We start from the raw sequence: 57,298 nt of genomic DNA, 5'->3' as shown, positions 1-57,298 counted from the left end.
AGGAGATTATCTTTACAACCGACACGATACTAGGTTTATCGACAGAAGGAGGCGAAAGCTTTAGAGATAAGCCCCTTTTTTCATAAATTCGTCGCGGTTGATTTGCGAATGAGGCTGCCGCGCCGATCGATCGGCCAGGGAAGACAAGCTGATGAGGAAGGAGAATGCCGTAATGATCCGGTTTGCACTTTTAACGGAGAAGGAAATCAGGGAAGCGATGAGGCGCCTGGAAGGGTGGAAGACGGAGGAGGAGGGCAAGTGGCTCGTTCGAACGCGAATGTTCCCTTCCTTCATGGAAGCGGTCGCTTTCGTGAACGAGGTAGCCGCTATTGCGGAGGAGCACAATCACCATCCCCTGATCTCGATCGATTACAGGAGGGTGACGCTGCGATTGACGACCTGGCATTCCGGAGGATTGACGGCGCTGGATGTGAGGTCGGCAGAGGCGTATAACCGGCTGTAAAATAGAAAAAACTACGAGATCGACCGGGCGCAGCCGCCCAGATCCAATCCCGTAGCTGACGAGGGAGCTCTCTCTAGTCGTCCTTGGCGATCTTCGGAAGGAGGGCCAACGCGTACAACGCCGCTACACCGACGATGATGTACACGATTTTGGAGCCGACCTCATCCGCGCCGCCGAAGATTTCGCTGACTACGTCGTACTCGAACAAGCCGACGGATAGCCAGTTCAACCCTCCCAGGATAATGAGAATCAAGCTGATGACGTTTAGCGCCTTCATTCAGTTGCAGCCTCCTTAATGGGGGTATTCCACCCTGTTCTGGTCCAAACTGTCTGACAGGTGCAAACTCATTCTTGGTTGTTCCCTATAGTTGTATGAGAGGGTCCGGCTGGTTATGCCACACCATGCACAATACGCTTACGATCCCGTGCGCCGCCCGGCGATCGTATTGGTCGGTCGCGACGAAGCCGGCCTTTTCGTAAGTTCGGATGGCTCGCAGGTTCCATTTCTCGACCTCCAGATCGACCTCCGCCCGAGGATGACGCCGAAGCGCTTCCTGTACGACGATTCGGGCCAGCTTCGTTCCCCAGCCCCGGTCGCAGCAATCGGGCCGCAGCCCCATGCCGATGCGGGTGACGCGATCCATGGCGAACAGCTGGACGTAACCGACGAGCTCGTCGGTTTCCCGATTTCGAACCGACAAATATTGCCGGGAACGGATGTCCGGGTCGCCGAATTCTTTTCCGTGCCGGATCATCTCCTCCCAGGACGGCCATCGGAAGAGGTGGTAGGGCTCGGGGTAGCGCCACTCGCAGATCATTTGTCCGTCCAGCGCTGTCATCGGCTCCAGAGCGAGCTCGGGCATATGGTTATTTGGCAAGGTCGTTCTCCCTCCTTAACTTGCAGACATGGGGTTCAGTTAGTTCTATTATATAGAATGATAGAGTTGGAGTCTTCGGAGCCCTTCCGGCAGAGATCGTGGTATGATAGGAAGGTCGAATGTAGAAAAGAGGAGTATCGCAGCATGCGCAGGCTTATTGTGTTAAGTTGTATTGCTTACTTGGTTGTAGGCATCGGGCAATTGGTGGTAGGAACAGTCATGCAGCCGATGGTTGAAGCTTATGGAATCAATTACGGCCAGGGCGGCCAGTTGGTCATGAATCAGTTTCTCGGAGGGCTGCTGGGGATTACGCTGGCTCCGTGGCTGATCGGGCGGATCGGCAAGAAAGCGATGGTGTTGGGCGCGCTCGGCATGATGGTCGTTACGCAAACGATCTATACGCTCCAGCCGTCGTGGGACACGATGCTGATCGTGGCCCCCTTCGCGGGATACGGGTTCGGAACGACAGAGGCGCTCGTCGGAGCGTTCATCATCGGTTCCGCGATGGGGAACGCGAACGTGGCGATGAGCAAGGTCGAGGTTTTCTTCGGGGTCGGCGCGTTGTTCATGCCTTTTGCCGGGGCGGTGTTGATCTCAAGCGGACATTGGGATGCCGCCTTCGCCGTGGTCGGAGGGCTGGCCTTAGTGGCTGTAGCGTCCTGGTTCTTCTTCTGGCCGACGATTCTGAATCGTCCGCCGGAGAGTACAATTCGCGCACAGTCGGGCTTGTCGGCTCTGCCGCACCGAGGCTTGTCCATGCTCGTGCTGGCGGCTTGCGCGCTGTTTTTTGCGGTATATGTAGGTCTGGAAATGAGCTTCGTGCATTATTTGCCGTCGCTGCTCGTTAAGCAGAACGGGCTGTCGGAGTCGGCGGCGTCCTTATCGTTAAGCCTGTTCTGGGGAGCGATCACGCTCGGCCGGATGATCTCGGGGCAGGCTGCGGATCGCTGGGGCGGCGGGGTCTATCTGCTGGTGACCTGCATCGTCGTGGCCGTTATGTTCATTCTTATGGGCGGTCTGCAAAGCACCTGGGCGACCTTCGTGCTGGCGGCTCTGGCGGGCTTGGGGATGTCCGGCATGTTCGCGATCGCGCTGGTGTTCGCTAACCGGTCGGTTCCGGGCATGACCGAGGGGACGACCAGCCTGCTGATGGCCTTCGGAGGCATTGGCGGCGCACTCATGCCAAGGCTGACGGGCTGGTTCCTGGATATGAACGGAACAGAGGCGACGCGGTGGCTGTTCGCCGGCTTCGCGGTGCTCCTGCTTGCGGTCATCTGCTGGGCGCTCTTGTCGGCGAAGGCCTTGGAGCGCGCGCGCTTGTCCGCGGTACCTGGATGAACTGAATCTTGAATGGAAGGCAGTTGTTGAACATGCAAAATATCGTTCCCGTCAAATGGGTGCTTGCTCGTCTGTATGAATCGGATATCGTCATCGTGGATTGCCGCTTTCAGCTCGGTCAGCCGGAGAGCGGCAGGAGAGCCTATGAGGAGGGCCATATTCCGGGAGCCATCTACCTGGACCTGGAGAAGGATTTGTCGGGACCTATCGACGAGCATGGCGGACGCCATCCGCTGCCGGATGCGGCAGAGCTGGCCGCGCGGTTCGGCAAAGCGGGCATCGGCAATGAATCGCGGGTCGTCGCTTATGACGACCAAGGCGGCGCGATGGCCTCGCGTCTGTGGTGGCTCCTTCGCTACCTGGGCCATACGAACGTATCCGTCATGGAAGGCGGCTTCTCGGCATGGAAGAACGCCGGCTGTCCGGTATCCGCGGAGCAGAAGATCATCATTCCAGCGCCGTTCCTGGCGACTGTGCAGCACAACATGCTCATTGAAGCGGATGAGGTTCGCGAATCTCTGGGAGCGGAAGGCTTTGTTCTGATCGATTCGCGCGAGACTCCCCGTTATCGCGGCGAGGTGGAGCCGATCGATCCGGTCGCGGGCCATATTCCCGGCGCGAAGAATCGGTTCTGGGCGGAAGGCCGTCGTGCCGACGGTACATGGAAAAGCGCCGATGAGCAGCGCGAGCGCTTCGCCGACTTGTCCCCGGACGACGAGATCGTCGTCTATTGCGGCTCCGGCGTCACGGCCACGCCGAACGTCATCGCCCTGCAGGAAGCGGGTTTCACTCGGGTGAAGCTTTATGCGGGGAGTTGGAGTGATTGGATCTCGTATGAGGGGAATCCGGTTGCGACGGGGGAAGAATAAGAGCCGAGAAGTCGCGTCGGACGCGGGTTGGAGGGCTGCGACAGGTTATGAGCAAGTGACCTGTGCAGCCCTCTTTGGGCTTTCCGTTCAACAATTTGCAAACAAACGGTCAAGGAAAACAGTTTCAACCCACATTCCGCATGAATAAAATGGGAATTAGTATTTAAATATTACCAGTTGGAGCAGGGAAACGACACCTTCAAGACGAAAGAAAAGGGAAAATCGTCACGGAGGCGTTCGCAATGAATAGCGAATCTATTGTTCCAGTCCACGCAGGCGCAAGCCAACTTCTCTCAGCGCTATGCGATGAGTTCGGGATCGAGCGCATTCTTAATCAAATACTGCCCTGGGATCAGGCACAATGGAAGCAATCCCCGGGTACGCATGTTAAGGCGTTAATCATTAACGCCTTATGCGCCAAGCAGCCGTTCGCGTGTTGCTGTCGATAGTGTCATATGAATCGCTCCTCTCAAAATGGGTGCAAAAAGGCCACCAAGGCTATGGCAGCAACGAACGAACAAGTTCATATATAATAATTATAAAATCTGGAAATCCAAGCGGACAAGGTATAGACCGATGGTTTAGGTGATTGTCGCGAACACGCGGACGGTAAGAATAATGAATTAATTGATTTTTTAATTAAGGGGCGGTTCTATGGTAATGAAGCTTTTAATTCAGAATAATACCAGGTTATCAATAGAGAACAAAGAGAATCAACTCTATGCTTGTTTTCAGAATATATTTGGTAAAATTGCAATAGAACTCGTAACAATTACATGTGACGATCTAGGGTATAAGACACCAAATTTTACAACGTCGGGTATCTTTCATCTGCATGGTACTATAAGAATTAAGAATGAGCAGTTGCCGTGGTCCATCATTTTAAAAGTTATTAAATCCGATAGTACTGAGACAGAGGATCCTCAACATCATAACTACTGGCGCCGAGAAGCACTCGTTTTTGGTTCAAAGCTCTTAGATGATCTTCCTGATGCAGTTCAAGCTGCAAAGGGTTATCTTGTTGAAGAACAGCAGGACGGTACCATATGGTTATGGATGGAGCATGTCAAAGGGCAGTATGCGAACTCACAGGAACAGTTTGACTTTATCGCTCGTCAGTTAGGTCGTTTTAATGGGGCGTATCTTATGGGAAAAGAAATACCTAATCAGAAATGGATATGCAAAGGCTGGTTAAAGTCATGGACAACAGCATGTCAAATGTATGCACCTAATCCAGAAGACTACATAAATCATTTACATAGGGACATTGAGTCTCGTATTTGGGCATGGTTTCAAGGTTTCAATGAACAGATCGAAAACAACTTATCATCTCTCGGTAACTTGCCACGTGTGCTAGCACATCAAGATTTGAGTCAAATGAATATGCTGATAGTTAAAAATGATTTAAAGATTGATCGATTAGTTTTGATAGACTGGCAATTCATGAGCATATCAGGTGTTGGGGAGGATCTTGCCAAGATGTTTGGAGTGAATATGAGCCTTGGTATTATCCCTCCTGATCTTTATAAAGCTTGTCAAGCTTCTTTATTTAACGCCTACATTGCAGGATTAAAGGATATGGGATGGAAGGGCGACGAAAGACAAGCTAGATATGGCTACTGCTTAGGCACTGCTTTACGAAGTGTATGGGAAGTACCCAAGTACATTTCATTAGTTGCTCAGTTAGAGAACGATCACCTAAACAAAAATCTTCAAGATAGGGTTACTCAGCTTGAGAAGATTATTAAGGTTCAAATGGAAATGGCGCTAGAAGCTGATACGTTGAAGGCGCTAAAAATATAAAACATAGCTTTGAGGGTATGCAAACAACCGTCAACAGGCTGCAAACAATAGCGTTGCAGCCTGCCCTAACCTCCCTCCACACCTTTCGGGTGCTACCTTACTTCCCATACCTTTCTAGGCGTTCCTTTCACCTCACTCGATTACCTTGGGTTACTTTGCCTTGGCTTTGACCCCACTGTTGCACAAGCCCTGTCGGTTACGGGCTTCTCGCTCCCTAAGTGCTCCTAAGCGTAGCCAAGGGTAACGGCTCAACATGGGCGTTGGGATATCTTCCAAGGCATTCCAGCCGCGTTGCTCCGAACCCCTACCTTTTGGTTTGGAACCCACTGAATATAGGGGTTCGTGGGGGGATAAGAAACTGGAGCGATTGCATCTCGTATGAGGGGAACCCGGTGGCGACAGGGGAAGAGTAAGAGCCGAGAGGCCGCGGCGGACGCGGGCTGGAGGGCTGTGACAGGTTGCTGATTGGTGACCTGTTGCGGCCCTCTTTGGGCTTTTCTGTCAACCGCTTGCAAACAAGAAGTTGGAGAAAGCAGTTGCAAGAACCCTGGAGTTAGCCACAGTTGGGCGGTCGGGTCAGGTGATTGTTGAATGAGTAGTCAAAGAGTGATTCGGCCACAACCCCGGTAGGGTCAAAAGCGAAACGCTTAGCTTCAAGGTGCTTACGCAGTCTTACATTCCAACACTCTTGAGCGTAAGAGGTTGCGGGAGACAAGCCTTTGGCGGTGTTATGGTCTTGCAGTGTTGAGTGGTATTCGTACAGAGTGAGTTCGCTTAGCATGTGTTGGACGTACTGGCGAATGTGGTCCGCAGTCAATTCGTACAGCTTGAGCGTCGGATGGTGTTCGACCAGCCATCGTTACAGGTAGCGATAGTGGTTCTTATGGTGGCGCAAAGTAACCACAGCAGAAGTTAGTCGTTCGCGTGGTGCTGTAGCATTTGACATATGAATCGCTCCGCTGTAGCGAGTAGAAAATTTTATAAAATTCCTTTACAGGAATATTCCCAATATGGTATGTTCGGCTTGTGAATGAAATTTGAGGAAAGGAGTTGATCAGGGAGTGATTAACGAAGAGGTTACCGCCTTTATCGAGAACTTGGGAGCAGTTTGGCAAATTGAGCTTTCTAAGCAACTGAGAGAGATGGTTCACCAAACCATTCCATCGGTGGAAGAACGAATTCAATACAAGAAGCCCCATTTTCTGAAAAACGGCCACTATGCCGCGGTGATTTCTCCTTCGAAGGATGCGATAGCCTTTATGATCATGAACACAACTGGGATGGAATTTCCGAAGGGCTTTGAAGGACCGCCGGAACGAAAATGGATCAAAATTAAAGAGGGAGTTTCCCCAGACTACACCGTGCTTTCCTCGCTACTCGCTCAGGCCACTCAAACGCTCTAATGGAACCGGAAACGCTCGGTGCTTTAGCAGACCCCACTCGCTTGCGGATTGTGGAGCTACTACGCAACGGTCCACTTACCGTAGGGGAAATTACGAATAAGCTTCAAATCCGGCAGCCACAAGCATCAAAACACTTAAAAGTACTTAACGAAGCAAAAATCGTTGATGTGCATCCGGTTGCAAATCGTCGGTTTTACAAGCTTAGATCCCAGCCTCTTCAGGAGATGAATAACTGGCTTAGCACGTTTCGAAGTTTGTGGGAAAATCAATTTGATCAGTTAGATGAGTATCTAACTAAACTTCAAAACCAAAGAAACCAGGAGGAATAGATGTGAGTTATAATCAGATGGAAAACCATGAAGTGCTGCTCACTCGTGAATTTAACGCCCCGCGTGAACTCGTATTCAAGGTGTGGACGGAGGCGGAACATTTTTGTAAATGGTGGGGACCAAAGGGGTTCACGCTCGAAATTCATAAAATGGATGCTCGTCCGGGAGGGGGGTTCCTTGGCTGCCAGAAATCCCCTGATGGGATGAGTATATGGGGAAAATTTGTTTATCTAGAAGTGAACGCGCCAGAAAAGCTTGTTTTCATTCAATCGTTTAGTGACGAAGAAGGGAATATAGTTCGGGCTCCTTTTAACCCGAACTGGCCTCTTGAGATTATCAACATCCTAACTTTCGCAGAAGAAGATGGAAAGACTACAGTAACATTCAGCGGCGGTCCGGTGAATGCATCTGAAGAGGAAATGGCAGCATTCGAAGCCATGAAGCCGATGGTCAAACAAGGATTCGACGGTACATTTGAGCAGCTTGATCAGTATTTGGCCAGTCAGCAATAATGGAAAGAGCGACGTTTCCGCATAGGAAACGTCGCTCTTTCTAGATAAGTGAACTTATTTGCCGGTGACTCGCCTTCGTACACCATGTTTTTCCGGTAATCTTATTTTTGAAATATTGTGTGCCAACAACAATTCAACAACTTGCAAATAAGCCCAAATTCGTCCACACTCCAGCCCATCGACCCTTCGGGTGCTACCTTGCTTCACTTGGCCTTTTGTTGGCGTTCCGTTCGGCTTGACCCAGCCACTGGTGGGGGACGCTTTGGTACTTGGCCATACGAACGTGTTCGTGCTAGACGGAGGAAATATGCTCGTCGAGATGGAGCCGCTATAGCGCGGGGCCGAACATAATCCGGGCGCATTCAACTTCTTCTGGAAAGACGGCCTCAACGAGGATGGAGGTTGGATGTCGCCGGAACAGCTTCGCGAAGATTTTGGCGGCTTCACTTTTTCGTTGGACGAGATTGTCGTATACTGCGGCTCAGGGTATACCCGCGTGAAGTTGTACGCGGGGGGCTGGAGCGATTGGATTACTTGGCAAGATAACCCGATAGCTGTTGGGGATGAAGAGAAACCGAGCAAGGCATAACAGTATTTAATCATTGAATACATCGCCAAATGGCTCAGCGTCTCTGAAGGTATTTTTATAACGGGTCATCGCTCGTATCATCGTGATGCCCAGTACAGACAGAAAAAGAGCCGGGACGCCCCACCATAGCGGTATTGCAAACTCCGGCCCCGATAAACAAGTCAACAACTTTACGTAACAAGAACGTTATTCTACGCATAATCAACGCCGTACTTATATAGACAATATTTAATAATTATTTAGCGACATGAATTATCTTTATAAAGTATAATGTTTCCAATAATCGTAACGACAAATACTTAACTAAGGTGGAAGTCAACTAGATGAAAATTCTCGCACGCAGTCTGTCCGTCGGCATCGTAGCCCTGCTTTTGCTTGCCTCCTCCTTCTCATGGACGTCTGCGGAAGGAAGCACATCGATCCTTACGAATATCTTTTTTGATTATGACATACAGTCGGAAGACGGCAGCGCCATTCCTTACGCCCTGTTGACGACTACGGACTACGGTAACGGGTATGCGAACAAGAAGGAAAAAATATCTTTTCCGCAATTAGCCGTTTCCAAGCCCGCCAACAGCTCGCTCGATATGAACCCCGGATGGACCGGTTCCGGCCAGTATGCCCAAGTCGGGTCCAAAGTCTACTGGAACGATAATTTCACGATCAAATCGAAAACAAGCCAATACGTTACCCGTTTCTATGAGTTGGATTTGTCCACACGCACGATGAAGATCGTTAAGCAATTGCAGGGAGAAAATCGGCGGTACGGGAGAATATCGGTGTTTCCTCATTCGGGAACGTACGCCGTATTTCCTGACACCTATCGTCACGAGGGGACGAACGGCGTGGAAGTGTACTCCCTCCCCTCCAACAAGTTATTAGCCAAGGTGAGCAACGCGGCCCACGATTTGCTTGAATTTGGAAACGCTGCTTACCTTCAAATTCCCGCCTACAACAGCTTCATCGTCAAGATCGTCTCCAACTCGGAAAAGAAACCGCCAGTCGGGACGCCCTATGAAAAAAACGGTAACGTATATGTTATCACCAGAACCTATGAGATGTCTTCGGACGGATCGAAGAAGGAGTTAACGCCCATCCCGGATGCATCGATCGTTCGCTCCGGATCGAAAGTCAGATGGGAGAAACAAGTCAGCAGCCTGACCTACTCTGAATATTACGATACGAAATCAAAATCATGGCTCATCGGCTACAAGTCGGCTGGCAAGTCCACCTTTACGTCTTTGACTTCACCGGGAACGTCTGCGGATGCATCTTTTTCCCCATCGAACAAGTATTTGATTGTTACTCTGTACAAGGTGCTCGACGCGAAGAAAAATACAACGAATAAATATGCCGGGAGGGGAACCTACGAGACCCTGATTGTCGATGCTAAAACGGGCAAGCTCCTTCGCAAACTGCCCGCATTTGCTCGCAAGCATACGAACCATTATTACATGTGGGATTTCGGCGATAATCTCGTCAAGGTTTATTTCTATGACCGTGCACGTAGCGGTTATTTAAACATTGAAACCGGGGTATTCGTCAGTGAATACAAGAGTATGCCGAGAGGAGCCTTCTCTTACTCGGGCAATTATGGAGAATTATTGGATCCAACACCGACACCATTCCTTGCGCTCGACTTCAGGAATATTGGGCTTCCCGCTCCCGGCGTTATTCTTTCGGATCGGGACGTATGGCTCGTCAGTCTACAAGATTTCGCGAATGCGGTCGGCGCCTCGGTGTCCAGTCAATCCGACGCATTGCAAATTTCGTTCAATGATAAAACGTGGAAAGTACCGAGCGGCTCAATCTTCAGGTTCCGGGATCACTACTTCGTACCGATTAAGGATTTGCGCACCGCGCTCGGAATAAAGCTTCAGTTGAACGGGGGAGAAAATGTCTATAAATATCCTGGTGAGTAAAGAAGGTGATTGATGGGAAGTGCGCAGCTGGAGTGATTGGATTTCGTATGAGGGCAATCCGATTGCGACGGGTGAAGAGGGCAAGGCGTAAGGTTGCGTCGGACGCGGGTTTGAGGGCTGTGTCAGGTTAGGAGCAAGATACCTGTCGTAGCCCTTTTTGGCGTTTTCGTTCAACAGCTTGCAAACAATAAAGGGAAGAAAACAGTTGCAAGAAGTCCGGAGCCAACCACAGCAGGGCGGTCGAGACAGGTTATTCTTGAATGCTAGTCCTCCCCAACGTAGCAAAACTTGCTCCGCCAAACTTTCGTCACGACTTCCGTTCGCTGCATCGCTATGACAAGCGGTAATCAACCGGAGCAAAGACCCGTTAATTTACAGATGAGATCCGCCACTTGCATCAATTAATTGACCAGTGACCCAACGGCTGTCCGACGAGGCCAGAAAGGCAGCAATATCTGCAACATCTTCAGGCTCCCCCCACCTTTTAAAGGTTGAAAGACCAGCGGCAGATTTCTGTCCATTGGGATTTTGCAACGTCCCGGCATTCATCTCTGTATTAATGATGCCAGGCTGGATGGCGTTCACCGTAATATTACGGCTCCCAAGCTGTTGAGCCAAGACGTGCGTAAGCGTGTCGACTGCACCCTTCGACATGCTGTAGGCGAAAACACTGGGGGAGGCCACACGTGTTACAAACGAAGAGATATTGATAATATGGCCTCCATCTCTCAGACGTGGTAAAGCTTGTTGGGTAACAAAAAGCGGTGCTTTGACATTAATGTTCATGACCTCGTTGAAAGATTCTTCCGTCGTCTCCTCAAAGGATACAATTTGTCCGATTCCAGCGTTATTCACAAGAATGTCAAAACGATTATCATCTGTACGTTCCTGAAGGGCTTCATCCAAAGTCGCATATAAATCATGAATGCCGTTAAGGGTACTTAAGTCAGCACCGATCGCGAATGCGGCACCTCCATTTTGCTCTATCTGATGAACAACTTCCTCTGCTTCATTTTGTCTTTTTCCATAGTGTACTGCAACTACTGCGCCCTCCTGCGCTAGACGCAACGCAATGCCACGACCAATCCCCCGGCTTGCACCGGTTACTAAAGCGATTTTACCCTTCAACTTACTCATGCCTTCATCTCCTTGTTTGGAATTCATGGTCAATTATATTGCAAGGTGACGTTTGAAATGTTGCTCTCTCATTCGGATTTCATGTTTATCGTCAATAGCCTACGGGAAGCTAAACTAACGGAACAAGATAGTTCAATTGTGATGGCTTGCAAACAACTGTTCAACAACCTGCAAACAATAACGTTCCAGCTCATCCTTCCTCCGGGGCTTCATTGCTTCACTTGGCCTTTTGTTGGCGATCCATTCGGTTTGACCCAACCACAGGGGTATACCTCACCTTGGCTCAAACCATACAGTTCCGCCAGCCCCGTCCTCCACGGGCTTCTTGCTCCACAAGTCCTCCCAAGCGTAGCCAAGGGAGGTTGTTGCACATAGGCGCTGGCATATCCTCCGAGACATTCCCGCCGCGCTGGTTGGAACCCCCACCTTTTGCCTTAGGAACATTCCGAGCATGGGGGTTCGTGGGGGGATAAGAAGCTGGAGCGATTGGATTAGTTACAGTGAGAATCCCATCGCCGCTGGGGATGAAGAATAACCGAGCAAGGCATAACAGTATCTACACAGCAAACAAGCCGCCGAGCTGCCCGAGGGCCTTGGCGGCTTGTTCAGCATGCTCGGAATCAACAAGGAGTCAACCGATTGTGCTCGAGAAGCTATTGGACATGCTTTCATCGAGGGTCGGACCGAGCGTACGCTCCCATCTCCGATATGCGATTGTATGCAGCCCTCTGTACCCATGTAGACAGACCAAGGGGGCCGGGAAGCCCCACCGCCATTGTGGTGAAGCGCCCCGACCCTGAACCTGAAGTCAACAATAAAGCATCAACCTTGGTGAATTCAACGAAAAGTCAACACAAGAAATGTTATTTACTCCCGATTAAGGCTCGCACTTTTTTCGGCAAGCTAATCACTAATTTCTTGCCATTCGAAGATGTGATGTAGATATCGTTATCTTTTATTATCGTATTTGAATAATCGGTGTCATAATAGCCGAACAAACCCATGTCAGTATAGTTGGATGCACCTACATCGTCCCAATAAATATTGAATCTGTACCAGTCAGAGCCACTTCTTGAATCTGCGTAATTAGGATAATGTACAATAGAAATTGGGACTTCTTGAAATTCGTATAATGTCTTGCCGCTCTTGATTACTTCTACTCTACAATTTTGAGTTTCAGAGAAAGTCTTCCCTTCGTATGTTCTTTCATATTTAACTTTAATTTTATGAATCGAATTAAAGTTTCTCCACGCAGTTTTATATGAAAGAGACTTAGGTTTTTTCATTTTCTGCTAACACATCCTTTATCTGATTTACAAGATAAAGTATCACTTCATGCTTTTTCTTGCAAGAGTTTACCAAATTAATGTGCGTATCGACCGATATTACAGCTCAGCTAGTCTTAGTATTATGTTGGTTTCATTTGCCGCCAGAATGAGAAGCTGGCAGCGCTGGATTTCGCTCATGAGCCGCTCGAGCGTGCCGCCACGTTTGGCTTCGGCCAGTCGTATCACAAGCTCTGCTACGGTGTAGAACTTCACCATCATGCTTAGCATGGGCTTGCATACATGCCCTAGTTGCTCTTCTCGACAGCTACTTGTCGTTGGCAATGGCTTGGGTAGGGGATATACAATTATGGTAGATATTCGTATAATGGGTAATTAAACGTATAGGGTATTGCTTCGATGAAATCTCTCGTTCTTATGAGGGCTAAAAGTGTAAAAAGAAGGGTAGGGAGAGAGGATTGGGGAGAATTCCGGGAGTTTGTTTGCTTGTGTTAACGTTTATCCTATCGGGCTGGGGGATTGGGGTTGCGGAAATACATGCGGCGTCCAGTTCCAACAGCATCCAGTGGTATAGCGCATCGAGTCAGATGGTGTCTAATAACTTGAACGATGTCGTCGTGAATGACCGTCAAATTTATGTTGCGGTTGGGGATGAAGGAACGATATTGTCTTCTTCTGATGCGAGAACCTGGAGACCGGCGAATTATGCAGGCAGGGAACACTTAACGACGGTGGTTACGAACGGCCGAGCTTTTGTCGCAGTCGGGGAGAAAACGATGATGTCTTCGACGGATGGCGTCAACTGGTCCAACGGAAAATGGAGCAAAGATTATACGTTTGGGGAACTCATTTCTCCCGCATACAAGAAGGAGAAAGATAAAAACTATACGATCGATTGGAAAACCAAACTCCCCTTCTCTTCTTTGAGATTCAGCGGCGTGATCTGGGATGGAGAACGCTTCGTAGCGTTGGGGTATTGGAGCGCGACAGCGGGCAAACTCAAAAAGAACAGCAAGGAAAAGTCCTCCAAGGCTTGGCTATCTGGATCGTTTGCCATAACTTCGGCAGATGGCCGCGCATGGAAGCTTCAAAGTATAGATTCGCAGGTCGGCAAGCTTGTTTTCACCGGGAAGCAATATGTAGCGATGAGCTTCAACAGGGTCTATATCTCTACTGACTTGGCTGAGTGGAAAGAATATGTTCCAGAAGCTTTCAAATTAAGAACCGCATTTACAATAAAAGATTTGATGTATCGGAACGGGATGTATATTGCCGTCTACTGGGATCCCGGCATCAGCGCCCAGACCGGAGTGATATACACGTCAAGGGATGGGGTCAATTGGAAAGAAAACACCTCCGGATTTAAGAATAGGGTCCTGAACACGATTTTATGGGATGGGAAGCAGTATTGGATCGGTGGTGCCCATGGCCTCTTGCTGCGTTCCGATAACGTCACGGACTGGGAGCACTGGAAGGATGCCGTCAATAATCCGTGGGACGATGTGGATTTCGCCGGTCAGGACGCCGCCATTAACAAGATGATTTACGACGGTAAGCGCTACGTTCTGGTGGGAAATCGCGGAACCATTATTATCTCCGACAAATTAATGGACGCTGAAATTGTCCGCCAGCGAACAGCCGCCGATTTAAGGTATATCGATTATGATGGCAGCCGTTACGTTGCCGGAGGAAGAATGGGTTCCATTGTGGAATCCCGAAATGGTTACGATTGGCAGGCTGCGAATTTGGACGGTTTTACATATTCGTATTTTCATTGGACTGGAATCGCTGTGGGAGATGGCATCGGTATTGCTCTCGGTCGAGTGCAGGACGGCCTTTACGCCGAAAACGAGGAGTATTTTTATTCTCCGCGCCCAGGCGTTTGGGAGAGGAAGAAGTTTCCGTTGCAGGTTAGGACTCCGGACGGTGTAGAATTCAGAGACGGAAAGTTCTACGTGTACGATGAAGGTGGCTACATTACTTCAGCGGATGGAATCAATTGGAGCAAGCGGGTCAAGCTAAACCCGCCCATGGCCAAGGTCGTCTCCAATGACAGCCTCAGGGTCGGACTGACGGCGAGTACAATCGACAAGACGAGCACATTACGCTCCGGGGGTGATGTGTATATGTCACTTGACGGATCGAAGTGGAAAAATTCGAAAATCGTGCAAAACAATAAAAGCTTACCGTTCGTCGGCGAAGACCTTGTATGGAACGGCAAAAACTTCATAGCCGCTGGCGTAACGTGGCTGAATCCTCCGAATTATGAACCTGCGGTCTTCTCGTCCGCGGACGGCTTGTCCTGGAGCTACAAACTGACAGAAGCCCGATTTGAAAGCATTGCCTGCAGCAAGCAAGCTTGTGTTGCGGCAAGTGAAAGCGGCGACCTATATGCCTCTAACAGCGATTTGAGTTTCAAGGCATCCCCGAGGCCAACTCAACATCGCATTCTAAAGGTATTGTGGGACGGAGACAAATTTATCGCCCTGGGCAAGAGCGGCACCATTCTAGTATCCAAAAAACCAGTTCGCGCAGGCAACGATACTGTGGAAGAGCAGATCGTGCCGTTCATGATCAAATTCGACCAGCAAGCGGAAGATATTTCAAGACAGTTACAGGAAAAGGAAGAAGCCTCATTTCGCGCTGAAGCAGAGAAGCGGGTCGAGGTGGTCAAACGAATCGGAATAGAGCACGAATACTCTCCTTTCGTCGAAGAAAAATATAATGAGTGGTTGTGCAGCTTGGATTCCATCGAGCAGATTCATTATCGGATTTATAAATCAGGCGAGTATCGAAACAAGCTATCATTCGCCGTGTTCTTCAATGGTATTGACCGCAGGCAGCTGAGTACAGTCGGCGAGATTATCAGCGAGCATACGGGAGCCTCAATGGGCGAGGTAAACACTGCGCTGAAAGCAATCGTAGACGGAGCGGGGAACGCAAATGGAACTACTCAGGTTGGCAACACTTTGATCCAATATAAGCTAGCCCTTGTACAAGGCGAATACTATCAATATGGCGAGCTCGAAGTTTGGTATTGAAATAAGGAATACGTAGAAAGCAGCCAAACTTGGCCGTGGAGGTTTCTAGGGAAAGTGCCTATTTGCTTTATGCTTCGGTTAGCAAAGAAAAACCGATAGAGCAACTTTTTAGATGATCGGATTGGGTTTCGTACAGCGAGAATCCGGTGGCGGTGGGGGACGAAGAAGAACGGAAAGACGGATAGCAGTGTCTTACAAAGAATACATCGCCATGTGGCCTAAAAGCCCTGGCGATGTATTTTTTTCGTCTCGAAGTCAACACGGAGTCAACAATCGTGAGCTGTATTACTTTCGGCGAGAAGACTGCGTAATTTCCATTTCTGTATGCCATAATGAAAGTAATTCTCCTTTTTCTGAATAATAGTCATAAATAAAAACATCTAGATCCACTCTCAAAAGAATGTCAGATCTAGGTGAGTTTAATGTATTGGTGGCGCTGTTCGTCCTCTTGTTGGCGAGGGCTTACTTTTGCGGTAGGATCGACGGAACCCAAGTGCCCCCCCACCGAGAATGCTCATTTTCAAATAAACATCAACGAAAATAAAGGAAATAATTCCTATTCCAGCGAAGTTCGATTTAAATACTATTTCTACATATTGAGGAGATTTTCAAAAATGCGTTCAGTATATTCCAAGTTATTTAATGTACTTGTTCTTTGCTTCTTACTGTTTTATCTTCCGACTTACGCTAGTGTATCCGCGGCTACTACGAGTGGTCAGGACGTGACATTCACGGATGTTGCGGGAGAATATTATCATTTTTTAGCCTTAGATGTTAAGGGAAACGTGTGGGGTTGGGGGAATAATATTTCAGGCCAACTAGGTGAAGACAATAGTAGCTATCATACCGTGCCCGTACGGATCAAAGGGATCGAGAATGTAAAGCTCATTGACGCAGGATATGATCATTCAACCGTCGTAAAGCAAGACGGGACAGTGTGGGTATTGGGCGCAAACCAAGGAGACTCACAGCCTAGACAAGTGAAAGGGATATCGGAAGTAATCGACATAGCGGACAGCGCCTACTTTACTTTGGCTCTTCGCAAAGATGGCACGGTGTGGGGCTGGGGAAGAAATGATGCCGGTCAACTAGGGAACGGTCAAAATGGCGATGACGAAGCATTGCCGGTCCAAGTTCGATCACTCTCCCATGTCACAGCAATCTCAGCTTCCTTCGATGAAAGTCTCGCCGTCACATCGGATGGGGATGTGTGGAGATGGGGTGCGGTCGTTAAATGCATCGGCAATACATGTAAGAAAGAAATCGTAAACTCACCGGTTCTGTTTGAAGGTTTAAGTAACGTAAAATCTTTATCCGATGGTATAGCGCTTCTGCAAGATGGTACTGTTGCAAAATGGGGTGTTAATTATCAGGGAAGTATCGGAACCGGGAATATGGAATATAGCTACTTTCCTGATCCACTCCTGATGCCTTCCTTAAAAGACATTATTCAGGTTTCGAAAACTCGCGCGGTTACGAAAGATGGACTGGTTTGGTCTTGGGGTCCGAATGAATGCGGTCAGGTAGGCGATGGAACGACGGAACCTCGGCCTAGACCTATTAAGCTGAGTAAGATTGACAATGTAGCAGATATTACGAGCGGAGAAGAAATTACGGTTGCCCTTACTCGGGATGGAAAGCTATATGAGTGGGGAAATAACGATAATGGGCAAATTTCCAACGAATCCGCAAATATAATGCCCCCTACTCCGGTTCCTATGACGCGTCAGATTGTAGCCTATGCATTGCCTATCCCTTGGCACCCCAGTGATTGGACTTACGCATGGACTTACTTAGATGACAAGGGCTCGATCGTGAAAGACCATCAAGTCTATTTTCGGGTCAAACCGTTCTCGGAAGGACTCGCAGCCGTTCATCGTGCTTCCAACAACTTATGGACTTTTATTAACGTTAACGGGGAACCTGCGTTCTCGAACAATTACAAGGTTGTCAAAGAATTTCATCAAGGTAGGGCTGCAGTTAAAGATCAGGACGGCTGGCAATTCATTAATACAAAAGGTGAATTTATTGGACATGACCGTTATCCAAACGTGGACAATTTCGCTAATGGACTTGCCCCAGTGCTAAAGGGTAAGAAGTGGGGATATATTGATTTATCCGGGAAAATGGCGATTGCTCCACAATTTTCATCGGCACAGTCATTTGCCAACGGTCTGGCGGCTGTAAAAATGAATGGGAAGTGGGGATTCATCGATACAAAAGGAAAAGTCGTTATCAAAGCGGTGTATACAGCCGTTGGGCCCTTTACAGGACAAGCGGCTGCTGTCAATCAGAACGGTAAATGGGGCTATATAAATAAAACCGGGGTTTGGACAATAAAACCTCAGTACGAAGACGCGAAGGCATTTTCAACTACTCCATTGGCCCCTGTAAAAATAAAAGGAAAGTGGGGCTATATCAATCTTGAAGGCAAGTTGTTAATTTCTCCGCAATATGAAGATGCTGCTCCTTTTCAAGAGGGTTTAGCCAGCGTGAAGAAAAACGGACTTTGGGCGATAATTAACAGCAAAGGTAAATTGCTGACGTCATTTGAATTTGTTGAGGTTCAACCGTACAACAACAAGTTTGCTTGGGTTGTTACCAAAACAGACAATGGCTATATTGATTCTGTAGGCAAGTGGTATTACAAGGACAAGATCGTTAAACTTCCTTGAGTCCAGAGAAGAACGACAGCTGGAGTGATTGGATTTCGTATGGCTAGAATTCGATCGCGACAGGGGAAGAAGAATAGGCGTAAGGTCGCGTCGGACGCTGGTTTGGGGGCTGTGACAGGTGGTAAGCAAGTAACCTGTTCCGGGCAATCTGTTGTTGTGTTGCCATGTTTTTTTGGTCCGTCCTTGTCGGCGGTGTTCATCCGTCTGTCACCGCCGCGACAACAAATGGCAGTCAACCGGGGAAAAGGACTCCCGAGTGACTGCCACGAATTTTGGGGCTGTTCGGTTTTAGGTGACAGCTGATCAAGGACGGAGGACATAAGTAACGGCGAAATATTTGGTGAAACGGCTCCTTTGTAACCTATCACTTCTTCCTAGCAACAATGAAATATTCCTGAGAACTTTTCTTCAAGCAATCCGTTTCGACAATAGAAAAATTCCCTTCCTCGATTGTTTCGACTAAATTGCGTATTTTAAATGATCTGATATTCGGCATTAAACCAACTCTGCCTGCAAACCATAACAAGTTTTTTAGAACGATCTTTTCGCCCACGCATGGTGTTGCAGAAATCAATAATCCTCCTGGTTTCAACAGTTCATTCATTCTTTGCAGAACGATCTGTACATCTTCCAACAAATGCAGTACATGAAAGACCATGACGACATCGAATGAGCCTTTCTCATACCTTTCCTCAAAAATGGTTGTGTGAGCATAGTTAATATTTGCAATGTTCCGCTCTTTTGCCTTGTTTTCAGCAATTGCGATCATCTTAGAAGATATATCAATCGCATGAATCCCTTTCACATATTCTGCAATTTCGTTTGATATCAATCCAGTCCCACAGCCGTAATCCAAAACAATGTCGCTTATTTTGAGATGCGTTTTCGTTCTATTTATTATATTGATGTAAGTTTGTTCATCCTTCATCTCTAATTGATCATATTTACTTGCTGTTTTGTCCCAAAAGCTTTCTGATTTATTCATTTCAGTTACACCTTCTTTTGTAGAACATCCGCCCGGTTGAATCCTTTAATGATTAGCCATATAGCCAGAACCAATTGTTGAAAGGCTATTGGAATGTTCAACATCATGTATGTTGCATCCAGACCGATGAAGCGAATCATAAATAATAAGCTTGCCAATATGGACAATGTAGACCCAATAAGACCCGAAACTGACAACCAACGTGGGACTAATTTTGTTTGGTAAAATATGCAGTTAATCAACAACATAGCTACAACAAATGTAAGTGTCGTTGCCACATGGTTCACCAAATCACGTCCTTCACGTAACAATCCGCCCAGGGTCTGAAAATACGAACCATTCAGGGCTTCAACTTTTGCAAATTCGTGGCTTAACGTCAATAGCAATAGAAGAAGGAGTACACCAATAATAATGAATACACCCGCAATGATGCCGAAAGCAACAGATCCAAGAGCTAAACCTTTATTATGCTTACTTAAAATCGGATACATCGAAATAGGAATACCAACATATGGAACAACCATTAACAACTGGAAAAATGCTCCTATTAGTACCTGGTTTTCCTTAGTAGATGCTTGGACAAGGTAGTCTGCTCCATCTATAACAGGAACAACGCTAAATATACCTGTAACCAACCCGGCTATAAATAACACCCCAGTAATTACTGCAGACCTTCTACCTGAATTTGTACTCTTCCTCAACATAATTAACCTCCTTATAAAGGACGCGCGAATTAAGAGGTCAAAGAAGTTTCGATTATAAAAACCCCAGTTTTATCCGCCATTATTGCTCATCATTATATTGGAAGACCTCTTCGATGGATTTTCCGAAAACACGCGCGATGCGAAAAGCCAACTCCAATGAAGGGGAATAATTCCCCTTCTCGATAGCAAAAATCGTTTGTCTGGTGACCCCAGCCTTATCCGCTAATTGCTGCTGGGTCATCTCGTTATGATGAAAGCGAAGATTCCGTATATGATTGCTGATCGCATCCTTTCCCATGTTAAACACCTTTTCTATAGAAGTATAATTGAGCGATACGTCCCAGTAGATCGGATAAAAAACCGAAGAGAATCAACCCAAGAAACGTTAAGTAAGTTGGAAGATCCGTAACGAGCGGAATCATGGATAAAATAAACCCGAGGAAAAATACATAAAGCGAAATCCGGTCTGCCTTCAACTCGATGATCTTATCAAACTCATCTTCAAAAGAAGGCTCATCTTCATTCGTGGTGATCTTATTGAGGATGACAAACACGATATGAATGATAACCTTAGCTACAATAGACACCGGGAGCAGCACCAGAATAAAGGAACCCCAAAAACTGAAGTCGCTGGCCGAAGTGATGCTGACTTCCTCGGCATTTTTTATCGCGTATAAAGTGTAGAGGGTGAAGATGAGAATACTGCTGATGACGGAAACATAAATTTTTTTTTCTTGATAGGACATATTGACCTCCAGATTAAAGTATAATTTACAAAAAGTAAACTAAACTATACATAATATAATTAAAACTAGATCCTTTGTCAAGTTTACTTTACAATCAGGCTATTAACTAATTTTCGGATGACGATTTGGTTTCGGGCTCCCAAGATCCACCAGAATTCCGAAGTCCACATGCCGTTGGAAACCTTGCCGCTCCTTGTGTCGTAGATAAACAAAGGATAAGTTTCTTGCGTACATACGGAGGTGTTACAATTGCGTTTGGTCATAGAGGATATCGTTAAACGATTTGAGGATAAACAGGTGCTCCAGGAAGCAGGATTCACCTTTGAGAAAGGGAAGATTTATGGTCTGCTCGGTCGCAATGGAGCGGGTAAGACGACGCTGTTTAACTGCTTAAGCGGAGAGATGGCCACGGAGGGCGGACAGGTGCTTCTGGAGGAGAATGGCCACATGCGGAAGCTTAGCGAGCAGGATGTCGGGTATGTCTATTCGCTTCCGATTCTCCCTGAATTTCTAACGGGTTATGAATTTGTCAAATTCTTTATGGATATTAATCGGGACAAGCTGACGATGGACCAGAGGATTGATCACTATTTTGATAGGATGAGCATGACCACGGAGGACCGACACAGGCTTATTAAAAATTACTCGCACGGGATGAAGAATAAGCTGCAGATGCTGTTGTTCCTTATGACGAAACCGCCGGTAATTCTACTAGATGAGCCACTCACTTCCTTCGACGTGATTGTCGCTTTGGAGATGAAGAATATGCTGCGGGAGATGAAGCGAGATCACATTCTGATCTTCTCTACGCATATCCTTCAATTGGCCTCGGATCTGTGCGATGAACTGGTCTTACTGAACAATGGAAAATTGTCCGGCGTGCCGTCTGAGTTGCTGAATAGCAATGAGTTTGAGCAATCCGTCATTAATCTGCTGAAGGACGAGACTCATGTTTAGAACGATTAATACGCTGCTGGCTATTCGCACATCCATCACGGTTAATCTGCTCATTTATTACATTCAGAAGTTGCCACTGATCGGCAAGCTGATAAAAGAAAGCTTCTACGCAAATCTGAATCTCAAAAAGGCCGTTTCCGTCATCGCGTTTCTGCTTACCCAGTTGTGGGGATTTATGATTAGGTTCGCTTATGTAGGGATACTTGTCTACTTGCCCGTTGTCAGTTTAGGGGAAGGATTGACAGAGGAACAAAGCTTGCGGCAGTTCGTTCATATTTTCACAATCATCAGCTTTATGGTGGCTAGCGTTAGCAGTGTGACCGTATTAGAGCCGAAGCGGGAAAAATATGTCGCGGTGAAGCTCATGAAATTGTCACCAACGAGGTACATGAAGGCTTCGCTTGGATATCGTTATGTGACATTTCTAGTCTATCTATTGCCTGCCTTGCTCCTGTTCGCAACGCTTGTGGGAGCAACTATTGCAGAGGCAGTTCTACTTACAGCTTTGACAACGCTGTGGCGGATTTTGGCGGAGTATGCACATCTCAAGCTTTTTGAGAAAACTGGCATGGTGCTGATCAAGCATAACGTCATCATCTGGAGCGTCATTGTTCTTGGTTATGCTGTTGCGTATTTGCCGCTGCTGTTCCAATGGGTACCGTCAACCGAAACGGTTCTGCTGAGTCTGCCTGTCTGCTTCGTAATTGCGGCGGGTGGCCTATTTGCGGCGGTTAAGCTGGCCCGTTATTCCGGTTACAGAGAAGCGGTTGATGCCGCAAGCAAAAGGGATGACCCGCTGCTGAACCTAGGTAAAATGATGTCGGAAGCAGAGAAGAAGAGCGTTAGGGTGAAGGACAGCGATTATAAGGTGGAGCGGGAGCAGCAGGACAAGCTAGAGTCTAAGAAAGGCTATGCCTATCTGAACTCGCTCTTCTTCGTCAGACATCGCAGTCTGATCAGAGGCCCAGTTAACAAACGATTAGCCATCATCGGTGCTTTCGGAGTGGCAGGCGTGATTCTCATGGTTCTATTTCAGGAGCAAGTACAGCACCTTGAATGGAAAGTGGAAGGAATCTTCCCCATCTTGGGTATGATCATGTATTTCGTGACCGTAGGAGAAAAGATATGCAAGGCGATGTTCTACAATTGCGATCTCAGTCTGCTGCGGTATGGCTTTTATCGAAACGCGGCTTATGAACATTTTCGGATTCGGTTTGGAAAAGTGTTAGGAATGAACCTATCGATTGCGGCCGCTCTTGGGGTGTCACTGACAGCTATCGCCGCTTCAGCCGGAGAGGGGTGGCTGAGTAGAGAGTTGCTCATGATTTGGATATGTGTCATTTCTCTGTCTGTTTTTTTCACTGTTCATCATTTATTTATGTATTACATTTTCCAGCCGTATTCTACGGAGCTGAATTTGAAAAATCCTCTGTACTATTTAGTAAACATGGCCGTATCGTCCGCGTGCGGAGTCAGCATTGTTTTGCGAGTGCCGAGCTCCTTACTTACAGCGGTTATTCTTACTGTGACATTGATTTATCTATTGGTCGCGTTTGTTTTGGTACGCAGGTATGGGCTTCGCACGTTCCGCGTGAAATAACTAGGTGCCCAATCCCAAGCTCTCTGGCTAGGGGTACAATTTCTTTTTCAATGCTTCTGTTGAATTGCGAAGCAAAGCAGCCCATCCTCCGACGAGGAACGAGCTGCTTTTTTACGTTTAAGTCTTTTTCATTTAGAAGCGGCCCGTTCTCTTAAAATTAAGGTCAGGATCTCGTTTTAACGGCTAACCCGCTAAACGATATTGGCCCAACAATGTCGGCTCTTGTATTTGCGGTACGGTTTTCTGCCGTGACTGTGTATACATGAGTGCCTGATCTTACATTTCGATCTTCCGCCTGGAATGTAACGGCATAATTTTGTTCAGAGCCGACAGATTCGATACCTTGCAGTGTGTTGAAGATCTCAATTCCATTACGGAATATCCTAAAAAGAATTTGCGCAATGCCAGTGACGCCGCGAACACCCACTGTCGCTACCAAATCTACGCGGTTCGGTTGAGAATTCAAGGGAATCCGAATCGTGATGGTTGCAAGAAGAGATCTTGCCGGTGAACGCCGGATGATAAAAGAGTTTGCCAAATTGAATCTACGTCTCGGCTGGGCGGCCGCTTTGTCGAGAATACGGGCCATAATATCAACTCCTTATTTTGATATCATCAAGATATGCCGGACGAGAATAGATGCTTAGACGATTCTTCAAGTTGCTTGAAATTGATGTAGGTGCATTAAGTACGATAGTGTATTCGAGATCATCTTACAGTAAGAGTCCGATTGCGACGGGGGAAGATCCGAGAGGCCGCGTCGGACGCGGTCTTGAGAGCTATGACAGGTTTGGAGTAAGTGACCCGGAAGAGGCCGAAAAATCTAGCGGAGGGTGCAGGGTGATCGTAGCCGAAGTCAATCGGTCGCGCGTTGCACAAGGTATACTCTATGAGTTTGCCGAAGTTATTATGAAGAGAAGTTGGAAATATATATCAGGGGGAGAAGACCGATGAACATAGAATTTGCAACAGAATCGGATTATCAATATATTTTTGATCGCGACAAGCATCTCTTGAAAAGCTTAATATTCTCCAAAATAGCTGGAAAAGAAATATACATTCTGCGCAATCAGAATGGAGAAAATATTGGTTGGATGAGGTATGGGTATTTTTGGGACAACACTCCCTTCATGAATATGATATGGATCGATAAAAAATATCGGAACAATGGTTTTGGAAAAAACGTTGTTCTCTTTTGGGAAGATGAAATGAGAAAGACTGGACACAAACTGGTCATGACCTCAACCTTAGCTAATGAAGAGGCGCAGCATTTTTATAGAAAATTGGGCTATAAAGATGCGGGATGTTTATTGCTGGAAAATGAGCCGTTAGAAATACTTCTGACCAAAGTTATCTAGACGCTGCAAACAACCATTCAACACCTTGCCAACAGCAGCACCCCAGCCCATCCACCCCACCGGGTGCTACCTTACTTCACTTGGCCTTTTGGCAAAGGGCGGGGACGAACCGCCCTCTATTAGGCGACTGACACTGGCCCTTGAGCAAGATTGAAGTTTCCGTTGCATTTGGAATACCTGTAATTAATGTGTTAGTCTAACGCCCTTGATTCTCGTAGTACGTCTGGTCGGCATAGGCCCGATCCGTTCCGCGAAGATATGCGCGAATAACTGAAGGGCGGCGCACGAGCACCCAGTCGCCGTGCTTATCAAACTTACGGCAGGACGTAATCATCTGCGCTTTGCGGATGGTGCCGTAACGCTTGCCTTGTTGCTTGCCCCATTGCTTCAGCCGGTGGGCGAACTCCGCATCCTCCGCCATCAGCCGATTCTCGTCGAAGCCCCCGATCGCGTCGAAGTCGCTCTTGCGGCACCAGAAAATGCCGACAGACACGGCTCCGTATTTGAACAACAGGGGGATAATGAGCAGTGCGGCAGAGACGATAATCCCCAGCGACATGCGCTCGAATTTACCGGCAACGCCTCCGCCAATATAGGTTCCGGAAGCGAGGTGCTTATCGATCTCTGTCAGCATCGCGTCCGTCATCCGGCTGTCCGCATCAATGGTGACCAGATATTCCCCTCTGGCGATACGTGCGCCAGCGTTGCGTATTTGCGACAAGTTCTTACTGTCGTTCTTCAGGGTCACACAGCCGAATTCGTCGGCGATGGCCTCGGTGGCGTCCGAACAGCGATTGAGGATGACGATTACCTCGACCTGCTTCGGGTAGGCAGCAGCCGCGGCGGCGATTGAATCCAGGCAGGCACGGAGATACTGCTCCTCGTTGTGGGCGGGAATGAGGACGGAGAATTTGACAGGACCCTCATAATCGGCGGCGGCAAAAAGCCCGAGAGACGAAGATGCGGATGCAGTTTGTGTTGGCGACAAGGTCATTCGGCTACACTCCTTCTGATTAAGTGGGTGACGTAAGGCTAATGCCTTCCAACAGCAGGGTGGTGGCTTTGCGGAACAGACTCTTCATGCCTTCCCGGTCCAGGAACGAACGGCTGTCGCTTAGACCCGAATAATAGCTTAGGATCATAAACGCCAGCTCCTTAGAGTTCTCGTTCTTGAACTCTCCTGAGGCGATCCCTTCGGCGACCAGCTTCTCAAAATCGTCAACGACACCCATGACGATCGCGAAGAACTTCATCCCGATCTCAGACTGAGGCCCGACCTTGGCGATGAACTCCTCACCGGCTTTGTTGAGCGGCTTGTTGTGATGGTCCACGAAGTAGTCGGCATAAGCGTACAGCTTATCTCTAACCGAGGGGATCGGGGCGGACAGCTCGTTCCAAACGTTCCAGGACTCTTTGAAGGCCTGCTCAGCCAGTTCGAGAAAGAGCTGCTCCTTGCTGTGGAAATGGTAATACAGGCTTCCCTTGCTGCAGTACGAATGCGCACAGATGTCGTCGATGGAGGTAGCCGCGTAACCCTTCTGTGCGAATAGCGCCATGGCACTGTCAATCAGTTTCTTGCGGGTCTGTGCCGCGTCGTAGAGTCTCTTGTTCATGCTTTTTAGCCCTTTGAATAAATTAAACCGGATAGTCGGTTTAATTTGATGATAATAAAAATGAACGAGTGTGACAATAGCTGGACGTGGGTAAAAATGGCAGATTTATGAACGTTGCCACTTCGCAAGTGAAGAACGAAGGCACGCCCTTTCCTATTCGGACGCGATGCTTGATTTTTATGAATTTTCGGGATAAAATTTGGTAAATATTGGACTGAATGCTTTTTTTATTTCACACGATGAAAGGTCGGGTGCAGGGGATGAAGATGGCTTACATTCTGTTTGACAAGATGACAACGTTAGATTTTGTTGGTTTCTACGAAGCTGTAACCTGGATGGGAATACTGAAGGCGAAAGAAAATGTGTCATGGGATTTTTGTTCGAACAAAGAGCAGATCACCGATGACAGAGGTTTAACTATGAAAATCAACCATGTCTGCCCTGATCTTTCGGTTTATGATTTGATTTTTATTCCCGGAGGACTATCGACAAGGGAACTTAGATTCGATCCCGATTTCATTTCATGGATTCAAACTGCAGAGAATGTTGAATATAAGATATCTGTTTGCACGGGAGCTTTGATTTTGGGAGCTGCAGGGTTTTTAAGGGGTAAAAAAGTAACAACGAATCCTTCAGCATACGAGCTGTTGAAGCCCTATTGCGCTGAAGTGATTAAGAAGCGTTTCGTCAGGGATGGCAACATTTTCACAGGCGGGGGAGTGTCGGCTTCTATCGATCTGGGGTTGTATTTCATTGAATCGCTGACCAGTGAAGCGGTCGTGCAGCAGGTTCAAGAAAAGATGGACTACCCGTATTATACTTCGATGCGATAAGTGACGCCGCTGCTTTGGCTCGAAAATAACAGGGCAAAGTAATCGTCAAGCAGATCGAACAAAAAAGCCGCCAAGGTTCCGGCGGCAGTGACCATCGCTTATTTCAAAATACCAATTCTCTTATGACTTCACGTTCATCACGGCTCACTTCTATGAAGCCCAAAGATACATACAAGTCGGATGCTCTTTTGTTCTCAGGCCGATGTCCGAGTATGATTCTGTCACAGGCGTGGTTTTCCTCAATATGACGTATAAGTTCTTCCATGCCAGACCGTCCCAACCCTCTATACTGAAACTTATGGTCAATCATAAAGGCCATGATCCAATAGCTCTCGTCTTCGGGATCAACAGCATAGACTGCAAATCCCGCTAGTTGTTCGTCAGCGTACACAGCCAGGGGAGTAAATCCACAATAGGCCGACTCTGCGAGCCAATAGACCACAGGGACAGGAAAAACTCTCCTTTGATCATCCGTCACTTCAAGCTGGGTGCAGGCATACCAGTTGCTTCGATCGAGCGGCCTGAGTTCTATTATGGGCGAAAGACGTGTACGGCCGCATGTCTCCATCAACTTCACTCCTTCAAATCTTAGTAGGGATATGAAGCGGCACTGAGAAGCTTCCCCCGGCTCATTTTTTCCAATTCTCCACAAAGTGCTCTATCGCTGCCTGCTCAATTGCCAGCCCTTCCGTGTAACGCTCTATAAACAAGGCAAAGCCATCCACATCTGCGCTCTCAGGATAAACCATTTGTCCTTCTGCACCCTTGAACACTTTAGCGGCAAGGTATTCAGCCAAGCCCTCGCCCTGCTCCTTATTAACCATGTAAGATGCCAAAATGGCCATCCCCCACGCGCCGCCCTCGCCTGCCGTAGACAGGACCGAAACAGGAACATTCAGTGCTGCGGCACACATTCTTTGACCGACTAGCGGCGTTTTGAACAATCCGCCATGCGCCAGGATATGGTCGATCGTTACTTGCTCCTTCTGTGTCAAAATGTCCATCCCAAGCCGGAGTGCGGCAAACGCGGCAAACAGATGTACTCTCATAAAGTTAGCCAGATTGAAGCGGCTTTCTGGAGAGCGAACGAACAGCGGGCGACCTTTGGCAAGCCCGGTAATGTTCTCGCCCGAATAGTAGCCATAGCTCAGCATGCCGCCGCCATCAGCATCTGCTTCCAGCGCTTTGTTGAACAAGACGCTGAAGATGTGGTTCATATCGAGCTTTAGGCCCATGGCTTCATAGGATTCGCGGAACAAACCGAGCCATGCATTAATATCGCTGGAGCAGTTGTTAGCGAGAACCATGCCGACAGGGCTCCCATCAGGTGTAGTCACGAGGTCAATCTCAGGATACACCTTGGATAAATTTTTCTCCAGTACAATCATGGCAAAGATTGACGTGCCGACGGAAATGTTGCCGGTACGCTCTTTGACACTATTCGTAGCGACCATGCCTGTTCCGGCATCGCCTTCTGGAGGGCAGAACGGAATACCTGCTTGCAGGCTGCCTGAGGGATCCAACAGCCTGGCGCCGGCTTCATGGAGATATCCAGCATGTTCACCTGCAGAATAAACTCTAGGCAAAATATCCTTAATACCCCATGGGTAGCCTTTATCGGCAATTAAATCCGCAAACTGCTTGACCATATCTTCATTATATTGCTGAGTAGATGTATCGATAGGAAACATACCGGAGGCATCTCCCACACCAAGAGCCTTGCTGTCAGTCAATAGCCAATGAATGTAACCCGATAAAGTGGTTAAATAGTCAATGCTCGTGACATGCTCTTCACCGTTCAAAATCGCTTGATACAAATGTGCGATGCTCCAGCGTTGAGGAATTTTGAACTGGAATTTCTCTGTCAGCTCCGATGCGGCTTTACCCGTTGTGGCATTGCGCCATGTGCGGAACGGAGCCAATAGCTCCCCTGCTCGATCAAGCACAATATAGCCCTGCATCATAGCTGAACAGCCGATGGCTCCAATTTTTTTCAGCGTTACGCCATAATGGTTCTCTACCTCTTGCCTTAACCGGCGATAGGTTGCTTGCAACCCGTTAATCATTTCACTGAGATCGTAGGTCCAATAGCCGTCAATTAATTGATTTTCCCATTCGTAGCTGCTGGAAGCGATTGCTTCGTAATTGTAGTCGACCAGTACAGCCTTGATTCTTGTGGATCCAAATTCGATGCCCAGCGAGGTTTCCCCCCTGACTATCGCTTGTTTAGTCTTTCGATCCATGACGGCGTTGCTCCTCTCTGTATTCAAATCCGAAGGGGCCCGGAACATTCAATCTATATAATGGAATATACCCCATTTTACAACAAAGTCATCCGAGTTGCCTCTTTCAATAGAGCAAGAGAAAATAATCGCACATTGAATAATTATACATTATACTGCATAATAATCCCGTATACACTTTTAGTCTTCCAGACTCCGCTCCAAGGGATTCCTTATCTATGGTAAGCAATAAGAAGACGAAAATAATTGATGCGAGTACGGCCTTTAGGACCAATCAGGATTGGACATACGGGTTACCAGAATTGGATAAGGATCAAAGGAGTAAAATCCGGGATTCATCCAGGATATCCGTTCCGGGATGTCATGCTACAGGGTTTATTTTGGCTGTACACCCTTTGGTGGCAGAGGGGATTATGCCAAGGGATTACCCTGCGTCTTGTTACTCGCTTACAGGATATAGTGGCGGGGGCAAGAAGCTTATAGCTGAGTATCAGAATGGCTCCGATTTTCACCCCAATCGTCGGCAACTATTATCAAGGTGATGCCGTAACGATTCCGCTCTTTCCCAGAATGCTTACAAAGAATGTAACGGCAAAGGATGTTTATGAGCTGCTTGCCTCGTATTATAAGGATGAACGTTTTATTAGAGTGATCCCTAACGAATCAGAGGCCTATCTTGAAGACGGCTACTTTAATCTTATGCAGTGCAATGGTACAAATTATTTGGACCTATTTATTTTTGGTCATAGGGATCAAATCTTACTTGTCTCCAGATTTGATAATCTGGGAAAAGGCGCCTCAGGAGCAGCCATTCAGAACATGAATATCATGCTTGGATTTGACGAAGGAATTGGGCTAGAGGGAGAGGGTGTGCTATGAAGATCAGACTGAGCGATTATAATCAGGACTGGGTAAGACTTTTCCAAGAAGAGTCCGAGTTTCTGAAGACAATATTTACGAACGAAATCGTACGATTCGAGCACTTTGGAAGTACATCTGTAACGGGCTTAAAAGCAAAGCCTGTAATTGACATGATGTGTATTGTACAAGACATTGACAAGATCGATTCATATAACGATAAAATGAGCTTGCTCGGATATGATGTGGCTGGGGAGTGGGGGATCTCCGGAAGAAGGTTATTCCGAAAAGGCGGTGATGAAAGGACTCACCACATCCATTTCTATCAAACAGAGAACCCCCAAATTGAACGACATCTCATATTCAGAGATTACTTGAGATGTCATCCGGAAGAAGTTGCAAGATACAGTCTGTTTAAGGAAGAGTTAGCTGAACGTTTCGAGAACACAAGTGAATACAGCCCAGCTAAAAAGACATTTGTGAGCGAAATGGAGCAACTTGCGCTAGCTTGGTATGCTGCAAAAAACCAAGAAAATGAGGATTAATATTTTGACAGCCCGAGTATCGGCCTCAAAATCTTGCGAATATAATAAGCGATTACCGTCTCTGCGGTCCATGAGCTGCGCTTCTTCTGAATGTATTGATCGTCGATGATATAAGTCCGAGTGGAAGTAGGGCTCTTCAGTCCGAACTCTTCCCATTTCGCCGGATCATTCGAGCCTCCGAGCCTTACAAGCATAGTTTCCGACTCTCTATTTATTTTAGCCGGAATTTGATCGTATGCTTGGGTGATTAGCGCATGAAATTCTTCGATCGGATTGCGGCTGGCAAGGCTCTCCAGGTGTATGCCTTCGCGAATGTATGAAACGTACGCCAGATGATCAGCCCAGAACTCGTCGATATAGAAAAGCCGTACCCGCTGCTCCGAAGGGCTCATCCGCTGCTCGCCCTTCAAAATTCCGAGCCGCTCCTCGTATAGAATTCGCCTCTGATCCTCCACCATATCCGAATAAAAGTTCAGCTCCTGGCGGATATGAAAGTTCTGACCCATAATAACGCGCTGAATATGTGCGATTTTCCTGCGGAGCGCCGCCCCTTCGAGAGCCTCATCCTGCCTAGGAACGCGAACCGCTTTGTCGATACCGAACCGAAGAATCAACTCGTCCTCCAAGCTTATGAAAAATACGGAGGCTCCGGGATCGCCTTGGCGGCCAGAACGCCCGCGCAGCTGGTCGTCAATCCGCACGCTTTCGTTCATATGCGTACCAATCACGTACAATCCCCCCAGCTTGGCGACAGCTTCTGCTTGCGTGGGGTTGCCGCCGCCGAGCCGAATGTCGACGCCGCGTCCCGCCATATTCGTAGACACCGTCACCGCGCCGATTTCTCCCGCCTTAGCGATGATCTCGGCCTCTTCTGCATCGTTCTTCGCATTCAGAACCTGGCAAGGTACGTTGGCAGCCGCTAGCGCCTCCGCCAGCCTGTCAGACTCTCCGACACTTGATGTACCGATGAGAATCGGACGTCCCGTCGCATGGACGGATGAGATTTCTTGTACAAGCGCCTTAAGCTTGGCTTCTTCATGGGTATAAATCCGCTGCGGATGATCGATCCGTATGTTTGGCCGATTCGGCGGAATCTGCACGACCTGCAGCTCATAAATATTTTCGAATTCTATTGCGGAAGCGTGCGCGGTAGCCGTCATGCCGCAAATCTTCGGATACAGGCTAAGGAAGTGCTGGAGGGTGATCGTCCCGAGAATTTTCCCGCCGGCTGTCAACTGCAGTCCTTCTTTGGCCGCAAGCGCAGCTTGCAGCATGTCCGGCAAATGCCTGTTCTCCGCCACGCGGCCGGTATATTCTTCGATCAGCTCGATTTGACCGTCCCGGACGATATAGTCGACGTCTTTTTTCAATAATGATTCCGCATGCACCGCGCAATTTAAAGAGATTAACAAATGACTATTATGGTTATCGTACAAATTGCCGCATCCGAGCAGCGACTCTGCTATCGCCGAGCCTGCTTCATTTAAATAAACGTTCCTCTGGAACTCGTCGAAGTCGTAATGCTCATCTTGCACGAGCTGCCGAGCCACTTCTGCGAAACGAATGCCGTCGTTGCCGGAAGGGTCCGACTCGCCGGTGATGACTAGCGGCACCCGCGCTTCGTCGAGAAGCAGCGAATCCGCTTCGTCGACGATGACGTAGTGGAAAGGACGATGCACGGTATCGGCTTCGTTCAGTGCAATCGTGTCGCGCAAATAATCGAATCCCGCTTCTTTGGCCGTAACATAGGTTATATCCGCGGCATACGCTTCCCGTTTCTCGGACAGGCTCATGCCCGCTTGAACCGGGTTTACCGTTAACCCGAGGAAACGATAGATCGGGCCCATCCACTCCGCATCTCGATTTGCCAAGTAATCGTTAAAGGTCAGCACATGAACGCCTTCGCCGCTCAGCGCATTTAGATAAGCAGGCATAACGGCAGAGAGCGTTTTTCCCTCGCCGGTATGCTGCTCGATCAGAAATCCCTCATGCAGTGCGATGGCAGCCATGATCTGGACATCATAAGGCTGTAATCCGAGCTTTCTCTTCGCCGTCTCGCAGACTAGCGCATAGGCATCGACAAGCAGCTTGTCCAAAGGCGTACCCGATCTTGCTTCCTTTTGCAGCCGGAGAGATTCCCCTTGCAGCCGCTGATCGTCCCATGCTTCCAAATTCCGTTTCCTGATGAGCACCGCTTTGTCCCGATAGCCTTTCAGCTTATGCTGGGTATCGCGGTCTTCGAATTTTCGCATCAACTTGGCGGCTAAATTCATCGGAATTTGATCTCCCCTCGGACCGATTTTTGTAGATTTTACTTACTGAGGAGCCACGCCCCTGCCAAAAACAGAATAGAGATCCCCACAATCGCGGCTATCGTTAGCCAGGCCATGGGTTTGGCCATATTGACGGTCCAGCCTATGCCGTAAGGTTTCGAAACGAATGTCGCTGGATCATCCGGATTGCAATAGACGACAGACATGACTTTCCAATGATGATTGCTCTGCGAAGGAATATCCCGTTGCTGGTCAAGTCCCCTCGTCCTCAAATAAACAAGCATGCCCAGCAAAAGCAGATAAACGGTAAGCAGAAGCGCGAACAACAAATTGCTCCATAAGTCCAATTTCAATGACGAATATATTTTGTCCGCTTGGAACAGCCCCAAGAATACGGTCAGAACTAGCGAAATACCCCACAAGACAAAAGAGTGGATTCGTTTGTACTGAATTTGCCTTTGCAACGAACCTTCCGGGTCTGTCGGATCCAGAGACGTTCTTACTCTGCCGACAATGAGGTTCAGAAGCATAAAAAGCATGGTTCCGATAAGCTGTCCAAAGTTCTCATAGAAGACGGAACTGACGGATTTGGTGGAATACCAGTAATACCAGTCCGGTATTGTGTCCGAGCTCCAAGGTATTGGGAAAGAAAGGGGGATATCGTTCCACTTCACAATAGCGATGACGACGCAAACCGCGATTACGGTCAAGTGAGCGCCGAACCATGGCAAGCCGAGCACGGGCGAGCTTTGCCGTCTGCCTGATATGATGGCCGCCCTCCTGTTCTCTAAGGGGACTTGCCAACCGCGGATGGCATTTAATCGTAGCGCCGATTGTCTGCAGATCGCGATCGCGATGCCGGAGAGCGGAAATTGCAGGAACAGGGCGATCAGAATGTATACCAAAGGCTGCGCAACGTCCAGGTACAGAATCAATGAGAAGCAAGCGGCGGCCATAGCCAGCACAATGATCCCCATCAGAATCGTGTATTGCACACGTATCCGTCGGACAGCGCGGTCCCCCGTCTCGGAAGCGGGAATCGGTACTCCAAACAACAAGGTCCGAGGACCGAAAAAATTTTGGACGCTGATCAACAGCGCTTGAATAAAATATAAGCTTGCGACCGCTACGATAGTTCCATTCATCATCATTGCCCTTCTCCTTCCCGCTTGATCATGGTGTCCCCATAGAGCTTCCTGCATTGATTGACAAAAGCTTCTTCCGTCATCCCTCGCACAGCCGCTTCCGCCGCGAGCGAACGAAGCTGTCGGAACAGCTTGGCTTCGAATTCCGCCGTTATGCCCGGCATCGTATCCGGGTGAACGATAACGCCCTTCTTCGGGTGCACTTGCAGAAAGCCATCCTGCTTCAGCAAAGTGTACGACTTGTTGACCGTATGTAGATTGATGCCTAGATTCTCGGCTAGATTTCTCACGGATGGCAGCCGGTCGCCCGGCTGTAGCGCGCCCGACGCAATCCCTTCGATCATCTGGTTGATTAATTGCTCGTATAGTGGAGTCTCCGATTGCAGATCCAGCTCGATGAACATGAATATCTCTCCTTGTCGCACAGACATGAGGTTAGATGTGACCTGTTCTGAGCAGCTTCTCCTTACTCATATCTGTTATATAATATATATAACAGATATGAAAAAAGAGATCAATATTCCTTTGGGGTATGGGATGTTAAGTTGAAATTGAAAACTTAAGGAAATAATGTTATTGTAATTTTATAATAAAAATTACAAAAATAATAAGGTGCTTGCGATGTCAAACAAAAAGCAGAGTCATGTTGTTTCTATTAGATTAAATGATGCCGCGTTGAAAGCAGTTGATTTACTCGTGAATTCGGGGCTTGAATCTAATCGTTCAAGAGCCGTCTCGTATTTTATAAATTCAGGCATTCAAGCATCTGGAGAGCTGCTTCACAAAGCCCAATCCCTCGCGGACAACCTTCAGCAATTGCGAAATCAAATGATTGAAGCCATAAAACTAAACAACGTTGAGAAAGTATCCGAGCTGATAAATAAAGACTTAAGCCTGGTAAACGCCAAAAATAACCGTGGAGAAACCGCTATATTGATGGCTGCTTACTATCGATCACAAGAAATAAAAGAGCTGCTGCTGAATAACGGAGCAGAGCTGAACATTTTCGAAGCCTCAGCCGTAGGCAACTCGCAAAGGGTAAAGGACTTGCTTAATGAATCGCCGGAGCGGGTCGACAGCTATAGCGCTGATGGCTTTACTCCTCTAGGTTTGGCCTCTCACTTCGGCAACGAGGAAACCGTGAAGCTATTGTTAGAACATGGTGCAGATATAGATGCTAGAGGTAGAGATGGCAGCTTGAATAATATGGCTATTCATGCAGCAATAGGCGGCAACCATGAACATATCGTAAAGCTTCTTATTGAGCATGGAGCAGATATAAGTGTAAAGTGCGAGGGGAAGTGGCGCTTAGGCTTTACTCCGCTCCATGTAGCTGCGTATTTTGGGCGCGAATCCATTATTAGAATGTTGCTAAACGCGGGAGCAAACAAGATGGACAAAACAGATAATAGTGAAACACCTTATGATCTTGCCGTAATTCGAGAGCATCCAGAGTCAGCAACTCTTTTACGATAAAAAGCTACAAAAGGAGAATTTCTATGGAGAACAGACAAGCCATTCACCCTGAGTTAGTTAAAGAGTTTGTAGGGAATGCCCATGGCGACTTGGAGCGTGTCAGGTCACTTCTAGAGCAAGAGCCTGGGCTGCTAAATGCAGCTTGGGATTGGGGGGACGGGGATTGGGAAACGGCCCTTGGCGCGGCCTCGCACATGGGTAGAAAAGACATAGCGCTTTTCCTGCTTGAAAGGGGTGCCCGGATCGACTTGTTCGCAGCAGCAATGTTAGGGAAGATTGAGATTGTAAAGGCGATGCTTAATGATCATCCAAGTCTAGTAAATGCACTTGGCCCTCACGGAATTCCTTTACTCGATCACGCCAAAGCTGGCGGTGAAGAGGCATTGCGCGTACTTGATTTATTAAATCAATAGGCAGACGCAGGATGAGGGGAAATATTAATCAAGGGTAACTTGCAAAAGCCGCCAAAGCTATGGCGGCGGCAATAGGTTTCATTCATCTAGCAAACGGTTCAAAGTAAGGAAGCCAAGTCAAGTGAGAGCTGATGTACCGGCTGATGGACTTGCTTTTCCAATTGATATAGGAATGAAGGCCGAGGTTCCTCTAATACTTTCTTACAGACTAGGCCGTCATCGTGAAATTCCTGCAAGCGAGTCGATAGGATACGCGGCGTGATGCCGACGAGCGATTGTCGAATTTCTTGGAACCGCTCATGATTATAATCAAGCGCCAGCAGGATCGATATCCCCCACACCTTATCGGAAAGCCTTCCGTGACCCATCTGCTCCTCACTAAGCTGGACGGCCCGGGCCGCTTCACGGTGGAGCCGTCCTTTTTCGGTCAGTACATATTCGGGTAAAAGCGGATGGCGTCTTTCCTGAGGCGATAGATGAAGGAGCAGGCCGTCCTCCATCATCTTCCTCAGGTTGGCGCTGAGCCGAGAAGGGACAATATTAAGCTTGTTCCGGAGCGGCGTAAACCTGCCTCCATTTTCGTCAAGCGATAACAAGATGGGCGTTGTCCATTGCCCCGTTAGTTCCCGGCTCAGTCTCAGAACCCGTTCTTCCTTGCTCAAAGCTCTGTAAGCGGTTCGGATAACATTAGATTATGCCCATCGGGATCTACAAACGTAGCGAGCTTGGTCAATTCAGGGATATGCTCGATCTCACCCACGAACGCCACGCCTTTACGCTCAAGGTGCTGTATGGCTTCTTCGATATTCCATACTTCGAATACAGTCGAAGAGGTTGCGGGTTCAACCGTCTCTGCCTCCGAAAATCCAATGACGCAATCCTTTGTGTTTGTGTTAACCATTGCCATGCCGCTCGACGGGTCATGGAATACCACTTCAAAACCAAGCTTGCCGGAATAGAATTCCAATGTTCGTTCCAAATTGGCCACATTGTACCATACGGTTAAGCCTGATCTGTACATAGAACAGCCTCCTAAATTTGGTGTTTGCTACTGGAATTGATACCGATAATATACTAAATATATTATCGGTAGTAAAGCTTAAAAGCAGACTAGCTTTGCCCTAAAGTCGTATTAAGATCATTTAATCTCCCGGTTGCCTCCACCACTTCTTCAAGCTCATGTTCAGATAGCGATAATTTCTCAGCTTCTCTAATAAAAGCCATTGCAAGATTTAGCTCGTCCATTGAGATTGCGACATCGGCTCGTAATACATAAGCTTGGTAGCGAAGAGTTGCCGATCCTTCTTCAGCTTTCGAAAAAACAAGATCAAGCACTCTGGCTGCGGCTGCAAAGTCGTCTTTGGCATACGCCAACCGGTACGCGGTTTCAAATGCATTTGCAAACCTTGACGGTTGCACCGCAATGCTTTGATTGTTCTGGATTGGCCTTGGGGAGGCGTGCTTTTGGCCAATCAGCAAACGATTTCCGGCGGGATCGATAAGGTTAAACCTTCGGTCTTCTGAAAGATTGTTGAGCTTGGTGATTCTGGGAAATCCTTTCGAGGGGACTTTCTGATAAGCCTTTTTTAGATTTGTGCAGAATTCTTGGTATACGGCATCCACATCAGGAACGCTTACATAGCACATGCTGTAGGAGTTGGCTGGCTCTAATTGTTTCAGAACAAAGAAGTGTAATTCCACGATAGGGTGTCGGACGCAAGCGTATAGGTTTGGCTTAGCTTGCCGATAAGTCAGTTCAAATCCCAATGCTTGGTAGAAATCCAACTGTTCGTCTATGGACTTACAAGGGAGTATAGGAATTGCTACGCCAATCCGATTTGTTGACAAGTCATCGACCTCCACTTATTAGGTAACTTCATGCCGTAATCTCCTTTTCCTCACTGAAATCAGCCTACCTCCTTATCGTACATCATTAGTGCAAATGCTAATGTTTAGCTGAGTTTATCCTTGTAGTACAATATGTAATAATATAAACCCGTCATAAGCTTTAATTATCAGTTGCAGGTTTGAGAAGGGGGTTCAGATGAACGGAATTGAGATCGCAAGGAAATTGAATATCAGCACGAGTGCGTTAAGGCATTACGAATCTTGGGGTATTGTCCCTAAGGTTGAGAGATCAACGAATGGGTATCGCATCTACACAAAGGAACATGAGGCTTATTTCCAATGCATACGCGCTCTTATTCCCGGATTTGGGGTGGAATTTGTTCGAGAAGTTATGCCCCGAATTAAAAAGGGGGATAAGCTTGAGGTTCTGTGGCTAATTAACAAGGCACAGGTTAGCCTCCATTTTGAAAGGGAAACCTTACAAAAAACAGTAGAAATGCTTGACTTGAAGGAACTGGCGAATATTCCTAAATTCTTTAATAAAGAATTGTTTTCAATTGGAGAGGTAGCAAAGATAGCAAATACATCTGCTTCCTCCATTCGACATTGGGAAAAGGAGCGGTTAATAAAGCCTGAGCGTCAAAACGAAAATGGATTTCGAATATACAGTTCCTCTGATATTCGCAAGGTACTTATCATCCGAGCCGTTCAGAGAGTGGCTTACTCCTTAGATATTGTCCGTGAAGTATTATCGGGGCTTGATAATAATAACGTGTCTCAGGCTAAGGAAATTGCTCTTAAGTCGCTACAATACATTGACCGTTCGTTGGTTGAGCAAGTACGGGGCATCGCTTATTTGCACAGACTTCTTGAAATTGTTCCAAGGAAGGAACCCCGGAATTACCCGTAGTTGGGCGTTCGGATCAGGCTCATGCAGCTGTGAAGCAAGCGGAGATTCCGGCGGAGCCGGAGGCATTTGTTCATGTTGAGTTCATACGGATGTCGTAAAATTGTGGCGACGCAGGCGGAAAGGGGGAAGGCGGATGCCCGAAGTGCTGGTTGTGGACGATGACGCACACATTCGCGAGCTGGTACGCCTCTACCTCGAGGATGAAGGGGTCGAAGTCGTGCAGAAGGGAAACGGGGCCGAAGCGCTGGAATACGTCGAGAACCATTCGCCGGATCTTGTCGTCCTGGATATCATGATGCCGGGAATGGACGGTTGGGATTTGTGCGTCAAGCTCCGCGAGCTTGGGGACATGCCAATTCTCATGATTACCGCGAAAGACGAGTCGGCGGACCGCATTAAGGGCTTCAAGCTGGGTACCGACGATTATCTCGTGAAGCCGTTCGACCCGGTGGAGCTTACGCTCCGGGTCAAGGCGCTGTTGAAGCGTTACCGGATCGCCTGTTCCCAAACGGTCCGGCTTGGCAATCTTCAGTTGGACCGCAAAAGCTACTTGGTGGTCAACAAGGACGGTCTGGAGGTCACCCTGCCGATGAAGGAATTTGAACTGCTTTACAAGCTCGGGAGTTATCCGGGGCAGCTGTTCACCCGGGATCATCTGATCGGGGAGATCTGGGGAATGGATTACGAAGGAGACGAGCGGACCGTGGACGTTCACATCAAGCGGCTGCGGGAGCGCTTCGCCGAGCACGAGTCTGATTTCCGCATCGTAACGCTGCGCGGTCTCGGCTACCGTCTGGAAGTGTATGGGGATTAAATCGCTCTATACCCGCATCGTCCTCATCTTCATCGGCGTCATCGTGGTCAGCCTAATCATCGCTTCCATTGCGTCTACGCTCCTGTTCCGGAAACCGTTCACACAGACGTTAGAGAACAGTTTGTTGTCGAACGGCAAGCAAATCATTCAGACCTACCGTTCATCTGTCGGAACGGAGTTGGTTTCTTTCATGAATAATGTTTCCAGCATATCGATCTATGCGGTTCAACTGTTCGACGCCTCCGCCAAGCCGCTGCTGGAGGACGGGGCGGAGCCTGTCGTTCCCGGGGAGGAACGGATTCGTCGCGTGCTGGCCGGCTTCGAGGATAGAGGCATCGAGAACGAAGGCCGGTATCCGATGGTCGGAATTCCCTTCCGGGTCGACGGCAAGCCCTATGCCTTATTCGTCATGCTGAAGAACAACGAAATGTGGGTGCAGGCGAACAGAGAAGTCAGCACGGAGATGTTGACCGTCTTCCTGATCGGAAGCGCCCTCATTCTGGCCGCCGCTCGGCTGATTGTGAAACCGCTTCTGCGGCTGAGAGACGCGGCCGGGCGAATGGCTCAAGGCCAGTTCGATGTGCAACTCCAGACGAACCGCAAGGATGAGATCGGGCAGCTTAACGCAAGCTTTAACGAGATGGCGCTGGAGCTTGCCCAGTTGGACCGGATGAGGCGGGAATTCGTTGCGAACGTATCGCATGAGATCCAGTCGCCGTTGACGTCCATCTCCGGCTTCGCCAAGGCGATGAGGCAGAAACCCATGAGCGAAGAAAACCGGATTTATTACCTGACGATTATCCAGGAGGAAAGCGACAGGTTGTCCCGGCTTAGCCAAAATCTGCTGCGGCTTTCTTCCTTGCAGCACGATCGACATCCCGTCCAATCGACGGCTTTTCGGCTGGACGAACAGCTCCGCAAGGTTGTCATCGCGCTTGAGCCGCAATGGTCGGGTAAAGAGATCGCCCTCGGATTGGATCTGGAGCCGGTAACCGTACATGCGGACGAAGACCAGCTTAGTCAGGTATGGACGAATCTGCTTAGCAACGGTATTAAATTTACTCCTGTCCATGGAAAGGTCTGTATTCGCGCCTATGCCGACGGTCGGTCGGCGGTCGTTCGAATAACGGACAACGGCATCGGAATTCCGGAGGATCGGCGGACGGATATATTCAAGCCGTTCCACAAAGTGGACAAGGCCCGTGACCGCGCCGTCAGCGGAAGTGGGCTGGGTCTATCCATCGCCAAACAAATCGTGGATAGGCATGAAGGACGAATTTGGGCGGACGAGGAGCCGGGCGGAGGCTCGGTTTTCACAGTGGAGCTGCCGCTCAGGAAGGGCCTGTAACGAACGTATAGCCGCACATGTTAGCTGATCTGATCGGAGGCCCGCCGGCCTCCGATTTTTTGAATGGCCAGCATGGGCGCTATCTTTAGGACTCAAGTCCCGGCTCTATTCTGAAACCGGCTCAAGTGCTGTGTAGTATAATGAATAGAGTGTAGTGAAGGAGAGATGACCCCAACAGACTAGGATACTAGGAGAGGCGGCCGTGAAACTTATTTTACTGAAATGTCCCAATTGTAATGGAAATATCGAATACAAAGAAGGGGCTACGCTTAAATGTCCATATTGCAGTGCGGAATTAGTATTGAAGGAGAACAACGTTTATTACGTCGACCAAACGATTAACAATTATTACGGAACAGCTCCTGCCCGTACAACGGTCCAGCCCCAAGCGAATTTAAAGCGGTTGTTCGTTGTCCCGCTCATATTGATTATTGCCTTTGTCGGCTATTTCTTTTTGTATGACCGTTCGTCTCAAGAAAGCGGCGACTCACCGCTAGCGATTCGACAAGTGCCAGAGAGCGAGGCGCTTCTGTTCTTCTTGAAGGATATCTTTAATAAAGGCGAAGCCATGCCTACGGAAGAAGAGTTCGCCAGCATCCGCTATCTGTCAGTCCGCCATAGCGACGATCAGTGGCACTTTGATTATAGCCTTGACGATCCGTTTACGAATGAAAAAGCGGACATCGCCACCTACGTCGTCATGGACAAAACATTGAATGCGCAAAGAATAGAGCAGAAGGATTTTGAGGCGTTCAGCGGGCTGACCGTGTTGAATCTAACGGGGGAATACGAGATTTCGCAAGGCCAGAAAATCAGTTTTCGACACATGCCAGGGCTGCAAAGCTATTCAGGCGGGTTTAACGAATCGTTTGGATTAATTGCGGAGTATTTTAGCGATAAATCTAAAATAACGGAGCTCACCACGCAAATCCGAAGCAACGGGGAACTGGCCTTATTACTGCAGTTTCCGAACCTGCATTCGCTTAATATTACCTATATCAACGAGTCTGTGACGGATTTTCATCTATTGGCTCAACTGCCGTTAAAATCATTGTCTTTAAGTATTGTCGATGATTTGAAGTGGGTGTCTTCGTTGACCGGCTTGGAATCATTAACGATAGATAATAGCGATGCGACGGATTTTAGCGCGATGTATGCACTGAGTCAGTTAAAAGAGCTCAAGCTCTCGCTTGTAAGGAATTTGAAAACGATTGATTTTATACAAAATATGCCGAACCTGCAGTCTCTGGAGCTGAATTCCGTCGACCTTACGAATCTGGAACGCCTTAGAAACAAGTCGTCATTGACGAAGCTGCGTTTAGGTTCTCTCTATAAGATCGAATCCGTTGAGGTTCTGAACAGCTTAACATCACTGACCGAGCTGGCCGTAAATGGCTACAGTGGTGCGGTATCGCCGATCGCAGCGCCGAATTTAAGGAAAGCCGAATTAGTGGGTTCCTTCATCCCTAAGCTGGAGGCGCCTGCTTTAAGATCGCTGACAGTTTACCTTAGCGGGTCGGCTGGGGATCTGAATGGGGCAGAGTTAGTGAAATTCCCGCAGCTTGAAGAGCTTTCAGCGATGGAGTCCGGAGAGTTTATAGGCCTTCAAGCTTTAAATCGTCTGCCGAAGCTGCAAACGTTAAACTTGAATGAGACGGCTTTTTACAATGAAACTAGCGCGCTATTCAGCCTGCAGCATATAAAAACGATTGTTTGTATGGAATGCAGGCTCCAATTCAATAGTCAGAAGCCGTTTGCGAACAACACGCTAGAGCATTTAACTTTGCACCGCTCCTCTTATCGAATCGATAACGGGGACTGGTTGCATGAAATAGATAAGGTCATGCCGTACTTTGCCGATCTGACAGCCTTGCGTTCCTTTACGATGCAGGACGATTCGCTTCAATCGCTGCAATTCATGGAAAATTGGCCGCACATCGAAGTGCTTCACTTAGAAAATAATGCAATTTCCGATGTGGAGCCTTTAGTGAATCTGGAACAACTGCAGAAGCTATATATTTTGGGAAACCAAGTGCAGAACAAATCTGTTCTAGATAAGAGAGTTTTGATTTATTAAGGTTGGCAACTGTGAGTCGCGGTATGCGGCAGTTTTAGAAAATCGCGCTGCGAGCTTCTTGGAATTACAAAATAATGGAGGGTTATAAATGAAGTACTTTTACGGAGTATTATCTTTTTTGGGACTCGTCTTGCCCTATTCGCAATTCATCCCTTGGGTCGTGCGCAACGGCCTCGATTTGGCTCTCCTATTTGAAGCCATAACCAGTACGCGTATCGGAGCTTTTGCATGGATGGATGTTTTAGTTACCGCGATCGTGCTTATCGGATTCATTCTGTTAGAAGGCACCAGAAAGAGAATGAAATATTTATGGCTGCCGATTGCAGGTACGCTACTGGTAGGTCCCTCACTGGGTCTTCCCTTGTTTTTGTTTCTTCGACAATTACACTTGGAGAAAAACATTCTAAAATAACATCAAAGATGGGAACGGAAACATGGCCTGAACTGGTGGATGACGCTGTAATCAGGGATTTATTCTCTCGTACACAATTGAATTGATCATGTGGTATGAAGGAGCTGGCCGCGACAGCTCCTTTCGCATTTTTCGCCGTTAGCCCCGTTAAGCCGAGCCTTATCACAAATAGCGGTAAAAGTATAAAAAAGACGATGGCAAAAAATTTTATATCATAATATGCTTTGCTTAGACATCGATGTACTTAATTTAGAGGGAGAAGAAGTGTGAATAAAAAACTTACAGATTTCGAAAGTCTTATTAAAGCAGACTATGGTAATATTGCTGGTATTGTGGTAGTGCATGGCGGCGAAAGGGTATATGAAGGCTATTTTGACGGCTACACCGCTGATGATACCATCCATCTTGCATCGGTGACAAAGAGCGTTATTTCTGCGCTGATTGGCATTGCTATAGATAAAGGCTATATTAAAAGCATAGACCAGAAAGTATTGGAATTTTTCCCCGATTACACGGTCAAACGCGGCGAAAAATCGATACAGAATATCACAATAAAAAATATGCTGACCATGACCGCACCGTATAAGTACAAGTCGGAGCCATATACAAAGGTTTATACAAGCGCTGATTGGACAAAAGCTGCGCTGGACTTGTTGGGCGGTAAGAGCGGTCTCGGAGAGTTCAAATACTCCACCATCGGTATGCAGATTTTGTCAGGAATTCTCGCGAATGCAACAGGTCAATCTGTGCTTGATTTTGCCACGGAAAATCTGTTTGAACCACTTGGAATCCAAGCACCCCATAATGCTTTTATACATTGCAAAGAGGAGTATGTTGCTTTCCTTAAGGATAGATATGTTCGTGGTTGGGCGGTGGATCCCAAAGGCACGAACACCGCCGGTTGGGGACTTGCCTTAACGCCACGGGATATGGCCAAAATCGGTCAGCTATACTTAAATGGAGGCTTGTGGAACGGCAAGCAACTTCTATCCTCAAAATGGATCGAGGACAGCACCAAAGAAAACAGCAGATGGGGAGAGCTGCCATACGGCTATTTATGGTGGATTGTGGACAACAAGGAGCAGGGTTGTTACGCAGCTTTGGGCGACGGTGGAAATGCGATTTTCGTAAATCCCGAGAAGAAAACGGTAATTGCGATCGCTTCTCGTTTAATGCCGCGCGCGAAGGATAGAATTGAATTGATTGAAAAGCATATTGTACCGTTATTTGAAGATAAACAGGGAGACACAAACCCATTTATCGGTGAGATTGTGAGCGTTCGATGTAACGAGTAGTAGAACCGGCCGTAATCGTCAATGGTTCGTAATGGTGACGGCGTTAACTCGTATTCCGGCGGGGCTGCTGAATAAAGAAGCAGGAAGGAAGAGATAGTAATGAACCCTCTCGATTACATTGAATATTTGGGACACAGCAGCGTTTACCCTCCTTTGGTCGATCAGCTTTCGAGGGACAAGATACAGTGGCGGCCGAATGTGCAGAGGAAACTTGATACGACCTATTTTGTGAGTGGAGAGGGTGTTGTTCTCCATTTCAATATTGACGCTGAAAACAACGGTATCACCAAGAAAAGCGAGGGCGATTATATATTTGACGAATTAACAATGACGATCATGGAGGAAAATAAGAAACATGGGAAGTATCTCGGTCCACTTCCCTATGAATTGTTACCAAGTGATTCAAGAGCCCAGATCGAAGCCAAGCTTAGCACACCCACGAGAAGGGCCGAGGAGTTAGATAACTACTATTTGGATGGCCTTGTGTGGACGGCTGCCTTTGAAGGCGAAAGGTTTCAATTCCTGACGCTGGCTGTTCCAACGAAGGGCAAGCGAAAATATGGTCTCTGCCCATGATGTATTGCCGCAACCATTGCTTAGGATGACCAAGGATAGTACGTTACAGACGGTAGTGAATACCGTCTGTTTTTGTTGAACAACTTGTGGACGACTTTAGGGTTGAAAGGGCGGTCTTTGTATGGCAAAAAAGAAAAAAGGAAAAAGAATCAACAAGCTTCTTCTGACTGTGCTATGCGGAGTTGTGCTTATTTTGGGTGCTGTGGCGGGGTATATTTATTTCTTCGTACTTGAAAAGCCCGCCGAACCGGTTCAATGGGCTGATGCGGAGCGCTATGTCTGGAATAAAATCAAGTTTGACCAGGATGCACAAGTAATTTCTGCCGACGGCTCGGAATACTATTTGCTTGCCAATAAGGGAGCCGCCGCTGCTGAAGATAAATTGATTATTTATTTTTCCGGGGGCGGCGTGGCCTGGGATGCGGCGACTGCCGCGCAGCCGATCAGTCTGAGCAATGTTATGAAGAACGGCGAGATCAAATATTACTTTCCGAACATTCCATTCTTCAAAGTAAGTACGCTTGGCGGCCTGTTGAAAAATAATAACCCTGATAATCCGTTTAAGGATTGGAATATTGTATATATCCCTTATTCTACAGGCGATCTGCATATCGGGAATACATCCAAGGAATATACGAACGCCAAAGGCAAGCCGTTTACAATGCGTTACAACGGTCAAGCCAATACGCGCGCAGCCTTGGAATGGATTGCAGACCATTTCGCTGCGCCGGAGAAGATCCTCATAGCTGGAGAAAGCGCCGGAGGATTCGGAGCTGCCTTCTGGGCGCCTGAGATTGCGAAGCGCTACCCGGATGCCCGCATTTATCAATATTCGGACAGCTCCTACTTAAATGCCGACCGCTGGCCGGATATTATTGATAACGAATGGAAGGCCGACTTTGCGCCAACCTTTGGTTATGAAATCCAAGGCGATTTGATTTCGTCCGTATTAGCGGCGAACCGCAAGCTGCTCCCGGACAACGCGATACTTTTGCAGTCCAATACGCTTTATGACGAGTTGCTGTACGACTTTGAGAAGGATCTGAATGGTGACGTTTCGGACGATGACGAATATGTGCATCGCTGGTCGGCCCGCATGCTGCAATCTGCCGGAGAGCTAACCGAAGTATTGCTAGGCTACTATTATTACATCACGGATTACGGTCTTAACGAGAAGACGGGCAGGACACCGCATACACTCTCACCATTAAATCATTTCTACAAAGCCGAACAGGACGGGGTGAAGCTGATGAAGTGGCTGGACGATGCCGTGAATAGGGATGAATATTACTCCGTGGGGCGGCGTTTTGTAGAGAAAGAGGGCTGACGCTGTCGGTTGTAAGGCGCTTGTTCTTTTTATTATGATAAGATGAAGGGTAAAGGCAAGCAGCTACAGGTGCATGAGACGCACCGGAATAACCATGACGCAGAAGAGAGAGTGAATGTTAGTGATCCTAATAAAGGTTCCAACTCCGGAAGTTACGATTTACAAACAGGAGGCCCCAACACTTAGCCATATTTACGGCTTCACGGATTTCATTCTGATTCCTAGAGATAAAGCGGGGATCTTTATGTTCTATAATGATAAGGATGAACTCCTGTTCGTCGGTAAGGCGCGGAAGCTAAGACCTCGAATCAAGAAGCACTTTGAGGATACGGTGTCGGACATCAAAGACCATCGGAATGAAGTGACTAAAATCGAGGTTTGTTTAGTCGAGAATGCCGTTCATAGAGAAATTTACGAGACGTACATTATCAACGAGCACAAGGCCAAGTACAATGTGGATAAGGTGTTGTACAAGTAAGGGACAGACATGAGAGTATAAGATCATGAAAAAATGCCTTTAATCCACATTCAGCGGGTTAAAGGCATTTAAATATATGTACAGAGCTATAATTGTAAGTTGGTTGCGGGGGCAGGATTTGAACCTGCGGCCTTCGGGTTATGAGCCCGACGAGCTACCGGGCTGCTCCACCCCGCGATAGTAATACTAAGCATTATGATCTTAATGTTGGTCAGGATTCTCATCATACAGCAGTTTGATCCAATATGCAAGCTTTTAAGTTGGAGCGTGATTCCTATAAAGCCTTTCTTTGACGGTGTTTATAGTTAACTCTTTACTCATCGTTTATCTAATCCCTTCCACATCTATGCTTCTGGCAAGGAACCCTTTTTGCTCCAGCAATTCTTCTGTGGCATTCCACAGCTTGTGCTGCATTGCGGCATCTCCCCCGGGCGTTACCGGTTCGATTGGGTTTCCGGTTCCAACGTTAAAGTATCCGCCCGTCACTTTTTGATAATTCGACTCCGTGATCAATCGGGTGATAATATCGGCTCCTCTTTGCGGATCTCCAAGACGAAGAGCTTTCAACAGTCGTTCTAAAACGGATGCAAACCTAAGTTCTCGTCCAAGTCCGGTAACATTAAATCCTGGATTTAGCGCATTTACGCTGATTCCCGTATCAGCCCACTGCCGGGCCAACTCAGCGGTAAACATAATATTAAATAATTTGGTTTTCCCATAGATGGGGGATGAGCCCCGAGCGGTGAAGGGAGTTGTGTCCGTTAAATCCTCCGGAAGCTTCAGTACGCCGTGACGGCGTGAAGCTTCAGAGGCAACATTGACAACTCTGGCCTTGCCTGCGTTCTGCAGGGATGGCTTTATCATATGCGTCAACAGCCACGGCGCTAAATAATTGACAGCAATCATTTCAGGAAACCCCTCGGGTGTCGTGCGGGGCTCGAAGGCATGAATCCCCGCATTATTCAATAACACATCAATTTTAGGGTAGGCGGCGGCTATTTCACTGCCAACCCGTTTCACATCCTTCATAAGCGATAAATCTCCATAGAAAAAGTCAACTTTCACTGATGCTGTATTTGCCTCAATCTGTTTTCTCGTAGCTTCAGCGCGTCCTTTATTCCTAGCAGTCAGGACAAGGTCAAAACCGCGCCTTGCCAATTCAATCGCAACAAGTTGTCCCAGACCGCTGGTGGCCCCTGTTATGACAGCCGTTGATTTTTTAGACATAGTCATTTCTCCTCATGTGATACAATTTTTTTGAAGTATTCAGTCCTAAGGAGTGGTGAGACAGGGTTGATAGTTGACATATATCCACTATATTGATTTGATTGATATATGTGAATTAATTTAAAGGAGTTATTTTTTTGACTTAGAGAAAGGTGAGTGAGGATGAAAGATAATCAATTTAAAAATGAGCCGAGGGAACAACTTGAGATGGAGTTGGGCGAGCAGCTTAACGCCCTCATCAGCGCTTCCCATGCCCTTAATGCCAAAGCCGCGGCGAGATTCGATTCTTCCTTACAGCCTGCTGCCTTCCATATTGTTCGTTGGCTGTACTCTTATGGTCCAACAAATGCAGCCGCTTTAGCGGAATCAACTGCGATGGATCGCAGTTCGGTTAGTCGTCTTATCAAACAGCTCGAGTCCCTGGGGTATGTGAGAAGAGAGGCGTCCCCTAATGATGGTCGGGGAGTTGTATTGTCACTTACCGAGGAGGGGCGACAAAAAATACTGGGTGCGCTCAAGGAGAAAGAGTCTGTTTTTTTTGAGCGAATCTCGGACTGGAATAACACTGAGCTTCATGATTTTATCCAAATGCTCAGGCACTTTAATGGATTCAATCGTCAGATGAGAAAGTAATCCTGCGGCAGTGGCACCCGAACGGCGGAAAGAACTATACCACATTGGGGTAAGTTTTTTCCGCGGGCTGCGGGACGTGATGTACTTCGGGGGGACGACCGGTTCGAACGAGGCGAAGCTGTTGAGTTTGGCTGGCGGTTGCCTCACCTTCTAGTGGCCTCCGGGCTCAGAATATTGAGGCGGAGTAAAATGGAAACTGGCGAGAATCAACGCGCCTGCGAGACGGCAGAAGATGCAAAATAAGAGCTCGGGTCTATTCCATCACAAGTCCGCCGGTTACAGGCGTATAGGTTCCGGTAAGGAATCGCGCGTCATCCCCGGCGAGAAAAGATATGACTCCTGCTACGTCCTCCGGTTCGGCGACCCGGCCAAGCGGCGTAAAGCTGCCGACAACGCGGCTCTCTTCGTCGGAGATCGTCAGAGGCTCATTCAATCTAACGAAGCCGGGAGCGACGACATTCGCCGAGATGCCGTAGGGGCCGAATTCTTGGGCAATATAACGGGCGAAGGTGTCGAGCCCGCCCTTAGCCGTGCCGAATGCAATGTGCCCCGGAGTGGGATCTCGGCCCTCCGTGCTGGACAGGTAGACGATCCGGCCGAAGTGCTGCTCCGTCATCGTCGGAATGACCGCTTTCGTCGGCTCGAAGGCCGCCTTCATTTCTTCTCTCAGCTGTCGCTCGAATCGCTCCCAAGACAGCTCCGCGAAGGCTGCGGGCTCTGCATCCGTGCAGGCGTTGCAAACGAGCGCATCGATGCGTCCGAAGGCGTTCTTTACCTCTGTGACGAGTCGGCTCATCTGTTCCGCGCTGCGGACGTCCGCTTGAATCGATACGGCCTCTCCGCCGCCTGCGGCAATCTCGGACACGACGGATTCGGCTGCCGGATTGCTCCTGAAGTCGACGACAACGACCTTCGCGCCCCGTTTCGCCAATTGGATACATGTCGCTTTTCCTATTCCATTAGCTCCGCCAGTCACGATGGTTACTTTTTCGCTTAAGGACATGATGGTTTCTCCTCCCTTAACTCAGACTTGATCGGGTATAGCATACTGTTTCGCAATATCCAGCGCAGCTTGCCTGATCTTCGCGGCTATGTCGGCAGGTTCGAGCACGATAACGTCCGTCCCGTAATGTAGCACGCTTGTGATCAGCCACTTCTCGTTCCGATAGCTTGTTCGCACAATCAGCTTGCCGTCCGGCAGCCGTTCAATTTCGCCTTCGTCATAACGATCCATCACGGACACGGCAGCGGATGCCTTAAACTGAAAGACAACCGGAATCGCCTCTTGCTGGTTGCTCGCTTCGGGATTTACCCATCGGTCATTTAGCTCCGCAAGCGACTCCGCTCGGCGAACGAAGGTGTCGGACTGCATCGCCAACTCCCGGATTCGCGATAGCTTGAAGATTCGGTAGTCCCCGCGCAAGCGGCAATAGCCATGGAGGTACCAGGTATAATTCTTGAGCACAAGCGCCATCGGTTCGATCTCGCGCTCCTGCTCCTCTCCTTTTCTGCTCGTGTACTTGAGGCGAATCAGTCTCCGATCATTCACCGCTTGGCGAAGAGAATCGTAACGGCTCCGATCCTCTTCGCTATTTTTCCAAGGGGTAAAATCAATATGGATGCGTTCGCCTTCTCCGGCTCGCCCTTGCTCTGCTTGCGCTACCATGGCGCCTACTTTGCTGAGCAACAGATCCATATTCGTGCGATCATAGGCTTTCGTCGATTCAAGACCGCGGAGTGCGGTGGAAAGAGCAGTCAGCTCGTCGAAGGAAAGCAACTGCCGATCCAGCCGGAAGCTGTCCATAATTTCATAACCGCCTTCCATGCCGGTATAGGAAACGATAGGAATGCCGGCCTGACCAAGAGTATCTAGATCGCGATATACGGTGCGCAGAGACACCTCCAGGCGATCCGCCAATTCCTGCGCCTGTATCCTCTTCCGATTGAGCAGCAGAATGGTAATGGTCATTAGTCGTTCAAGCTTCATCGTAATCCCTCCTAGACCGGCATGGAGTCAGCCGATACATTCATTGATCTTAATGTTAATGCGCGGTTGCGAACCCTTCTCCTTCGGCAGCCGGGTCCATCTTATCCCTTGTCATCAAGAAAGCGGCGATCAGCGCCAAAGCAGCGGGAATAAGACTCCATGCGAAGGTGGTTCCTATCGAATTCGACAGTCCGTTCGTAATCGCCTCAAGCAACTGCGTATCGACGGATTGACGGAGCTCCGGGATGAGCAAGGAATGAGGATCGCTGATATCCAGTCCGGTGGGGACGGCGATCTTACCTGCTCCTAAAGAATGCGTAAGCTTTGAGATTAGGCTATGGCTCTGCACAATTCCGAAAATGGTTATGCCAAGCGCCATGCCGAGCGAGCGGTTGAAATTCAAGGTCGCGCTTGCAGCTCCGCGCTGTGTTGCCGGGAACGAATGAAGCACGGCGGTGCCTAACACCGAGAAGGAAGCGCCGATCCCCAGACCGATTAGAATCATAATCACGGTAATGAGAAGTCGAGAAGATTCTACAGTAATTTGCGAAAGGAGAGCAAGGCCGACCAGCAGCAGAGTTAGCGTTCCTATCATAATCGTACGGTATTGCAGCTTGGTCATTAGGAATCCTCCAAGCGTCGCAGTGACGACCGAGCCGATCATCATCGGCAGCAGCGTCAGCCCCGAATTGGAGGCCGATCCGCCGAGCACGCCTTGCACATAGATCGGGATGAAGATGGCTGCCGTCATGTACGCTGCGCCGCTGAGCATGGCGACTAGATTGCTCGTTGTGTACAGCCTGCTGCGGAACAAGCCAAACGAGATGATCGGTTCTTCCGCTTTCTTCTCCACTACGACGAGCAGGAGAGCAAGAACCGCGAAACCGGCGAACAAGCCGATAATTTGCGGGGAGCTCCATGCATAGGTTTTGCCTCCGAGCTCAAGTCCGAAGATGAAGCAGACGACAGCCCCGACGAGCAGAATAGCCCCGGCCCAATCGATCTTTTGTTTCGAATGCTGCGCAGACTCCTTATAGAACGCCGCAATCAAGAACAGGGCAATGAAGCCGAGCGGCAGATTGATGTAGAATATCCACGTCCAGTCGGCATGATCGGTGATATACCCGCCTAACAGCGGTCCAACGACACTCGACAGTCCGAACACCGCGCCGAACGCCCCCATCATTTTACCGCGATCCTTAGGGGAGACGACATCGAACAAAATCGTGAACGCGATGGATACCATCGCCCCGGCCCCGACGCCTTGAACGGCCCGGTAAAGACTTAGCTCGACGATGGACTGCGCCATTCCGCACAATGCGGAGCCGACCATGAACACGAAGATCCCGAAGATAAAGAAACGCTTGCGGCCATACATATCGGACAGCTTGCCGAAGATCGGCATGCACGCCATCTCCGTAACCATGTACGCTGTCGTGACCCATACGAATTTGTCGAGACCGCCCATCTCCCCGACGATGGTCCCCATAGCCGTTGACACAATCGTGTTATCCATCGAGGCCATCAGAATGGCGAGTAACAGCCCTCCCACGATTACAGCTAGTTTGTTGTGCGGTTTTTCCACAATGCCCCATTCCCTTCTCATACCTCAATTGATTGGTGTGCAATTATCTGGGATCATCATAAGCCTTCTTTGTTGACATCTGCGTGTCAGGGATGGGGCGGGTTTAAGAAAGTTTTTGGGGTTGGGGTGGGGGCTGACGGGCGGGTCCCCCCGACGACTGGCCAGCCCCGACAAGAAGATGTCTTACGGACGGATGACGTATCCAAGTGATGCGGGTGCTGCTGCTGGGGCAGGTTTATCGGGAGTTTAGCATTATGAGGGGGGAATTGGACCATAAGTAATCCGAAAACTTTGGCAGTAACTGCTTGCTGGCAGCAGAAAGGTGAAGGATTTCAAAGAATTTTGCCGAATTCTATTTATGCTGTATTTCCAAATAAAATTCCCCCAGTCCATAGTTTTCCCCATGAGTATCGTGCGTGATTTCTACCGCAGGATCATCATCTTTGTTCATTTTGGAATCGATCCTGGAGGGGTTTCAAGTGATTGTGAAGACCAAGCTATACATTCCGCATAAACGCCATGATTCGGTGCCGCGGCCAAGATTGATGCGCAAGCTGGACGAGGGGCTCGAAGCGAAGCTGACCTTGATCTCCGCGTCGGCCGGCTATGGGAAGACGACAGTGTTAAGCGAATGGGCCAGGCAGAGCGGAATTGCTGTCGCCTGGGTGTCGCTGGACAAGCAGGATGACGAGTGGATATCATTCTGGACCTATGTGACTTCTTCCATTCGGGGGCAAGCTCCCGGCTTCGCGCAGACGGTTATGCCGCTGCTGGCGAAGGGACCGTCGTCGTCATTCGCATCTTCGGAGCCTGCGGTTGCGGCTATGCTGAACGAGTTGAATCGGCTGCCCGGCGAACTCGCGATCGTATTGGACGACTATCATTGCATTGAGCTTCCCGAAATCCAGAGGTCGTTAAGTTTTTTCGTAGACCATTTACCTCCTCATATTCATTTGTATATCGCCAGCCGTATCGAACTGCCTATCCCTACTGCCAGGCTCTTGGCCAAGGGGGAAATGCGGCGGATTATGATCCAGGATTTACGTTTTCTTCCGGATGAAGGGGACGTTTTCTTCCGGGAAATCGCGGGTTTATCGTTGTCCAGAGAGCAGCTTGCGGAGCTTTACCATCAGACAGAAGGCTGGATCAGCGGCTTGCAGCTCGCGGCAATCTCTCTGAAGCGAAGCGATAATATTACGGAATCCATCCGGCAATTCAGCGGCCACCAAACTCATATCTCCGATTATTTGATGGAAGAGGTATACCTTCTGTTACCGGAGTCTACCCGCGCTTTTATGCTCCAAACCTCCATATTATCCCGCATGAATCATTCCTTGTGCGATGCTGTCACAGGCCAATCGAACGCTCAAGAGCAGCTTGAGCGATTGGAGAAGTGGAATTTATTCATTACCCCTCTGGACGATCAAAGGAACTGGTACCGTTATCATCACTTAATGTCCGATTTTTTGCGGCGAATGTTTATTCGAACCGATCCCGGACTATGGGCGCAAACGCATGTCCATGCCGCTCGTTGGCTGGAAAGCCACGGCTTCGAAGAGGAAGCGGCCGAGCATTATTTGGAAGGCAGACAGCACGAGGATGTCGTTCGGGTCATTGAGAACAATCTTCAAGCCTTCCTGCAGAAGAAGTTTGCCGTGCTAAGCAGATGGATCCTGCAACTGCCGGAGAGTGTCATCTCGAGGCGACCGATGGTGGAAATGTTCTATCTGCTCCTTCTGATTGGAATCCGGCAGTGGGACAAAGCCTCGGAGAAGATAGAGCGGGCCAAGCTTCGCTATGAAGCGCTGCAAGGGACGATGGATGACGCGGAATGGAAGAACGTCATGGGCAACCTCTATTACCTGTGTGCAACCTCCAGTTATTTCAAGAAAGATTTGACCAAGGTATCCGACTATTTCGAGCTGGTTGACCAGTATGCGCCGGAAGGCAGCTTCTTGCAAACAATCGGGAACAATCGATATAACGGCTACGATGAATTTGAGGATCATTTGACGTTTATTAACGATTATCATGGCGCCTCTGTGCTCTTGTTGAAATGGATCGCCCGGTGGGGAGACAAGAAAACGCACCCGTTTGCCGGGCGAATCCAAGCCTCCTACAGCAAGCTGCTGTATGAATGGAATCGGCTGGAGGAAGCCGAGCGCTGTATCGGTCAGGTCCTTCGTCCCCAGGATGCGCCGCCCAACACGAGGAGCATGCTGCAAATTTACGTTAGCGCCTCGCGAATTCAGCAGGCGCTGGACCATCCGGCTCGGGCGGCAGAGCTGCTGGAGCGGTTGAAGGTACAGATCGAATCTCCGGATTATGCCGTCTTTCTGCGGAAGATTGAAGCGGAGCAGGCTTGCCTGGCCGTAAGGCAGGGCTCCCTGCCTGCGGCAGAGGAATGGCTGGAACGATGCGGCATGACCCCGACGGATGAGATCCCGCTGAACGAAGCAGCCGAATATGCGGCTCTGGCCAGAGTGCTGGCCGCGTGCGGGCGGACGGACGAAGCGCTGTCGTTGTCGGAACGGCTGCAGCAGCTGTTCTGGAAAGAGGATCGTCTTCGGGAGCGAATCAGAATGCTCATTTTGCAAAGCGTGACGCATTACCGCAGCGGGCAGCCGAATAAGGCGATCGATCTGCTGGAGACGGCTTTGGGCTTGGCATGGCCGCAACGTTTCGTTCGCAGCTTTGTGGATGAAGGCCAAGTGATGGCGGAGCTGCTGACCGCTTATCAGAGAGCTCAGCAAGGCCGCCAACCCAGGAATGCTTCTTCCGTTCTCTTGAATTATGCCAATCATTTGCTTCAGGCTTTGAATCGTTTGCCGGCTGGATCGAAAGCGCCGATTAAGGCAGAAGTACGCGTCTTGCAGACCTTCCTGGTCGAAGAGCTGACGAATCGCGAGATGGAGATTGTACGTCTAATGGCCGAAGGGATGTCCAATAAGCAGATCGCTTCGCACTTGGGGATTACGGAAGGAACCGTCAAGAGTCACACGAACAATGTTTATGGCAAGTTGGGTGTCCGTACGAGAGTGCAGGCGATCAAAAAGGCAAGAGAGCTTCTGCTGCTAAGCTAGTCGATACTCATTCTAGTATAGCGGGCTATAGGCGATCCCCATCGGGACCTCGGCTATAGTCTGTTTTTGTTGGCACGATTTCGACGCTGTTTGACAAAAAGAGAGTTTTTTTATGTTGTCTATAACTTTCTCTAGATGTGCTTTGGTCGTCTTTCATATAGCTTTAACTTTGGCATAGTTTCTTGAGGGAGGAACAAGAATGCGTAACCACAAGGTCAAACCGATAATTGCTGCTGTTATGGCGCTTCTGTTAATGGGGCTCTCCTTGTTGGAAGGCTTCGGGGGCAAAGCCTATGCTGCTGGCCGGGAGATCATGGCCACGGTGGCGGGTTCAGGTTCGATGGCGTTCTCGGGAGACGGAGGACCGGCGACATCGGCTAGCCTGTACAGTCCTCGGGGCATGGCTATTGACGGCAGTGGGAATCTGTATATTGCGGATTCGAATAATAATCGGGTTCGGAGAATAGACAAGCTGACGGGGCACATCATCACGGTGGCGGGGAATGGACAGCAAGGATATGGGGGAGACGGCGGATTAGCGACGTCGGCTCAATTGACCGGGCCCACGGGCCTTGCTCTTGACAGCGTTGGAAATCTGTATATTGCGGCAGGCAGAACGGTGAGGAAGGTCGATACGTCAGGCGTCATCAGCACGGTCGCCGGCGATGGGAGCTACGGCAAATCGGGAGACGGAGGGTTGGCGACTTCGGCTAAGCTCAGCGTCCCTAATGATGTGGCCGTTGACAGCAACGGGAACCTGTATATCGCGGACATGGAGAACAACAGCATCCGTAAAGTCGATACGTCGGGCATCATCCATACCGTGGCAGGGGGCAACGACGAATACTACGGCGGCGACTTGGGAGACGGGGGCCTGGCTGCTTCCGCCGAGCTGAATCTACCGTGGGGCGTGGCTGTCGACGAGAATGACAATCTGTATATCGTAGACACAGGGCACAGTCGTATTCGTAAAGTCGATACGTCGGGCATCATCAGTACCGTGGCGGGCAACGGTTCTTTTGGCTATGGGGGAGACGGAGGCTCGGCGACATCGGCTCTATTGGGTGCTCCTCGGGACATCACGTTTGACGACGCGGGTAATCTGTATATCGCGGACTTCATCAACCATAGAATTCGGAAAGTGGAGAAGACGACTGGAACCATCAGCACGGTAGCGGGCAACGGTTCTGCTGGCTATTCGGGAGACGGGGGCCCGCCGACGTCCGCCCAGTTAAATTACCCCTATGCAGCTGCGATTGACGGGAACGGATATCTCTATATCGCGGAAATGACGAATCATAGGATACGAAGAGTGGGCCCTTCCAATAATGCCGCCCTGGAAGGTCTGGCCTTGTCGAGCGGGAGCCTGAATCCGGCATTCGCAGCGGAGACTACAGGCTATTTGGCAAGCTTGGCGAATGACGTAAGCAGCATTACGGTCACGCCGACCGTAAGCGACAGCTACGCAACGGTTACCGTTAACGGTACGCAGGTAGGGAGCGGTTCGACAACAAGTGCAATTAGCTTGAGCGTGGGTGACGCCATTACGATTGTGGTAACCGCTGAGGACGGCACGACGAGGACGTATACCGTGACGCGGGCGATAAGCAGCAACGCGAACCTGAGCGGCTTGACGCTATCCAGCGGCAGCCTAAGCCCGTCGTTTGCATCGGGCACGCTCAGCTACACGGCCAGCGTGGCGAA

55 protein-coding genes and 1 tRNA gene are annotated in these 57,298 nt (G+C 48.7%); 32 read left to right on the top strand and 24 right to left on the bottom strand.

What is annotated here, in order from left to right:
• Positions 1–172 precede the first annotated feature (172 nt).
• Entirely contained in the window at positions 173–463 is a 291-nt protein-coding gene (locus ACFO1S_RS12080; RefSeq protein WP_204604959.1) for a 4a-hydroxytetrahydrobiopterin dehydratase, read from the top strand.
• Positions 464–536: 73 nt separating this feature from the next.
• On the opposite strand, the gene ACFO1S_RS12075 is transcribed toward ACFO1S_RS12080, so the two are convergent.
• Both ACFO1S_RS12075 and ACFO1S_RS12070 read right to left on the bottom strand, forming a co-directional pair.
• The gene (locus tag ACFO1S_RS12075) at positions 537–740 is read right to left on the bottom strand and encodes a DUF378 domain-containing protein (protein WP_204604960.1); all 204 of its coding nucleotides are present in this window, start codon (positions 738–740) and stop codon (positions 537–539) included.
• Between the two features lie 85 nt (positions 741–825).
• Positions 826–1,341 carry a GNAT family N-acetyltransferase gene (locus ACFO1S_RS12070; RefSeq protein WP_378126834.1) on the bottom strand — a complete coding sequence of 172 codons (516 nt, stop codon included), beginning with the start codon at positions 1,339–1,341 and terminating at the stop codon, positions 826–828.
• A gap of 144 nt (positions 1,342–1,485) precedes the next feature.
• Between ACFO1S_RS12070 and ACFO1S_RS12065 the strand changes: the two genes are divergently transcribed.
• From ACFO1S_RS12065 to ACFO1S_RS12030, 8 genes are all read left to right on the top strand, one after another.
• Complete coding sequence (locus ACFO1S_RS12065; protein ID WP_204604961.1) at positions 1,486–2,679, top strand: MFS transporter; 1,194 nt, start codon at positions 1,486–1,488, stop codon at positions 2,677–2,679.
• Between the two features lie 32 nt (positions 2,680–2,711).
• Complete coding sequence (locus ACFO1S_RS12060) at positions 2,712–3,548, top strand: sulfurtransferase (RefSeq protein ID WP_204604962.1); 837 nt, start codon at positions 2,712–2,714, stop codon at positions 3,546–3,548.
• A 654-nt stretch (positions 3,549–4,202) separates the two neighbouring features.
• On the top strand, positions 4,203–5,351 hold the full coding sequence (locus tag ACFO1S_RS12055) for a phosphotransferase (RefSeq protein ID WP_378126833.1): 1,149 nt from the start codon (positions 4,203–4,205) through the stop codon (positions 5,349–5,351).
• 1,064 nt (positions 5,352–6,415) lie between these two features.
• The gene (locus tag ACFO1S_RS12050; protein ID WP_204605036.1) at positions 6,416–6,754 is read left to right on the top strand and encodes a DUF1801 domain-containing protein; all 339 of its coding nucleotides are present in this window, start codon (positions 6,416–6,418) and stop codon (positions 6,752–6,754) included.
• Positions 6,754–7,083, top strand: a complete 330-nt coding sequence (locus ACFO1S_RS12045; RefSeq protein ID WP_204604965.1) for an ArsR/SmtB family transcription factor — start codon at positions 6,754–6,756, stop codon at positions 7,081–7,083. The genes ACFO1S_RS12050 and ACFO1S_RS12045 overlap by 1 nt, the downstream gene beginning before the upstream one ends.
• A 17-nt stretch (positions 7,084–7,100) precedes the next feature.
• Entirely contained in the window at positions 7,101–7,595 is a 495-nt protein-coding gene (locus tag ACFO1S_RS12040; protein WP_204605037.1) for an SRPBCC family protein, read from the top strand.
• Positions 7,596–8,001: 406 nt separating this feature from the next.
• Positions 8,002–8,184 (top strand): hypothetical protein, encoded by a 183-nt coding sequence (locus ACFO1S_RS12035; RefSeq protein WP_204604966.1) that lies wholly within the window; start codon positions 8,002–8,004, stop codon positions 8,182–8,184.
• 323 nt (positions 8,185–8,507) lie between these two features.
• The gene (locus tag ACFO1S_RS12030) at positions 8,508–10,106 is read left to right on the top strand and encodes a hypothetical protein (protein WP_204604967.1); all 1,599 of its coding nucleotides are present in this window, start codon (positions 8,508–8,510) and stop codon (positions 10,104–10,106) included.
• A gap of 372 nt (positions 10,107–10,478) precedes the next feature.
• Here ACFO1S_RS12030 and ACFO1S_RS12025 read toward each other — a convergent pair whose 3' ends face one another.
• A complete protein-coding gene (locus ACFO1S_RS12025; protein WP_204604968.1) occupies positions 10,479–11,243 on the bottom strand; it encodes an SDR family oxidoreductase in 765 nt (254 codons plus the stop codon).
• Between the two features lie 863 nt (positions 11,244–12,106).
• Positions 12,107–12,529, bottom strand: coding sequence for a hypothetical protein (locus ACFO1S_RS12020; RefSeq protein ID WP_204604969.1), 423 nt, complete (start codon positions 12,527–12,529; stop codon positions 12,107–12,109).
• Between the two features lie 602 nt (positions 12,530–13,131).
• On the opposite strand from ACFO1S_RS12020, the gene ACFO1S_RS12015 reads away from it, so the two are divergent.
• Both ACFO1S_RS12015 and ACFO1S_RS12010 read left to right on the top strand, forming a co-directional pair.
• Positions 13,132–15,570, top strand: coding sequence for a beta propeller repeat protein (locus ACFO1S_RS12015; protein ID WP_204604971.1), 2,439 nt, complete (start codon positions 13,132–13,134; stop codon positions 15,568–15,570).
• Between the two features lie 614 nt (positions 15,571–16,184).
• Positions 16,185–18,245, top strand: a complete 2,061-nt coding sequence (locus ACFO1S_RS12010) for an RCC1 domain-containing protein (protein WP_204604972.1) — start codon at positions 16,185–16,187, stop codon at positions 18,243–18,245.
• 364 nt (positions 18,246–18,609) lie between these two features.
• Here ACFO1S_RS12010 and ACFO1S_RS12005 read toward each other — a convergent pair whose 3' ends face one another.
• From ACFO1S_RS12005 to ACFO1S_RS11990, 4 genes are all read right to left on the bottom strand, one after another.
• The gene (locus ACFO1S_RS12005) at positions 18,610–19,230 is read right to left on the bottom strand and encodes a class I SAM-dependent methyltransferase (RefSeq protein WP_204604973.1); all 621 of its coding nucleotides are present in this window, start codon (positions 19,228–19,230) and stop codon (positions 18,610–18,612) included.
• Positions 19,231–19,235: 5 nt separating this feature from the next.
• Positions 19,236–19,934: a DUF4386 domain-containing protein gene (locus ACFO1S_RS12000; RefSeq protein WP_204604974.1), complete on the bottom strand. Its 699-nt coding sequence runs from the start codon at positions 19,932–19,934 to the stop codon at positions 19,236–19,238.
• A gap of 79 nt (positions 19,935–20,013) precedes the next feature.
• Entirely contained in the window at positions 20,014–20,232 is a 219-nt protein-coding gene (locus tag ACFO1S_RS11995; protein ID WP_204604975.1) for a helix-turn-helix transcriptional regulator, read from the bottom strand.
• 1 nt (position 20,233) lies between these two features.
• Positions 20,234–20,680 (bottom strand): hypothetical protein, encoded by a 447-nt coding sequence (locus ACFO1S_RS11990; protein WP_204604976.1) that lies wholly within the window; start codon positions 20,678–20,680, stop codon positions 20,234–20,236.
• A 249-nt stretch (positions 20,681–20,929) separates the two neighbouring features.
• On the opposite strand from ACFO1S_RS11990, the gene ACFO1S_RS11985 reads away from it, so the two are divergent.
• The gene (locus ACFO1S_RS11985) at positions 20,930–21,637 is read left to right on the top strand and encodes an ABC transporter ATP-binding protein (RefSeq protein ID WP_204604977.1); all 708 of its coding nucleotides are present in this window, start codon (positions 20,930–20,932) and stop codon (positions 21,635–21,637) included.
• Positions 21,630–23,237: a hypothetical protein gene (locus tag ACFO1S_RS11980; RefSeq protein WP_204604978.1), complete on the top strand. Its 1,608-nt coding sequence runs from the start codon at positions 21,630–21,632 to the stop codon at positions 23,235–23,237. Before ACFO1S_RS11985 ends, ACFO1S_RS11980 begins: the two co-directional genes overlap by 8 nt.
• A 163-nt stretch (positions 23,238–23,400) precedes the next feature.
• Here ACFO1S_RS11980 and ACFO1S_RS11975 read toward each other — a convergent pair whose 3' ends face one another.
• The gene (locus ACFO1S_RS11975) at positions 23,401–23,826 is read right to left on the bottom strand and encodes an exosporium protein C (protein ID WP_204604979.1); all 426 of its coding nucleotides are present in this window, start codon (positions 23,824–23,826) and stop codon (positions 23,401–23,403) included.
• 361 nt (positions 23,827–24,187) lie between these two features.
• Here ACFO1S_RS11975 and ACFO1S_RS11970 point away from each other — a divergent pair, with 361 nt between their 5' ends.
• Positions 24,188–24,595 (top strand): GNAT family N-acetyltransferase, encoded by a 408-nt coding sequence (locus ACFO1S_RS11970; protein ID WP_204604980.1) that lies wholly within the window; start codon positions 24,188–24,190, stop codon positions 24,593–24,595.
• A gap of 196 nt (positions 24,596–24,791) precedes the next feature.
• Here ACFO1S_RS11970 and ACFO1S_RS11965 read toward each other — a convergent pair whose 3' ends face one another.
• Together ACFO1S_RS11965 and ACFO1S_RS11960 are read right to left on the bottom strand one after the other, a co-directional pair.
• The gene (locus ACFO1S_RS11965) at positions 24,792–25,589 is read right to left on the bottom strand and encodes a glycosyltransferase (RefSeq protein WP_204604981.1); all 798 of its coding nucleotides are present in this window, start codon (positions 25,587–25,589) and stop codon (positions 24,792–24,794) included.
• Between the two features lie 19 nt (positions 25,590–25,608).
• Positions 25,609–26,208: a TetR/AcrR family transcriptional regulator gene (locus ACFO1S_RS11960; RefSeq protein ID WP_204604982.1), complete on the bottom strand. Its 600-nt coding sequence runs from the start codon at positions 26,206–26,208 to the stop codon at positions 25,609–25,611.
• 260 nt (positions 26,209–26,468) lie between these two features.
• Here ACFO1S_RS11960 and ACFO1S_RS11955 point away from each other — a divergent pair, with 260 nt between their 5' ends.
• Positions 26,469–27,041, top strand: a complete 573-nt coding sequence (locus ACFO1S_RS11955; RefSeq protein ID WP_204605038.1) for a DJ-1/PfpI family protein — start codon at positions 26,469–26,471, stop codon at positions 27,039–27,041.
• 103 nt (positions 27,042–27,144) lie between these two features.
• On the opposite strand, the gene ACFO1S_RS11950 is transcribed toward ACFO1S_RS11955, so the two are convergent.
• Positions 27,145–27,609, bottom strand: coding sequence for a GNAT family N-acetyltransferase (locus ACFO1S_RS11950; RefSeq protein WP_204605039.1), 465 nt, complete (start codon positions 27,607–27,609; stop codon positions 27,145–27,147).
• A 61-nt stretch (positions 27,610–27,670) separates the two neighbouring features.
• Positions 27,671–29,284: a xylulokinase gene (locus tag ACFO1S_RS11945; protein WP_204604983.1), complete on the bottom strand. Its 1,614-nt coding sequence runs from the start codon at positions 29,282–29,284 to the stop codon at positions 27,671–27,673.
• Positions 29,285–29,502: 218 nt separating this feature from the next.
• Here ACFO1S_RS11945 and ACFO1S_RS11940 point away from each other — a divergent pair, with 218 nt between their 5' ends.
• The 3 genes from ACFO1S_RS11940 to ACFO1S_RS11930 are packed head-to-tail and all read left to right on the top strand — an operon-like array spanning position 29,503 to position 30,687.
• The gene (locus ACFO1S_RS11940; RefSeq protein WP_378126830.1) at positions 29,503–29,826 is read left to right on the top strand and encodes a hypothetical protein; all 324 of its coding nucleotides are present in this window, start codon (positions 29,503–29,505) and stop codon (positions 29,824–29,826) included.
• The gene (locus tag ACFO1S_RS11935; RefSeq protein WP_378126828.1) at positions 29,780–30,163 is read left to right on the top strand and encodes a hypothetical protein; all 384 of its coding nucleotides are present in this window, start codon (positions 29,780–29,782) and stop codon (positions 30,161–30,163) included. The genes ACFO1S_RS11940 and ACFO1S_RS11935 overlap by 47 nt, the downstream gene beginning before the upstream one ends.
• Positions 30,160–30,687: a GrpB family protein gene (locus ACFO1S_RS11930; RefSeq protein ID WP_204604984.1), complete on the top strand. Its 528-nt coding sequence runs from the start codon at positions 30,160–30,162 to the stop codon at positions 30,685–30,687. The genes ACFO1S_RS11935 and ACFO1S_RS11930 overlap by 4 nt, the downstream gene beginning before the upstream one ends.
• Here ACFO1S_RS11930 and secA2 read toward each other — a convergent pair.
• Genes secA2 through ACFO1S_RS11915 form a run of 3 tightly spaced genes read right to left on the bottom strand, consistent with a single transcriptional unit; the run spans position 30,684 to position 34,509 of the window.
• Positions 30,684–32,960: an accessory Sec system translocase SecA2 gene (gene secA2 / locus ACFO1S_RS11925; protein ID WP_204604985.1), complete on the bottom strand. Its 2,277-nt coding sequence runs from the start codon at positions 32,958–32,960 to the stop codon at positions 30,684–30,686. The genes ACFO1S_RS11930 and secA2 overlap by 4 nt on opposite strands.
• A 38-nt stretch (positions 32,961–32,998) precedes the next feature.
• Complete coding sequence (locus ACFO1S_RS11920; RefSeq protein ID WP_204604986.1) at positions 32,999–34,111, bottom strand: DUF5808 domain-containing protein; 1,113 nt, start codon at positions 34,109–34,111, stop codon at positions 32,999–33,001.
• On the bottom strand, positions 34,108–34,509 hold the full coding sequence (locus ACFO1S_RS11915) for a GntR family transcriptional regulator (protein ID WP_204604987.1): 402 nt from the start codon (positions 34,507–34,509) through the stop codon (positions 34,108–34,110). The genes ACFO1S_RS11920 and ACFO1S_RS11915 overlap by 4 nt, the downstream gene beginning before the upstream one ends.
• Positions 34,510–34,726: 217 nt before the next feature.
• Between ACFO1S_RS11915 and ACFO1S_RS11910 the strand changes: the two genes are divergently transcribed.
• Together ACFO1S_RS11910 and ACFO1S_RS11905 are read left to right on the top strand one after the other, a co-directional pair.
• Positions 34,727–35,581 carry an ankyrin repeat domain-containing protein gene (locus ACFO1S_RS11910; RefSeq protein ID WP_204604988.1) on the top strand — a complete coding sequence of 285 codons (855 nt, stop codon included), beginning with the start codon at positions 34,727–34,729 and terminating at the stop codon, positions 35,579–35,581.
• 23 nt (positions 35,582–35,604) lie between these two features.
• On the top strand, positions 35,605–35,994 hold the full coding sequence (locus ACFO1S_RS11905) for an ankyrin repeat domain-containing protein (protein ID WP_204604989.1): 390 nt from the start codon (positions 35,605–35,607) through the stop codon (positions 35,992–35,994).
• 98 nt (positions 35,995–36,092) lie between these two features.
• Here the strand turns inward: ACFO1S_RS11905 and ACFO1S_RS11900 are convergent, their stop codons facing one another.
• From ACFO1S_RS11900 to ACFO1S_RS11890, 3 genes are all read right to left on the bottom strand, one after another.
• On the bottom strand, positions 36,093–36,656 hold the full coding sequence (locus ACFO1S_RS11900) for a winged helix-turn-helix transcriptional regulator (RefSeq protein ID WP_378126825.1): 564 nt from the start codon (positions 36,654–36,656) through the stop codon (positions 36,093–36,095).
• Complete coding sequence (locus tag ACFO1S_RS11895) at positions 36,653–37,015, bottom strand: VOC family protein (RefSeq protein ID WP_204604991.1); 363 nt, start codon at positions 37,013–37,015, stop codon at positions 36,653–36,655. The genes ACFO1S_RS11900 and ACFO1S_RS11895 overlap by 4 nt, the downstream gene beginning before the upstream one ends.
• Before the next feature lie 89 nt (positions 37,016–37,104).
• The gene (locus tag ACFO1S_RS11890) at positions 37,105–37,842 is read right to left on the bottom strand and encodes a bleomycin resistance protein (protein ID WP_204604992.1); all 738 of its coding nucleotides are present in this window, start codon (positions 37,840–37,842) and stop codon (positions 37,105–37,107) included.
• Positions 37,843–38,038: 196 nt separating this feature from the next.
• Between ACFO1S_RS11890 and ACFO1S_RS11885 the strand changes: the two genes are divergently transcribed.
• The 9 genes from ACFO1S_RS11885 (at position 38,039) to ACFO1S_RS11845 (ending at position 47,079) form a co-directional block, all read left to right on the top strand.
• Entirely contained in the window at positions 38,039–38,752 is a 714-nt protein-coding gene (locus ACFO1S_RS11885) for a MerR family transcriptional regulator (RefSeq protein ID WP_204604993.1), read from the top strand.
• Between the two features lie 133 nt (positions 38,753–38,885).
• Positions 38,886–39,566: a response regulator transcription factor gene (locus ACFO1S_RS11880; RefSeq protein ID WP_204604994.1), complete on the top strand. Its 681-nt coding sequence runs from the start codon at positions 38,886–38,888 to the stop codon at positions 39,564–39,566.
• Positions 39,556–40,914, top strand: a complete 1,359-nt coding sequence (locus tag ACFO1S_RS11875; RefSeq protein WP_204604995.1) for a sensor histidine kinase — start codon at positions 39,556–39,558, stop codon at positions 40,912–40,914. The genes ACFO1S_RS11880 and ACFO1S_RS11875 overlap by 11 nt, the downstream gene beginning before the upstream one ends.
• 202 nt (positions 40,915–41,116) lie before the next feature.
• Complete coding sequence (locus ACFO1S_RS11870) at positions 41,117–42,991, top strand: leucine-rich repeat domain-containing protein (RefSeq protein WP_204604996.1); 1,875 nt, start codon at positions 41,117–41,119, stop codon at positions 42,989–42,991.
• Between the two features lie 88 nt (positions 42,992–43,079).
• The gene (locus tag ACFO1S_RS11865; RefSeq protein WP_204604997.1) at positions 43,080–43,403 is read left to right on the top strand and encodes a DUF2834 domain-containing protein; all 324 of its coding nucleotides are present in this window, start codon (positions 43,080–43,082) and stop codon (positions 43,401–43,403) included.
• A gap of 266 nt (positions 43,404–43,669) precedes the next feature.
• On the top strand, positions 43,670–44,698 hold the full coding sequence (locus tag ACFO1S_RS11860) for a serine hydrolase domain-containing protein (RefSeq protein ID WP_204604998.1): 1,029 nt from the start codon (positions 43,670–43,672) through the stop codon (positions 44,696–44,698).
• 99 nt (positions 44,699–44,797) lie between these two features.
• Positions 44,798–45,274, top strand: a complete 477-nt coding sequence (locus tag ACFO1S_RS11855) for a hypothetical protein (protein WP_204604999.1) — start codon at positions 44,798–44,800, stop codon at positions 45,272–45,274.
• A gap of 121 nt (positions 45,275–45,395) precedes the next feature.
• Positions 45,396–46,601 carry a pectin acetylesterase-family hydrolase gene (locus ACFO1S_RS11850; RefSeq protein ID WP_204605000.1) on the top strand — a complete coding sequence of 402 codons (1,206 nt, stop codon included), beginning with the start codon at positions 45,396–45,398 and terminating at the stop codon, positions 46,599–46,601.
• A gap of 121 nt (positions 46,602–46,722) precedes the next feature.
• Complete coding sequence (locus tag ACFO1S_RS11845; protein WP_204605040.1) at positions 46,723–47,079, top strand: nucleotide excision repair endonuclease; 357 nt, start codon at positions 46,723–46,725, stop codon at positions 47,077–47,079.
• 100 nt (positions 47,080–47,179) lie between these two features.
• On the opposite strand, the gene ACFO1S_RS11840 is transcribed toward ACFO1S_RS11845, so the two are convergent.
• Together ACFO1S_RS11840 and ACFO1S_RS11835 are read right to left on the bottom strand one after the other, a co-directional pair.
• Positions 47,180–47,256: transfer RNA gene (locus ACFO1S_RS11840), tRNA-Met, on the bottom strand.
• A gap of 147 nt (positions 47,257–47,403) precedes the next feature.
• Entirely contained in the window at positions 47,404–48,306 is a 903-nt protein-coding gene (locus ACFO1S_RS11835) for an SDR family NAD(P)-dependent oxidoreductase (RefSeq protein ID WP_204605001.1), read from the bottom strand.
• A 162-nt stretch (positions 48,307–48,468) separates the two neighbouring features.
• On the opposite strand from ACFO1S_RS11835, the gene ACFO1S_RS11830 reads away from it, so the two are divergent.
• Positions 48,469–48,939: a MarR family winged helix-turn-helix transcriptional regulator gene (locus tag ACFO1S_RS11830; protein WP_204605002.1), complete on the top strand. Its 471-nt coding sequence runs from the start codon at positions 48,469–48,471 to the stop codon at positions 48,937–48,939.
• 253 nt (positions 48,940–49,192) lie between these two features.
• Here the strand turns inward: ACFO1S_RS11830 and ACFO1S_RS11825 are convergent, their stop codons facing one another.
• The 3 genes from ACFO1S_RS11825 to ACFO1S_RS11815 are packed head-to-tail and all read right to left on the bottom strand — an operon-like array spanning position 49,193 to position 52,532.
• Entirely contained in the window at positions 49,193–49,942 is a 750-nt protein-coding gene (locus tag ACFO1S_RS11825; RefSeq protein WP_204605003.1) for an SDR family NAD(P)-dependent oxidoreductase, read from the bottom strand.
• 21 nt (positions 49,943–49,963) lie between these two features.
• Positions 49,964–50,926 carry a helix-turn-helix transcriptional regulator gene (locus tag ACFO1S_RS11820; protein ID WP_204605004.1) on the bottom strand — a complete coding sequence of 321 codons (963 nt, stop codon included), beginning with the start codon at positions 50,924–50,926 and terminating at the stop codon, positions 49,964–49,966.
• 55 nt (positions 50,927–50,981) lie between these two features.
• The gene (locus tag ACFO1S_RS11815; protein ID WP_204605005.1) at positions 50,982–52,532 is read right to left on the bottom strand and encodes an MDR family MFS transporter; all 1,551 of its coding nucleotides are present in this window, start codon (positions 52,530–52,532) and stop codon (positions 50,982–50,984) included.
• 458 nt (positions 52,533–52,990) lie between these two features.
• On the opposite strand from ACFO1S_RS11815, the gene ACFO1S_RS11810 reads away from it, so the two are divergent.
• Together ACFO1S_RS11810 and ACFO1S_RS11805 are read left to right on the top strand one after the other, a co-directional pair.
• Positions 52,991–55,594, top strand: a complete 2,604-nt coding sequence (locus ACFO1S_RS11810; protein ID WP_204605006.1) for a winged helix-turn-helix domain-containing protein — start codon at positions 52,991–52,993, stop codon at positions 55,592–55,594.
• Between the two features lie 199 nt (positions 55,595–55,793).
• On the top strand, positions 55,794–57,298 hold a 1,505-nt coding region (locus tag ACFO1S_RS11805), incomplete at its 3' end, for an NHL domain-containing protein (RefSeq protein ID WP_378126822.1).

The organism is Cohnella boryungensis (assembly GCF_042651945.1).
Classification (GTDB): Bacteria; Bacillota; Bacilli; order Paenibacillales; family Paenibacillaceae; genus Cohnella; species Cohnella boryungensis.
The sequence above is the reverse complement of the archived record's forward strand: the minus strand, read 5'-3'. Positions and strand labels throughout refer to the sequence as shown.

Coding starts and splice junctions, on each gene's coding strand:
- ACFO1S_RS12020 (WP_204604969.1), bottom strand. CDS start 12,529: ATGAAAAAACCTAAGTCTCTTTCATATAAAACTGCGTGGAGAAACTTT.
- ACFO1S_RS11915 (WP_204604987.1), bottom strand. CDS start 34,509: ATGTTCATCGAGCTGGATCTGCAATCGGAGACTCCACTATACGAGCAA.
- ACFO1S_RS11950 (WP_204605039.1), bottom strand. CDS start 27,609: ATGGAGACATGCGGCCGTACACGTCTTTCGCCCATAATAGAACTCAGG.
- ACFO1S_RS11970 (WP_204604980.1), top strand. CDS start 24,188: ATGAACATAGAATTTGCAACAGAATCGGATTATCAATATATTTTTGAT.
- ACFO1S_RS11960 (WP_204604982.1), bottom strand. CDS start 26,208: ATGAACAAGAGACTCTACGACGCGGCACAGACCCGCAAGAAACTGATT.
- secA2 (WP_204604985.1), bottom strand. CDS start 32,960: ATGAATTTAGCCGCCAAGTTGATGCGAAAATTCGAAGACCGCGATACC.
- ACFO1S_RS11880 (WP_204604994.1), top strand. CDS start 38,886: ATGCCCGAAGTGCTGGTTGTGGACGATGACGCACACATTCGCGAGCTG.
- ACFO1S_RS12005 (WP_204604973.1), bottom strand. CDS start 19,230: ATGAATAAATCAGAAAGCTTTTGGGACAAAACAGCAAGTAAATATGAT.
- ACFO1S_RS12030 (WP_204604967.1), top strand. CDS start 8,508: ATGAAAATTCTCGCACGCAGTCTGTCCGTCGGCATCGTAGCCCTGCTT.
- ACFO1S_RS11910 (WP_204604988.1), top strand. CDS start 34,727: ATGTCAAACAAAAAGCAGAGTCATGTTGTTTCTATTAGATTAAATGAT.
- ACFO1S_RS12010 (WP_204604972.1), top strand. CDS start 16,185: ATGCGTTCAGTATATTCCAAGTTATTTAATGTACTTGTTCTTTGCTTC.
- ACFO1S_RS11825 (WP_204605003.1), bottom strand. CDS start 49,942: ATGTCCTTAAGCGAAAAAGTAACCATCGTGACTGGCGGAGCTAATGGA.
- ACFO1S_RS11975 (WP_204604979.1), bottom strand. CDS start 23,826: ATGGCCCGTATTCTCGACAAAGCGGCCGCCCAGCCGAGACGTAGATTC.
- ACFO1S_RS11815 (WP_204605005.1), bottom strand. CDS start 52,532: ATGAGAAGGGAATGGGGCATTGTGGAAAAACCGCACAACAAACTAGCT.
- ACFO1S_RS12060 (WP_204604962.1), top strand. CDS start 2,712: ATGCAAAATATCGTTCCCGTCAAATGGGTGCTTGCTCGTCTGTATGAA.
- ACFO1S_RS12080 (WP_204604959.1), top strand. CDS start 173: ATGATCCGGTTTGCACTTTTAACGGAGAAGGAAATCAGGGAAGCGATG.
- ACFO1S_RS11940 (WP_378126830.1), top strand. CDS start 29,503: ATGGTAAGCAATAAGAAGACGAAAATAATTGATGCGAGTACGGCCTTT.
- ACFO1S_RS11930 (WP_204604984.1), top strand. CDS start 30,160: ATGAAGATCAGACTGAGCGATTATAATCAGGACTGGGTAAGACTTTTC.
- ACFO1S_RS11905 (WP_204604989.1), top strand. CDS start 35,605: ATGGAGAACAGACAAGCCATTCACCCTGAGTTAGTTAAAGAGTTTGTA.
- ACFO1S_RS11875 (WP_204604995.1), top strand. CDS start 39,556: ATGGGGATTAAATCGCTCTATACCCGCATCGTCCTCATCTTCATCGGC.
- ACFO1S_RS11980 (WP_204604978.1), top strand. CDS start 21,630: ATGTTTAGAACGATTAATACGCTGCTGGCTATTCGCACATCCATCACG.
- ACFO1S_RS12035 (WP_204604966.1), top strand. CDS start 8,002: ATGTCGCCGGAACAGCTTCGCGAAGATTTTGGCGGCTTCACTTTTTCG.
- ACFO1S_RS12075 (WP_204604960.1), bottom strand. CDS start 740: ATGAAGGCGCTAAACGTCATCAGCTTGATTCTCATTATCCTGGGAGGG.
- ACFO1S_RS12065 (WP_204604961.1), top strand. CDS start 1,486: ATGCGCAGGCTTATTGTGTTAAGTTGTATTGCTTACTTGGTTGTAGGC.
- ACFO1S_RS11935 (WP_378126828.1), top strand. CDS start 29,780: ATGGCTCCGATTTTCACCCCAATCGTCGGCAACTATTATCAAGGTGAT.
- ACFO1S_RS11965 (WP_204604981.1), bottom strand. CDS start 25,589: ATGACCTTGTCGCCAACACAAACTGCATCCGCATCTTCGTCTCTCGGG.
- ACFO1S_RS11920 (WP_204604986.1), bottom strand. CDS start 34,111: ATGATGATGAATGGAACTATCGTAGCGGTCGCAAGCTTATATTTTATT.
- ACFO1S_RS12055 (WP_378126833.1), top strand. CDS start 4,203: ATGGTAATGAAGCTTTTAATTCAGAATAATACCAGGTTATCAATAGAG.
- ACFO1S_RS11855 (WP_204604999.1), top strand. CDS start 44,798: ATGAACCCTCTCGATTACATTGAATATTTGGGACACAGCAGCGTTTAC.
- ACFO1S_RS11990 (WP_204604976.1), bottom strand. CDS start 20,680: ATGTCCTATCAAGAAAAAAAAATTTATGTTTCCGTCATCAGCAGTATT.
- ACFO1S_RS11865 (WP_204604997.1), top strand. CDS start 43,080: ATGAAGTACTTTTACGGAGTATTATCTTTTTTGGGACTCGTCTTGCCC.
- ACFO1S_RS11895 (WP_204604991.1), bottom strand. CDS start 37,015: ATGTACAGATCAGGCTTAACCGTATGGTACAATGTGGCCAATTTGGAA.
- ACFO1S_RS12000 (WP_204604974.1), bottom strand. CDS start 19,934: ATGTTGAGGAAGAGTACAAATTCAGGTAGAAGGTCTGCAGTAATTACT.
- ACFO1S_RS11835 (WP_204605001.1), bottom strand. CDS start 48,306: ATGTCTAAAAAATCAACGGCTGTCATAACAGGGGCCACCAGCGGTCTG.
- ACFO1S_RS12025 (WP_204604968.1), bottom strand. CDS start 11,243: ATGAGTAAGTTGAAGGGTAAAATCGCTTTAGTAACCGGTGCAAGCCGG.
- ACFO1S_RS11850 (WP_204605000.1), top strand. CDS start 45,396: ATGGCAAAAAAGAAAAAAGGAAAAAGAATCAACAAGCTTCTTCTGACT.
- ACFO1S_RS11820 (WP_204605004.1), bottom strand. CDS start 50,926: ATGAAGCTTGAACGACTAATGACCATTACCATTCTGCTGCTCAATCGG.
- ACFO1S_RS11830 (WP_204605002.1), top strand. CDS start 48,469: ATGAAAGATAATCAATTTAAAAATGAGCCGAGGGAACAACTTGAGATG.
- ACFO1S_RS11995 (WP_204604975.1), bottom strand. CDS start 20,232: ATGGGAAAGGATGCGATCAGCAATCATATACGGAATCTTCGCTTTCAT.
- ACFO1S_RS11885 (WP_204604993.1), top strand. CDS start 38,039: ATGAACGGAATTGAGATCGCAAGGAAATTGAATATCAGCACGAGTGCG.
- ACFO1S_RS12045 (WP_204604965.1), top strand. CDS start 6,754: ATGGAACCGGAAACGCTCGGTGCTTTAGCAGACCCCACTCGCTTGCGG.
- ACFO1S_RS12040 (WP_204605037.1), top strand. CDS start 7,101: ATGGAAAACCATGAAGTGCTGCTCACTCGTGAATTTAACGCCCCGCGT.
- ACFO1S_RS11945 (WP_204604983.1), bottom strand. CDS start 29,284: ATGGATCGAAAGACTAAACAAGCGATAGTCAGGGGGGAAACCTCGCTG.
- ACFO1S_RS11955 (WP_204605038.1), top strand. CDS start 26,469: ATGAAGATGGCTTACATTCTGTTTGACAAGATGACAACGTTAGATTTT.